This window comes from Psychromonas aquimarina ATCC BAA-1526 (genome assembly GCF_000428725.1).
Lineage (GTDB): Bacteria > Pseudomonadota > Gammaproteobacteria > Enterobacterales > Psychromonadaceae > Psychromonas > Psychromonas aquimarina.
Genome location: NZ_KE386792.1, coordinates 111,905 through 169,575 on the forward strand (window position 1 = coordinate 111,905; position 57,671 = coordinate 169,575).

Below are 57,671 nucleotides of genomic sequence, written 5' to 3' on the forward strand. Positions count from 1 at the left end.
AGCCGGCTTCAATATTCTGCAGCTGCTTGTCTAAGGTTAAGCGGATCAAGTTACTCGACATTGCAGGCGTGCGCTGCTGCTCCGGAATTCTATTGAGAGTCACAACAGCCGGCTCTAAACGCTCAGTACGGGACAGATATAAACTGTAAGCAAACAGCATTTCGGGATCTGTACTTTGCTCCGACCACTGAAGCATTAACTGGTCCGCTTTATCTTGCTCCCCAATCGACTGCAGCGCGTCGGCAATATCGGCTCTCTGCCATGGTGAATCAGGGTTTAGATCCAGTAATTGTTCGGCATACAAACGAACAGCACTGTCATCCGCTCTCACAATCGAATCGTGGAGATGTAAAAGAATGCTTTGCACTTTCATAGCAGTGATCTTATCCGCCGCCGCTTTTTGCTGCTTTGCAGAATAGCTGTCGGCGAGTCTTAGCGCTCCGTCTAAACCCTGCTGAAACAGCTTCACATCTAAACGGCCGGACAAAGCAGATGCATTAAGCGGCTCATATTTTAAAGCAGTCCGATAGATCTGATCAGCATGTTCATAATCCTGCTGCACTAAGTGCAAATAGGCCAGCTTGTTGTATGCATAAGGCGAGCGTTTATCAACCGATACTGCTTTGTTGTAAAACTTTTCTGCCTGTGAATATCTGCTATTTTCAAGCTGCGTATCACCCTGGTCTAAGTATGCCCAGTAAGATGATGCATTAACCAGAGACTGCCATTTAGAGGCATTGTCCGGATCTTTGTCGATCTTTTGTGCCTGCTTAAAATATTCGAGTGCTTTACTTTGCTCACCTTTGCGCAAATATATTGTGCCCATCCCGCCTAAAATCTGCGCATCATTCGGGCGTGTGGTTAGTGCATAGCGCAGCTGCTTTTCTGCTTGAGTATTCCTGCCCTGTTCTAACAATGCTAAGCCGCTCAACTTTGCCAGATAAGTCGGGTCTTTACGTAATTCGATTTCTACGGCTAAACGTTTTTGTGCGCTCTGATTGGCACGCTGAATTTCAAGATCCGCAGGGTAATAACCGGCAAGAACCGCGTATTGGTCGGCAACAGATTGAGAGATAGGTAATTGATCTAATGCTCTTAGCCATGAACTCGCGGCTGCAGAGCCGATATCAGGTCGTAAGGAAAGCTGACGATAAACGGCAAGGATCCATTTATCTGAGGGATCTTTTTTACGAATATGGTTAGCTAAAGCCAGTTGATATTGCGGCACACCCGGGTATTGAGCATTAAGACGCTCTAATCCTAATTTTACAGTCTGCCAGCGCCTGTTCATATTGCCTTCAACCTGCAGATATTCAAGCTGCAGGGCTGAGGTCGGCATGCCGTTAGGAAACACTTTTTTATAGGCCTGCAGTGCCTCTTGATAACGGCCGGCTCTCGCCAGTAATCTTGCCTGCTGAAACGCGCTTTTGTTTTTACCGCGGCTGGCTAATAAATCATTAACAGCCAGGGTCTGCTCTGCATTAGGCGCAAGGCGATTGAGAGTTTCAGTGGCCTGCGCAGCTTTATCGCTCTCACGACGCTTCAAATACATGTTGGTTTGATAATACAAACCGTCTAGATTGTCAGCTTCAATTGCAAACAAACGCTCTAAAGTACTTTCAACAATATCATCACGATTCATCGCGTCAGCAAGCTTCAACTGCTTAAGCAGCCACTCCACCGAGTCTACCTGCTCCAATGAAGAATTAAAGCTCACTGCCGCCTGCTCAACATTGTAGACCTGCGCCCGCTGCTGCTTGGTTAACGGCGGATACTGCAGTGCATATACCAAGGGTGTTCCACTCAATAACAAGGCCCCCAGCACTAACAAAATCAGACGAGTTATTGAGTCGACCTTTATTGACATGTCGAATTCCAGTTCGGCTGCAGTTGACCGTTAACAGCAAACCGGAAACGCTTCTGGTACCAGCCTTCACCAAATAACGCCAGCACATTATCGTAATAGTGACCGGCGGTATCACGCTGTAGTTCGTTTTGCGCCCGTTCAGCCTGCTGCTTGGCAAGCAGCGGCTGCTCAGCGGAAACCAGCAGCGGCAGCAGGGCGGCAGAAAAGCCCGGATTCCCGCGATTGTGATACTTAGCCGTTTTCGTATTAACTGATTCCGGCGGCACTTGATTTGACTGCACCGCTGTTACCATAGGCTGCATCAGCTGAATCAGTGCAGTTTTTTCAGGTACTGCGTCATTAAGCATGCCTGCCCACAGGTAAGTACGAATTGCATTATAGCTGCCCACGTCAGCGGTTTTTCTATCACTTAAATAACGCTTATCCTGCAGGGTGGCCCAGTCCGGGCTGAACCCTTTCGGCATAGTACGTCTTATCATCTCATAGCTAGTCTGATACATAGACTGCCACTGGTATTGCGGGTAGAGATCGGCCATTCTGGCAGCAAGCTGCAGTGGAATATAGCTCGGGTTGATCCGGTAGCTGCCGTCCTTATTTTCAAAGCCTGCTGGTGCCGGCAGAAGCACGGTACCGATTCCATCAACCTCTGCTGTTTCTTCACGCAGAATTCTAGCGGCCAGTAGATGAGCCAGAGACTGGTAGTAGTAGTTATCCCATAAGCGTCCTGCTTCGGCCAGGCTGTACGCTATCCATAAGTCGGAATCAGACGCAGGGTTTGAATCAATAACAGCATAACGGCCGTTACTCTGCCTGCCCCATAACCAGGCAGGTAATCGAGCTGTGATATCCCCCCCGGCTAAATGATCTTGAGTCCAGTTAAGCAGCTGCGAAAATGCCTTTTTATCATTGGCGACTAAGGCAAAAAACAGTCCGTATGACTGCCCCTCTGAAGTGCTGATCAAACGCGGATCACTGGCATCAATCACACGCCCGTCTTCAATGTACAGCTGCTTAAACTGCCGCCACTCCTGCCATTGACAAGTATTACCCAGTGCCTGGGCGGAAAACAACAGCGCAGCAGTCATAGCTATCCACTTTCTCATTGCTCTCCCTCCCCTTCAGCTATACGTCTCTTCGAAATATTACGCAGCACCCGCCATAAGCCGATGGTCACGACCACAACCAGCAGCATAGCAATAAATGCTAAGAAAACCGGGCGGTTAGAAAAATGATACCAGATCAGCTTCCAGACAGGCAGTTTACCAACATAGTAATGATCACCAACGTTATAGCTGGCCACTTCATCATTGCGCAGCGTCACTACTGAACCAAACATATGTTCGATTTTGCCCGAATCAGCCAGGGCACTGTCAATTAACGAAAAATCATCCGGATTAGCCCCCATAATCGAAACAAGGCTTCGGTTCTTAGTAAACGGCGACTCAGCACCGGTTATCGCGGCAAAGGCTCCATAAGCATCCACAGAAACAATATCGCTAGCATCCTGCGCCTCGTTCGACGGATCTAACCAGTTCATGCCCAGCTGCGGTTCATTCTTACTCGGTAAGCGGATAAGACGCTCGCCCGCTTTCAGCACTAGATTCACCTGGTCTTCATCAAAGGCTGCATCACTTAGCTGCGGAACGACACCGATACTAAGGATATCTTTATTATTCAGCTGCTCTTTACTCCACTGATCCGTCACTGCAACATTAACAGCCGGATAACCTGAGTCAGCACCGATAGAACCAAGAAGATTCAAATAAGTCTGAATCAATTCACGCGGCGGATTCGGCGGCAGAACGACGACGGTCTCTGATAAATCAGCCATGCGGGTAAATGGATAACCCGATGCGGCAAACGCGCGCATATTAGGCATTTCCATATAATGCGGGAAACCGCTGAAATCAATGGTTGAATCACCGTCTACAACTGCATACTGCTTACTTGGCAGCGCAGCCTGGCACATGCCGTCAGACGATGAAGCAAAACCAAACTCAAACTCAATCTGATTGTCACTGCCTGCTTTAAATGCAGGAATTCGCACTCTATTGCCGCCGCTCAGCATGTTGTTGTCCAGTACAGGCACACGGATACGTTTCGACTCGCCAGCTTGACCGTCTGTGGTTAAATTAAATGCTTCAATAAACTGATTGTTGATACTCAGACTTAATCGCGATCCAGAGTTATCTGATACAGGCGGCGAGTAACGGTAGTTGAGATCCATCGGTATACCGCGGCTGTCCCAGGTAAATAGATCCGGCGGTAATTTAAGCGACACTCGAATTGGCGCAGGGATACGTCCTTCCACCTGAAGCTGGTTTTCATGCTCAGTCAGTTCAGACAATGTGACAGGTTTAGAAGTGGTTATCCAGTTGGGTGCATCATAGGGCTGACGCGGTTTTATCTGAACCGCTTTATTGATTTTTGCAATTGGCCCGGTCAATAACCGGGTCCCTAGAGCTAACCCTTTTACCGCCGTATTGAGATCTTCACTGTCACGGCCGATTACCAGCAGAAGTTTTACATAGGGGTTGGCTGGATGACTCACCACCTGCAGCATAGGCCCTTCGGCATCAGGAAAGTCTCTTAAAAACTCCGGCTTATTATCATTGCTTATAAATACAACAGCATTACGCTCAGGTGCTTTATCATAGAGCAGCGGGAATTCAGCACCTCGCCACTCTGCCAGAGAACCAAAATATGAAGTCAAAATTCCGGCCGCTTTCAGCTCATTCAGATCGTAACTTGATCCCATAACCACAGGCAGTCTCAGTTTACTGAAGTCTCTTTTATCAAAAAACGGCGCCGGCAGTAAGCTTAAGTCGCTTTTAAGTTCGGTTTTTTGTACCTGCATAACAATACGGCTGCTTTGACTAATCTCAGCCCAAATACCAGGATCATTCGGGTTAGCACAGGTATTACTGGTATTCCCGATCAGCTCAAATCGAATCTGATTATAGTTGCTGAAATAACGGGTATCCAGGGGTATAGAAAGACTGATTTTTTTTCCCTGCTGGCCGTCATCAACTGCAGCTACTCCCATCAGTTCATTATTAAGGAAAACCTTTATATGCGACATCAGTGCAAGCAAAGCAGGTGAGGAGGTAATATCAAAGTAAAGATCAGCTTTTGAGACGACCTCATCAATACGCGAGCCGAAACCTACATAGGCATTGCTCTCACTGCCCATCATGCTGATAGATCCCTGATAGCCTAACTGCTCGAATGTTATGGTACGCTCACTGACAATTGAAACTTGATTATCCGTCTTTGAAAGAGCCGTTGTCTGTTTCGCATCTGCATCGCCAGGATTTGTTGAAGTAAGGACTTTACCTGATGCAGCAGCATTAAACATAAGGCTTAACGCAGCGGCTATTAATGTAATATTTTTCTTTATTCGCATAGTATTAAGTTCTTTTCTGAATATATTGAGGCCTGAATGAGTAAATAAATCCGCACAAAATTTGTAATACCTTCACAAGAGAAATTACAATCTGAGGACTATATCTGAGCAGTCTTTTATAACCATTAAAACCAACCTGCAGCACAGCACGCATACTGGCTAAAGGCTTATCTGTGTGATAATTCTGCTGCCACCTCACCCATGTATCGGCTCTTGCAAAAGTACACTGCACATACGCTATATGCTGCGCGGTTGTTAACTCTGCCAGCTGCAGGCCGAGCGTCCCCTGGCTGGAATAAGACACCTGCATTGGAAAAACAAACTCCTGCTCTGCCCGGTTCAGTATTATTTCTAAGCGCTGCTTGTTAAAGAATTCCAGCTGCATCTCACTAAAACCAAGCACCTCGACGCGCACGCCGCCGAGAGAGAAATCCTTCATACTTGCCTGAAGCAGGTGACCCGAATTTAATCTCAATGTCACAGGAATAGAAACGTCAACGCGGTGATCTTTACGCACCTGTTTCGCTTCCATTGCAACAGCAACAGCGGCCCCCAGGATAAGCAGATTATAAAGTGTCCAGATTATGTTGATCAGAACGGTTCCTATTTCATCATTCGGCCCCCAGCCTAGACGGTAGAAACCAAAACCCAGGCCGATAATATTCAGCATTACCAGCACCAGATAAGGCTTAGATATCAGCCAGTCATAGTGAGACTTTTCTACAAGTCCGCCTTTTGCTGTTACGTTGAAGGTACCTTTGTTCGGAGCGAACAATGCAATTGTTGTGGGACGGGCGATATACCATGCCAGTACGGTTTCATACACTTCACCCCAGAACGAATAACGGTAATCGCCCTGCATTCTTGAGTTAGTTATACTGGCATGAATCATATGCGGTAATACATACAAGATAATCGCCAGTGCGGGAGCGTAAATGATATAGGAATGCAGCAGTAGAAACGCCAATGGTGCGATCAAAAAAACAATGCGTGGAATACCCGATAAGAAATGCAGCATAGCATTGGCATAGCATAAACGCTGCGGCCACTTCAAACCTTTACCTGTCAGCGGGTTATCTACTCTGAATATCTGCGCCATGCCCCGCGCCCAGCGGATTCTCTGACCAACATGTGCCGATAACGTTTCAGTCGCTAAGCCGGCAGAAATCGGCTGCTTCAAATAAGCAGAGCGATAACCGAGGCGGTGCATACGCAGGGATGTGTGTGCATCTTCGGTTACTGTCTCAACCGCGATTCCGCCGACTTCTTCTAAAGGCTCTCGTCGTAATATCGCACATGATCCGCAGAAAAATGTACTGTCCCATAAGTCGTTGCCGTCTTGAATCAAACCATAAAACAAATTACCTTCATTCGGCACGTTGCGGAAATTCGACAGGTTACGCTCAAACGGATCCGGAGAGAAAAAATGGTGCGGCGTCTGTATTAACGCCAGCTTCGGATCTTTCAGAAACATCCCCATGGTCAGCTGAAAAAATACACGCGTCGGGATATGATCACAGTCAAAAACAGCAACGTACTCGCTGCTGGTTTGTGCCAGCGCGTAATTGATATTACCGGCTTTCGCATGTTCATTAGTCGGCCGGCGAATGTAGTGCACACCGACCTCTTCAGCAAAATCACGAAAACTATCGCGTTTACCGTCGTCTAAAATGTAGATGTTGATTTTATCCTGAGGCCAGTCAACCCCGAGTGCGGCATAAACGGTTGCCCTGACAACATCCAGACCTTCATTATAGGTTGGAATCATAACGTCAATGCTCGGCCAAAGCTCTTTGCTCTCCGGCATCTTGGACGGCTTACGATTCAGCGGCCAGATATTCTGGAAATAACCTAAAATCAGCACCAGCCATGAATAAGTCTCGGCCAGCAGCAGCACGCTGCCAAGGAACAAAGCAACCGGATCATCCCAGTTCAAGGTAGAAGAAAAACGCCACCATAAATAGCGGCATGATACTGTCACTGATAAAATAATCAGCAGCATAGTCGGGAACCGTCCAGGCATGCGGCGAAACATCATCGCTAACAGCCAAAGTAAACAAATAAATACCGCCTGCGCGACAAGACCAAAAGGAACGGTAAAACAAAGCACAGCAAGCAGTAGAACCACAAAGAACAAGCCGTAATTGTTCCACTTACTCTTGCGGGCCTTTTCAGCCGCTTCGTTTAGGTCTGTAGACTTGTTTTTATCGGCTTTTGTCTCTAACCATTTAACCAGCTGCGCGAACTTATTAAAGGGCAGGCTGAATAAATTATTAACAAAGCGAAGCGCCTTTAATAGATACAACGTCACGTAACGATGAAAACGGCGTGAGCCATACTGCCTGAATACAGTCAGCCAGACGGTCTGGATCACAAAGCGAACGGGGTCAAACAGCCGAGGTCGACAGAATGTAATCTGCGGGTAATAAAGCAGAGGTAATTTCCAGGACGGAACACCTGCGATGCTTGGTTTCAAGAATACAAAAGCAGCAGTGAACCAGCACGTCAGAATAAACTCGCCGAGCCAGGAGCTAGTTTGACCCGCTGCAGTTTCATATTCACTCAGTGGTTTTTTAAACCCTTCAACAATCCAGGGTTTAAAAATCAGGCTTAGGCTATTCAACATTTGAGTTTTCAATTTCTGATGCTAAATGCGATACACACCAGAATGCCAGAGACTGATAATCTTTGGCAGCCTGGCTATGAGGTGCAAATTGAGCAACGGTTGTCATATTGGCGGCACTTTCGACTACTGCCGTGTCTTTATGTAAAACAGTCGACACAGCAAGATGCTGCAGCTCTTTCTGCATAATAAGTAAGAAATCCCGCCCGACACTGGTTTCCGGCTGAAACTGATTAATTAATACCTTGAGTTTATTATTATTCAGTAAACATTTAGCCAGTTCATTGTGCTGCAGAAAATGTTTCAATAAACTATAGTTCAGTGGTTCCGGGTTCGTTACAACAAACAGCAGTTCACACTGCTCTGCAAAATCGGCAATAATATGATTATGAAGCTCCTGCGGTGATAAATGGATCAGCTGCCACTCTTCAGCGTGCTCAGATATTGAAACTTTGGAAAATTCCATCAGCATAGTTCGAAGCAGTCGTTCTTTGTCTGCCTGATAAGAGGAGATTTCAGCACAATGCAGCTGTCCAAAAGGAACAAAAGTGACACCTGACGGGCTTTCAAAACCCGCGTCTTGCCAGCTTAGTTCATTAAGCATGCTCTTCGCCCAGCCGTCTTCAGCTTCATAGGGTAAACCAAGGTGAAGTTTAAGCAGGTTAGAGCTTTCGCAGTCAAGAGCGGCCACACTCTTGTTGAGCTGTACTAATGAATGCGCCAGGTTAGCAGTAACCGTAGTAGAGCCGGCACCGCCCTTTAAACTAATTAGCAGTATTCGCTTCATGTGACGCCGTCTTATCTTTTTGTGAGTGCCGATGCGGTTTTATATTGGATAATTCTCCAGTCGAATTAAGGACGCGCCATTTACTCTTGAGTTTAAGATAGGCTTCCTCTTCATTCATCTCAACATAATCACATTTTTCAACATCAAATGACGCATAAATTGCATCAACATCCTGCAAAGGTTTAGACATTTTTCACACACCTACGCAGTGAACCTTAAACGTTACAGCATGACACTCTTCGTTTAAAACTCACATCCAAAAAAACACTTATATATAAAGATGTTATGGACTTCCGTGACCAGTATTTCCCACTTATAAAAACTCATGGTAAAAGTAAGTACTCTCACCTTGAGCTGTCTATACACCCGGCAGCGCCGCCGCCTGATGAGTGCTGTGTTCCATTTTTCAGCTGCCTGCTGACTGAGACATCGAATTACATAGTAAAGCAGTAAAAGATTAAGAAATTCTTCCTTAATCTAAGATTTCGGCATTCTATATCTATTTCAATTGCTGAGCAAATTGTTTAGTATTGGCGGCATATTTTGCGCTGCAAAACCTTACCGGGTTGCTGTACTGCATTAACAATAAGTTATAACTCATCAGGGTTAAAGGTACGTCAAATGTCCGCTATACAAGGCTTAACACCGCTAACACAAAATATTGATATCAGCAGAATCTATGTAACTTTATTTGCATCGAAACAGCTTGCTGTCGATTATTTTTCCAGCTTGAGTGTAACCGCCGACAATATCACGCTTGCATCAATTACAGACAAGATAAATTTTTATTCCGGTTTAAAGAATAACAGCCGGAATAATCTTACAAATAAGAGCAATATTAACAGCGCGTATTTCTTATCTAAGAAAACCACCAGGAAATCGATATCACTGTTAAAGATGATTGACGATCTGGCTTTATTAAAATTAAAGCCGAACACCACCTTTACGTTATTTATTCCAGATACAGCATTATCAAACAGCGGCGAAGAAACTGTTATTCGATTCTTGTCAAAGGCCGCCGAAATGGCTAAAGAAAAAACGATTACTATCGTAATGCTTATATACGGCCCGTTAACATCCCCGATCATTAAACCTATGCTCCTGACTAACAACCAGGATATTTCAGGAGTTGCATCCTTAAGGCAGTCTGGAGAAAACAGCTACAGCTATTACATTGACTTCTGGTCCAATAGTAACGGCGTAAAATCGGAAACGGAATTCACTGTTTGCCTCAATAAAAAGAGCCAGTTTGAAGTGCAGGCGGACACCTCTGCTTCAGCGCAAGCCGTTGTTATTGATAAAGCAGACAATGATCGCATTTTCATGAGCGAAACCGTATTAGACAATAAAACGGCAGCCGCCAAACACGTAATCACTGCAGCCGACAATAGTGCTTTGATCGCACAGCTCACTCAACCTCGCGCTTCTACCATTATACTCAGCTGTGAAACGCAAGATGAAGTCCGCCGGCTGGCCGTACAGTGTTATCAACTGCGCCGACAAGCGGGTAATCAGTTAAAAATCATCATACGCGAAAGAAAACAGTGTTTAAGATACACTGATGAACGTTTTTTACTCCAGGCCGGCGTCAACCTGATCGTTCCTTATAATGTTTCCTACGCCCGCTTTGTAGGCCTGGTTGATGCCGTTCAAGGACAGGTATTAATGCGCCCCCTGCCGGACTCACTAGAAGAGCTGCAGCAGCATGATCATAGTTACGGAATGAAAGGCTATTTACCAAACCAGGAATTCGCAGGTTACTGTAAACACGTGATAAGCAGATCGGCGCAGACACGTATCCAGTTTGCTCTGGTTAAACTCGCCCTGCTGCCGGGTATGACAGCCGGCGAATGTTTACGTCTGTGTCACATTAGACGGGACGGTGACGTAATTACAGCATGTGAAGACTCCATTTATGTTTTGTTTACAGCAGTACGCCATAATGATGTGGAAACGGCACTCAATAATATCTTTGAATTCTCAGCAGGGGATCTTTTCCGCAGCTTTACTGCCTTTGATAACCTGCATGATATAGAAACCGAGCTGCTGACGGTTGTTGAAAAGAGTATTGAAGTCTCTAATGAAGTCGAAGGTATTACAACTCAACATACTATTTTTTCTTCACAACCAGCCCCCGCTGCAGAGGCCCCTCTGTTTGCCGTACGTAAAAAAATTCAAGTTAGGTAAATATGAATATTAACGACTTCTTATTAACTGTTTCGATCAGCCTGACAGCCGGCATTGCTGTCGGATATCTGGCCAGAGACTTCTTCGCGATGCTGAAAAGACTGCATGCGAAATACATTAAACGTTCACAATACTTTGAAGACGACAAATCACTCTAAATCCCAAAAAGAAAATTAACTATGACAAGACCTGTTTCAACTCCTTTTCAAAGCCGGCTCTCAGGACTCGGCTGGTGGAATACCTACTTTATCGTCAAGATCGCGCTGTATCTTCAAGGCGTAATCGACTTTCATGCGCTAGAGAACTTAGCCTTTGTACTGCTGCTTCTGCTGCCGGTTAGCCCTCGCCCGCTTATTATAGCCAGAAACATTATCGCGCTGCCGATCGCCGCATGGCTGCTTCATTACGACTCCTTCTTTCCTCCACTGGAGCGTCTGTGGGCACAAGCCGGGCAGTTGATGCAGTTTGAAACAAGCTACCTGCTTGAGTTAGCCGGGCGCTTTGTTTCGTTTAATACGTTAATTGCATTATTTGTGGTTATGGCGGGCTATTACATCCTGAGCAAATACCTGCGCGTCTCTGTATTCGTGAGCGGCACTTTACTGTACCTGGCCATTCCACAAGGCGGCCTTCAACCCGCACCAGCCGTGGCTCAAGAACAAGCGGATATTACCCGGAGACCTGTAGAGACAACAGCAGTTAGCGAAATTAACGATGAGGTGCTGAATCAGTATCAGAGTGACTTTTTCAGCAGTGAGGCCGAACGAAGCGTTACTTTTTCTCCGGCATCTGCACAAGATGCCCCGTTTGATCTGCTGTTTTTAAGCATCTGTTCTCTCGCATGGGATGATATTAAAATTACTGAACTGCAGGATCACCCGCTCTTCAAAGAGTTCGACATTATGTTTGACAACTTCAGTACAGCAACATCCTACAGCGGCCCTGCCGTTATTCGCCTGCTGCGTGCAAACTGCGGGCAGGAGGAGCATACGCGGCTGTTTGATGAAGCGCCGAATAAACAGTGCTACCTGTTCGAAAATTTGAAAAGTCTCGGCTTCGAAGAACAGCTGCTTATGAACCACGACGGCGTGTTCGACAGCTTCTTAGAACTGATAAAACGTGACGGCAGGTTAACTGCTGATTTAATGCCGCAGGACAATCTAAAACCGTACCAGAAAGCCTTTGACGGTGCTGAAATATACCGCGATAAAGATGTACTCGATAAGTGGTGGCAGGAACGAGTTACCTATGGCAGTGAGAAAGTAGTCGCACTCTACAACACGACTTCTCTGCATGACGGTAACCGGCTGCTTAACGCAAAATCTGCCAGCAGCCTGATCAGCTATAAACGTCGACTGCAGAACCTGCTCGACGATTTATACAGTTTCTTTAAGCAGCTGGAGCAGTCAAAGCGTAATATTGTGGTTGCACTGGTGCCGGAGCATGGCGCAGGAATGCGCGGAGATCGGATGCAGATTTCAGGTATGCGTGAAATACCCGCACCGACAATTGTGCATACACCCGTTGCCGTAAAAATATTTGGCGAAGGCATAAAACGTAGCGGTGAAACGACACATATCAAACAACCATCGAGTTACCTTGCACTCTCTCAAGTTGTCGAAAACATTCTTGAACAGGATGTTTACCAGACTAAAAAGCTTGATGTGAAGATGCTGACCAGCAACTTGCCGGAAACACCACCCGTTGCGCAAAACTCCGGCTCAACTGTTATGAAAGTGAACGGGAAATATTATATATCACTCGATGGAAACAGCTGGACTGAGTACCCCGTTAGGTAAGCAGCCGCTCACTAAAACAGCCGGCCCAAACTGCAGGAAGCAGTTTGGGCTTTTTTACAATTCCAGTCTCAGCAATGCGGCAATACCATTGCGCATAAACATCTGCTCAGTATTAAGGAGATATTCTTATCGCCTTAGAAGCAATTTTTCCTAATCCTGCAATTGAGATAATAACCAGCAGTAAAATAAACCACTGCTGCCAGCCGGAAAAAGGATTTTCTAATAAACCTGCTAACTGATTAGACTGAATACCCACATAAATCACCAATATCGTACGCGGCAGCATACCGATGGCAGCTCCGATAAAAAACAGTTTAAGCCGCGCACCGGCCATGGCTAATAAAATATTGCTCACAGCAAAAGGTAGAATAGGGCTTAATTTACTGAGCATTACTATCCCCAGTTCCTGCTCTTTTAATGAGTTAATAATCTGCATCGCCTGCGGGTGCCCCTGCAGACTAGACATAAACCTGCCTGAATCAAGCAGCCGGGCGGCAAAATAGCACAGCACTGAAGCGAGAAGATAAGCGGGAACAATAAAAACTAAAGCCTGCCAGCCGAGAAAATAACCGCTGCTCAAGGCGATCAGAGTTGTCGGAGTTAAAGCAAAGGCCATGGTAAAAACACAGGCAGAAAACAGCAGCAGCCACTGCTGCGTATCAAAACTTCTTAACAGCGGTTCATACTGCAGAGCCAGATAAGTCATAGCGCCGCTGAACAGTAAAGGCAGTGTAGTCAGGAAGACAGCAAATCCCAAAGAAGTACCGTTAGCTCGTAAAATTTTAAAAAAAGTACTCATAAATCAGCCGAATAAATATTTAAAACAACAGCCCGAAAAACGAACTGTCACTGTTAATATCGATCTTATCACAGATCACAGCCCCCTCTTGTGTATCATTTCACTATCAAGCTTTCCATTAGAAGGTAAATAATGCACAAAACAATAATTGCTCACCGGGGAATGTCGTCACTTGCACCGGAAAATACCTTAGCGGCTTTCTCTTTATGTAAAGAGCACGGCGTGAAATGGTTCGAATGCGATGTAGATATTCTCCAGGACGGTACTCTGGTTATTTCCCATGATGACACCCTGGACCGTTGTACGGATAAAAGCGGACGATTATGTGATATTACCCGTAATGACCTGGAAAGTATCGATGCGGGAAGCTGGTTTGGTGATGCTTTCACGGGGGAAAGAATACCAACACTGCAGCAGCTGATCTGCTTAGCAAATGACCAGCAGCTCAACCTCAATATTGAAATAAAATCATTGCCTGCCGGTGCAGAATTAAGTCAGCTTTTAATCAGTAATCTAATCTCAGAGCTGCAGGCACTTAATTCAGCAAGAGAGTTGATTGTTTCCAGCTTCAATCATCAGGTTCTTGCTGAGTTTAAACGACGCAGCCCGAACACAAGCGTCGCCTGTTTATTTGAAAGCCATACTTTGGGCCATGACTGGCAGACAATTATTGAATACTGCCGGGCCGATTATATTCATCCGCAAAACGAAGGATTAACAAAGGAAATGGTCAGGGAATTTAAAGACTCCGGTATTAAGGTGAACGTCTGGACGGTTAATGATTTAGCCAGGGCGAATGAACTGTTTAACTGGGGAGTTGACGGAATATGCACAGATATCGCCCAGCAGTTTCCATCGAAATACAGAATGTAAAAAGGTCATATTATGAGTTTAGTAAAAAAGTGGGCTTCACCTGCAAAAACAGTGTTACGCCTTTTTTTCTGTTGTGATGTCCGGGCAGATTATTTATTACGCATTTGAAGTGAAATTGAGCAGTGATTTATATTTTGTAGTTCGCTTTGGGCACAAAATGTTTTGTGCCCAAAGAGACTTAGTATTTATCTCTATTGGTGCTCATTCAGAGACTGATACTTTCTTGACGTATTCACATTTTCAATCGATGTTTTCTTAAATATAACGGCAAAAAAAGCAAGCATTAATATAACGACTGCTGGAGGTTCAGGTACTTGCAGAAGGAATTCTGAACTTTGAGCATCTCCTGTGTGTGATGGAGAAAATTCTAATGCATAGATGTAACCTTCAGACAACATTCCCGTTGTTTTTCCTGCACGCAGCCAGTCAAACTCACAACCAGGCGATAAACATTCATGGAAATGACTTCCGTCTGGATAACGCATAAAGCGTGTGTTAATCATATCGACAGATGCTTCAAGCGTGTACTTAACGGGAGCCCCCTGTACTCTAAATGTAAAGTGAGACTCTCCCCAGGCATGAGTATTTTCGGGGATTGTCGTCATTGTGGACTTGATAGTGACACCATAGTCTTTAATTCGCCATGTCATTTGATTATATAAATCATAATTAAATGCCTGCAGCTGCGCGGCGCCTCTATCGACACCAGTTTGAAAGTCAAAGCCGCGGTCAAACCCCGTGCTGGGATCGGAGTTTCCCGAGTAACCAATGCCTCCATCAACTCTACTAGATAAAAAAATGATCGAAGCAGAAGAAGAAGTTGTCAACAAGATCAGTAAAATCAATGCCATACATGGAGTCTTAATGAAAATGTTTTTTATGTTCATATGTAACCTCCTTATAAGTGAGGTAATAAAGGCTGCCTGTTCATAAATTTCGTTTATATCAGCCTTAGGTTACCAATTGACAAAAAAAAATAGCAATACTACTGATTACAATAACAGCAACAATTATGCCGCACTGCAAACCCCTTGCTTTTAAAGAGGTTATGGTTTTTGTGGATTCGTTGTTATTTTAAGTGTAAAAAATTACGACGCTTTTATTTTAAAGTTTTCAAAACAGCATTAGAGCACTATTGAATACTGCCGGGCGGGTTATATTCATCCGCAAAACGAAGTATTAACAAGGGAAATGGTCAGGAAGTTCAAAGAGACCGGTATTAAAGTAAACGTCTGGACGGTTAATGATTTTACCGGGCAAATGAACTGTTTAACTGGGGAGTTGACGGAATATGTACAGATATCGCTCAGCAGAATACAAACGATAAGCGAGTATTTCTTATAAAAAAAAGCTGTTCATTTTCATGAACAGCCTTTTTTATATAGTTACTCTTCTCTTAAACGAATACCTGCATCTTCAATATCAATAATACCTTTGCGGTATAACTGACCAATCGCTTTTTTGAAGTTACCCTTACTCATTTTCAGAATTTTCGCAATCTTATCCGGCGAGCTTTTATCTGAAAGCTGCAGGTAACCCTGATGCTGATTAAGCGACTGCATAACACGATCTGCCATGCCGTCAATTTTACTGTAACCCACTTCAGTCATGCTTAAATCGATTTTACCGTCTTCACGGACACGGCGGATGTAACCTTTACATTTTTTGCCGATGCCCATTTCACCAAACACTTCACTGGTAAACAATACCCCCCAGTGTTTGTTATTAACGATCGCTTTAAAACCAAGATCAGTACGGTCAGCAATCAGCAGATCAACCTTTTCACCGGCACGGTAATTCGCAGGTTCACGGTCTAAGAAACGATCCAGTTTTGAAGAAGCAACTAAGCGCTCGCTGATATCGTCCTGATAAACATAAACAACGTAACCGTAACCCTGTTTCATCGGTATTTTCTGCTGGTTAAACGGCACCAGCAGATCTTTTGGCAGCCCCCAGTCTAAAAATGCGCCGGCGCGGTTGGTATCGATCACTTTCAGTGAAGCAAATTTGCCTGCTTCTGCTTTGGCTTTTTGTGTTGTTGCAATCAGTCTGTCTTCTGAATCAAAGTACAGAAATACCGTTATAGTGTCTCCGATCTTCATATCATCTGTAACATAACGGCGAGGCAGCAGTATTTCGCCTTCTTCAAGACCGTCAAGGTACATGCCGAAGTCAACTTGTTTGATGATAGTCAGCTCATTATAAGCACCAATTTTAATCATATTTGTTTCTCTTTATTTTTCATCTGTTTGGCTTTTATATCAGCCTTTTGGTCGATTAATAACGGCGACAGTCAGTCTTGAAGTACAGACCAGCTGCTGCCGTTCATTTTTAATTTCTATCTGCCAGATCTGGGTACTGTAACCAATATGAACAGCCGTAGCGGTGCCGGTTACCAGACCTTTTTTCATGCTGCGGATATGGTTGGCATTCACTTCCAGACCAACACAGACTCTCTCCTGCGGCACGGCTAAATTAGCAGCCACACTGCCGAGCGTTTCCGCCAGAACAACCGATGCACCGCCGTGCAGCAGACCATGAGGCTGATGCGTGCGCGCATCAACCGGCATCGTTGCCTGAATAAAATCATCACCTATCTGTGTATATTCAATGCCTAGAAGAGAGATTATCGTATTCTCACTGGTGGCATTGATACGCGCCAGATCTGTATTTTTTTTCCACACTGTCATTTATAAAATCTCTAACAGGGCCTGCACTGGATGTTTCAGTGTCTGCCCTTCTATGCGTTTAACCTGACTGCGGCAGGAATAACCCGTTGCTAGACAAGCTGCACGTTCACGTTTTGCTATCTCTGCTTCCCAGCTTAGACTGTAAATCGCTTTTGAGTCAGCCAGTTTTCCAGCATCATGACCGAAAGTCCCCGCCATGCCGCAGCAGCCGACCGCCACATCACTCAGCTGACCGCCGAAGTGGGTAAAGATTTTCGCCCAGTCACCGCTGGAGGTCGGCTCAGCGGTTTTTTCCGTACAGTGACCGAACAGGAAGAACTGTTTATCTTTGCTGGCCTTGGCCTTACCTTTCAGGCGTGGTAATAACCACTCCTGAAACTGCTGTACATTAAACTCGCCGCGCTGCTCACCTAGGGCATGTTTATATTCGTCTCGGTAACAAAGTACCATCGCCGGATCCGCGCCTAACATAGGAATATTAAGCTCGGCCATCTTATTTAAGAACTCTGCCGTGTTCTTCGTTGTTTTAGCAAACTTATCTAAGAAACCTTTAATATGCTGCGCTTTACCGTTCGGTTTAAAGGGTAAAATCACCGGCTTATAACCAAGTTTTTTAACAGTTAATACCAGATCACGTACCACATCGGCATCGTAATAAGTGGTAAAGGGATCCTGCACAATCAGCACATAGGATTCACGCTCAATCATAGGCAGCGCCTGCAGTTTAGCTAAATCAAACTCGGTGATATCCTGTTTGTGCAGCGAGGCTTTTAAGGTCGGGCTGGAAAGCAGCGGAATATCCACCATACCGACATATTTTTCAGTGAGTGACGCAGTTAATTTCATCTTCATAAAGAAGTTAAAGAAATCCGGCATTCTGCCCATCAGCGGCGCGTACTGCTCCACATAAGCCACAAAATAATCTTTAAGCGGACGCAGATAACGGCCGTGATAAAGGTGCATAAAACGTGCGCGGAAAGTCGGTACATCAACCTGAATAGGACACTGACTGGTACAGGCTTTACACGCCAGACAGCCCTGCATCGCTTCCATCACTTCATGGGAGAAATCATATTCCCCCCTGCGTTTAGCTAATGTATTAGTGAACTTTTTAAACACACTAGCGTTTTTACCGGCAAAAAGATCACTCTCCAGCTGCAGCACATCAATATCGTTATTGGCTAACTGACGCAGCCATTCACGCATTAAACCAGCGCGTCCTTTCGGCGAATGCACGCGGTCACTGCTTAATTTAACCGACGGACACATAGGTGACGTCGTATCATAGTTAAAACATAAACCGTTACCGTTACAGTCTAAGGCTTCACTAAAACTTTCACGCACTTTAACCGGAATCTGGCGATCATAGAAACCGCGTTTCACAGCATCCACACTGACCAGCTGGTCACTGGATTCAATAGGCGTACAGATTTTACCCGGGTTAACACGGTTGTTCGGATCAAAGGCGCCTTTGATTTTACGAAGCTCAGTAAACAGCTCTTCACCAAAAAACTCCGGGCCGTATTCACTGCGGAAACCTTTACCGTGTTCGCCCCACATCAGACCTTTATACTTAGCAGTTAATGCCACCACTTTGTCTGAAATACGGCGCATCATTTTTTCCTGCTCCGGATCGCACATATCCAGTGCCGGACGCACATGTAAAACACCGGCATCAACGTGACCGAACATACCGTAATGCAGGTAATGATCATCTAATAACTGACGGAATTCTGTAATATAAGCGGCTAAGTTTTCCGGCGGCACACAGGTATCTTCAGCAAACGCAACCGGTTTAGCAGAGCCTGCTGTATTACCTAATAAACCCACCGCTTTTTTGCGCATGCCGTAAATACGGTTGATATCAGCAAGATCATCACAAATCTGATAAGCAATCACACCGGCTTTTTTATCAGCAATCAGAGCATCTAACTGGGCGGCTAAAGCTTCTACTTTAGCGGCCTGAATCTCAGCATCTTCTTCAACAAACTCAACGATATTTAAACCGTCAACCACTCTGCCGGGAACATCAGTAATCAGACTGCTGACGCTGTGCCAGACAATATCCTGTTTAGCCAGATTAAGTACTTTTGAGTCAATGGTTTCCACTGATAATGCATTTGCCTGAACCAGGAAAGGTGCATTCTGCAGAGCAGACTGGAAGCTGTCGTACTTAACATTAAACAGGGTACGGTAAGTTGGAATTTTCTGAATATGCAGTTTAGCTTCAGTGATAAATGCCAGTGAGCCTTCCGCGCCGCAAAGAATACGAGTTAAATCCACGGTACCAGTCTGTGCATCATAAACATGTTTTAAGTCGTAACCGGTTAAGAAACGGTTCAGTTTTGGAAAACCCTTTTCAATCTGCTCCTGTTTACTGTCACAGGTTTCAATCACCTGACGGTAAATAGCGCCGACAGTGTCCTGACGTTCAACCTGTTCAATTAAATCCACCGCCGTTAACGGCTGGCTGTCTAACACGGAGCCGTCGACTAAAACCGACTGCAGCGCTAAAACATGGTCACTGGTTTTACCGTAAACTAAAGAGCCCTGCCCCGAGGCATCACAGCTGATCATGCCGCCGATAGTGGCGCGGTTACTGGTTGACAGTTCCGGCGAAAAAAACAATCCGTAGGGACGCAGGTATTCATTTAACTGATCCTTAACCACACCAGTCTGTACACGCACCCAGCCTTCAGCTTCATTAAGCTCAAGAATATTGTTCATAAAACGCGACAGATCCAGAACAATATCGTTAGTTAAGGACTGACCATTAGTGCCCGTACCGCCGCCGCGCGGCGAGAAACGAATAGCGCGGAACTCTTCAAGCTGCGCCAGTTTACAAATAGTAACAATGTCCTGAGTCGATTTAGGAAAAATCACCGCCTGCGGTAAACACTGGTAAACGCTGTTGTCGGTAGCAACAGCCAGACGGTCGGCATAACTTTTTGCTATTTCACCTGAATAATCACTTTCATTTAACGCTTTGAGAAATGCGAAGGTATCTTGTTTGATATTCTCTTGGTGGCTTAAAATTGGGATCATGTTTAAAACGCCCTAGTCCATTATTGAATTTGTAAGTTTCGACATAAAAATAGTTGTGGATAATATCACAAATATTGAGCGGTTTGGCGAGAAAAATTAACCATGATTCAGCAAGGTAAATAATAAAAGCAGGCTTTTACTTGTGAACCTTTGCTGTAACATTTATCACTGCAGTTTCGCCTTGTCGGCGACTTTACTTTTCTCTCAACAGCAAGAGAAAAGTAAGCAAAAGAGTGCTGCCTGTACAAGTCAAGTACATCCATGTGCATGCCAGACCTAGTGAAATCATCCAGGATTTCACTTGCTAAAGCAGCTGTTCATCACAAGAAAATGGACGGGGAATCCGTAGCCGTATTGGTTAGGCTGTATAAGCAAAAGGCAAGACACGACCCGAATGGCATAACAGAAACAATGCAGTGGCTTGTGGGATACCAAAATAACTGAGGATAAAGTATCTTAACGGCAATCGATTACTAACGCCCCGCCTTCACCTTGTCCGTATAATACATAATCATCATTACCATCAATTCGTCCACAAGGGCCTTCTAATTTAGGATCATAGATAATTTCATCTAAATCATGATTTAATACAAAAGGATTTACTCTATCAGCACTAACAAACACACCGTGTTTATTGACAAAAAAAGTTTTCCCTAATTTTTTCTCCTGATCATAAAACCTCAAGGTATGGCCAGGTAGATCATAATAAGCGAGAAAATTTCGATAATTGCTTCTATTTTTATCTGTAGCCCCACCTAACAAATACAGCCTGTCATTATAATAATAAAATTGAAGCGAACGTATAACTTCTTCATTTAATAACTCTGCAAACCAGTTATAAAGAATCTGCTCTCCAGTTTTCAGGTCTAAAATCAAAACTCGATATTTATCATGACAAACAAAAATAACATACTTTTCTGTTAAAACAGGTATTAACCAACCAGGTTCAACTAGCTCTTTATCTAATTCAAAGGTCCATTGTTTAATATCGGTATTAATTTCACGACACTCGACCTTGGTATCTGTAATTGCAATATAGCAATTTTTACTTCGATAAATTGCTTCACCTAATTCAACCATTGTTTCGTTAAAAGTGACTAGATCTTTTTTTATTACACTGGCACTTTCTCCGGGAGAAACGGGGGTATATAAATATTGTTCGGTAAAAAAAGCATTAAGCCATTTTTCCGTTGGGGGTTTACCCTCTAATTTACAAATTACTTTACCTGTTTTTAATGAATATATTTTCTCACAAAGATAAAACCATTCTCCATCATCACTAACTGGGATCGCTTCATAAATATCACGCTTACCCGTTAATTTGTTTATTATAACTTTATCTTCAGTAATTGAAACAATACGTAAGTACTTACCAGCAACACAATAAAATGCTAACTCATTATATAATCCGCACAGTTGCGAGTTCCCTTCACCATATTCTAATATAAAATTTTTCATCTTTTTAATTCACTATTGGGTGGATATTATCTTTAATAATATTAAAGGTTAAATTGCTTAATTCTCCAGGGCATTTAAAACCAGCTGCCACTAATTTTGCGAAAACACCTTGCCCACTTTCACATATTTCAATCATCCTAGCTTAAAAATCACAATGAAAAAATCGGGAGAAAAAATCGGGGACACCCAAACCTTTTTCATCATATCCCCCTTATTTTTTAAGATATGATAAATGGATGCCCCGACTTTAAAGATAAGAGGCGCCAGACTTCTGTGCCTCTAAAATATGAATCACCTCTATTTATCCGTGATTGAATCCGGAAGACTCTTCTGAGTTACTGCCATGGACAACCGGGTTCCTGGCAAAAAAGGCGATACAGCGCTGCAGGTCGTTAACCAGCAGATCGGCTTGATCGCGGCTGAAGCCGTGACGTACTAGAATACGCATAATGACCAGATCTTCTCGTTTTGGCGGCATCGCATAAGCTGCTATCTGCCAGCCTCGAGAGCGAATTCTGTCCGACAAATCAAACAGGTTGAAGCCCGGCTCAACACCTTCTTTCAAAGACCAGCTCATAGCAGGAATACCGCCATGTCCGTCATAGATGATATCGAACATACCTAACTTTTCGATTTCAGCAGAAAGATAATGCGCGGTTTCGTAACAGGCATTATGAATCTTGCGGTAGCCTTCTTTACCTAAACGTAAAAAGTTATAGTACTGCGCAACAATCTGTCCGCCGGATCGAGAAAAGTTCAGCGCGAAACAGGGCATATCGCCCCCCAGGTAATTGACGTGGAAAATCAAATCTTCGTGCAGTGCCGAGGCATCGCGCCATACTATCCAGCCGACTCCTAACGGCGCCAGTCCGAATTTATGACCCGATGCATTGATAGACTTAATACGGGGCAGACGAAAATCCCACTCCAGTTCCGGGTCACAAAACGGGGCTACAAATGCGCCGCTGGCACCGTCTACGTGCATAGGAATATCTAAACCCGTATCTTTCTGCAGTTGATCCAGCGCCTCATGAACCGCCTTAACAGGTTCATACTGGCAGGTAAAGGTAACACCCAGGGTGGGAATAACACCTATGGTGTTCTCATCACAGCGCTTGATCACTTCTTCTGCTGTCATAATTAAGCGCCCGCCTTCCATAGGAATCTCACGCAGCTCTACATCCCAATATCTTGCAAATTTATGCCAGCATACCTGTACCGGGCCGCAGATCAGGTTAGGTTTATCGGTCGGCTTACCCAGCGCTTTCATCTTTTCGCGCCACGCCCACTTTAATGCCATGCCGCCGAGCATTGCGGCCTCGCTAGAGCCGGTGGTAGAACAACCTAAAGTATTTTCTGCATCGGGGGAGTTCCAAAGCTCTGCCAGCATATGTGCGCAGCGCGCTTCAATTTCGGCAGTCTGCGGATATTCATCTTTATCGATCATGTTCTTGTCGACACACTCATCCATCAGCTTGTGAATTTCATCCTCTATCCATGTCTGGCAGAACGTCGCCAGATTCTGACGAGAATTACCGTCCATCATTAACTCGTCATGAACCACTTGATAAGCATGGCGAGGGTCATGTTCATTTTCCGGCATTTTATACTTGGGCATTGATAAAGAAAGGTCGTGTGATGAATAGACATCATCAAGCAGGTCATCTCTAACTGAGTCTTTTGCATGAAGCGGCATTGAGTTTACTCCTGTAAATTTAAGCTAATAACGTATAGCTATTGTTATTAATATCAACGAGGTAAAAATAGAACATAAAAATTAACTCTACTCTTTTTCTTTATAAATTCATTGAGTATGTCCACAAATACAGCAATATATTAGACGGCACAGGCAATCAGTCAAAATAACATCAACAACAATAACCGGCCTGCATATGTAAATCGTCAGGGCCTTTAGTTTGGATTTTTCAGAAAAACATTAAGATTAAAGAGCAGTTCCGGACGGAACTGCATTAAGGTATGACCCGGCTTGTTCTACTACAAGTTCGATTTAGCCGTTACTCACTTCATAGAGCACAAAATTCCGGGGACAAGTACTGCTGTATGATGCTAAGTAATTATCCATTTTATCAAACGGGATTGGTTTACTGAAAAAATAACCCTGGGCATAATCACAATCGAGCTTTTCTAAGTACTCAAGCTGCTTTTCTGTTTCTACACCTTCAGCTATTACTTTTAAATTCAGCCCGTGCGCCATAGCTACCGCTGCTTTTATCAATGTCTGGTCTGATGGAGAAGTCGTTATGTCATCAACAAAGCTTTTATCAATTTTCAGCACATTAAATGGAAATTTTCGTAAATAGCTAAGTGAAGAATAACCCGTACCAAAATCGTCCATCGCAATATTCACGCCTAGTTCACTTAATCTTTTAAGCGCATCCTCAATATACTGCCCGCCCATCAGTACACCTTCTGTGATCTCTAATTCCAAGCAGCTCCCTGAAGAAAAGTGTTTTTTAACAGTATTTTCAATATAGTCGATTAGATTTGGATCTCTAAACTGACGCGGCGATAAGTTGACCGCAACAGTTAGGTCCGGATCATATTTTTGCTGCCATTCTGCTGTATCGCGCATCGCTTCGTTTAAAACAAATTCCCCTAACTGCACAATTAAACTATTCTGCTCGGCGATGGGAATAAATTCAGCAGGAGAGACATTACCTAATACAGGATTACACCAGCGCAGGAGAGCTTCTGTTCCGGTAAATTTATTAGTACTAATATTAATTTTAGGTTGATAGTAGACAGTAAACTCATTTCGCTCAAGGGCGCCGTGTATTTCGTTTTCCAAATTTAGTCTACGCGACATTTCTGCATTCATTTTATCTGTAAAATAAGAATAAGTATTTCGCCCGGCCTCTTTAGACTGATACATAGCAGAATCAGAATTACAAAGCAGTGTCGTCCCAAGTTCACCATCATCTGGAAACATCGATGCTCCAATACTGACAGTCAAGGTTAATTCGCGATTGTCAATAATGTATGGAATTCTAAATTGACTGACCAGTTTTTCAGCTATCATGCTTACTGTAGAAGCCTCCGAAATGCCGCCTAAAATAACAACAAACTCATCTCCTCCAAGCCTGGCGACCGTATCATAACTGCGAACTTCAGCAGATATACGCCCAGCCGCCTGACGTAAAATATCATCTCCAGCTTTATGACCAAGGGTATCATTCACTTTTTTAAAGTAATCTATGTCAAGAAACAAAACGGCGACTTTGTTATTTTTACGTTTAGCTTCGTCAATAAGCTGGGTTAGGCGTTCGAGCATTAAAATTCGATTAGGTAAACCAGTTAACCCGTCAAATAAAGCCTGTTTTCTGAGCTTCTTCTCTGAAATTTTACGCTTGTCATATTCATAGCGTAAACGTTCGTTGATATTTTCTAGTTGTTTAGTGCGTTTCTGCACACGCATATCAAGCTGAGCATTTAAAGATTTAAGTTCTTTTTCTGTTTGTTCAAGCTTAATGACACTCGGCAGCCATAGGTAAAAACCAATTGCCACGAATAACAGGCCGAATAAGGTTCCAACTACTTTCTCTAGAAACGCTTCAATTTCAGTATCACCAATGACTACCAAATGATTCAATTGTGGGAAATTATCCGTAATATCGATCAACATACCGAAAAAAAGCAGGCAAAAGCCAGTTAAGATATATTTAGAACCCGGCAGCTGAAGAGCACTTTTAACCCCCATGTTGTAGGTTAATACCCATAAGATGATGCCGGCAAATACGGCACCAAAAGATTCCATTATAATATCACTCATAACTCACCCCTTATAAGGAATGTAAGTAAGACGACAAGACAGCCGAACTTTTGAAGAATACAGACATCAGCCAGACTTCACGCATATAGGCATCACCTGTTGAGGTAATATCAGGCCCGGCCGTTTGCTTTAGTAAACGAATAAAATACTGACACCATGTTTACATATTAGGCTCGATCCTGAATATAACTATTACCCCCTATTACACCACCCTATATTGAGTATGGTTATTGCCCTCTGTTTTATCTCCTGCCGCCTCATCAGTGCGTTATACCTTGCTCTGCACTCTTCATATAACAAGATCCATAACAAGTGACCACTATTGTTATATCGGCAGTTCGGTGCAGGGCTGGATTAATATCTGGTCAACGGCTACTTTCGGCAATATTTCCGCTGGGAAGGATAACGTCTGAATAACACTTTTTAGAAAGGATGAATTGAAAAAAACTGAGCACCAAACCTTTTTATATCATATCACCATGATTATTAAGGATATGATAAAAGCTCCCAGCTTCTCGTCAACAACATTAGGCGGCACTTCCCTTCGGCGTCATATTAAAGTGACGCTTAAATTCCCGGCTGAATTGAGAGGTACTGGTATAACCTACAGAATGAGCGGCGTCATTCACACGCCGCCCTTCCAGTTGAATCAACTCTTTGGCTTTGTTTAAACGCACTTTCTTTAAATACTGCAGAGGCGATTCTAAGGTCACTTTACGAAAGGCTGAATGAAACGCTGATATGCTCATATTGGCTTCCTCTGCCAGGTGCTGAACCGTTAATCCATCAGCATAAGAGCGGTGCATTTTATTCAACGCTTTAGCCACTCTTGCGTACTGCCCGTCATGATGCGCCAGATTAAATAAAACATGCCCTTCAGACCCCGTAAGTACTCGATACACAATCTCATTTAATAAAGACTCGCCTAATATTTTCGTATCCAGCTCACTATGCAGTGCGAGCATCAGCCGTTTGCAGCTGTCCAGCATATCATCGGCCATTTTTACCGAGGTTAACCCAAATCCCTCCTGATTTGAGCTGCAGGGTGCTTGAAAACCCGCACCTTCAAGCTCATTCACTAAGCGGTGCAGTAAAGTTGAATCAACATTAATACTTAAACCCAATAACGGTTCATTCTCTTCAGGAAAGGCTTCGCATTCTAACGGCATGGGAACACCAACAACCAGATAATCATCCGGCCCGTAATTCACAGGCTGACTACCAATATGAATTTGTTTACGCCCTCGCCCCAGCACAATAATGCCCGACTGATAAACAAAAGGCTGACGCTGATTGCCTTTGCTGCTGCGGTAAAAACACAAACCGGGAACCGCCGTTTCTTTTATCCCCTCAAGATCGTTGAGGTTATAACGATCCGCATAGATCTGCATTAAATCACCCAGTGACTTCATTTGTTATTCCTTAATTATACTCAGATTACATCTGCCTGAGTCTGCTTTGAAAAATACAACTAATTGTAGAAATAGGCAATAAAAATAGATTAATCCACCTTTTTAAAGCCGACCCACAGGACTAATATGCACTTATTAAAATTACAGACTCTGATATATATATCCTTTACCAAGAAATGAGGTCAAACAATGAAATTCTCTTACGTTAATCCGACACAAATCCATTTCGGCCAGGGGCAAATCGCTGCAGTTGCAGCATCTATCCCGAAAGATCAAAAAGTCTTGATGATTTACGGCGGCGGTTCAATTAAAAAAAATGGTGTTTATGAGCAGGTAACGGCGGCACTATCAGATCATTCCTGGATTGAATTTTCAGGTGTTGAACCAAACCCGACGGTTGAGACATTAGATAAAGCCGTGGCTATCGCAAAAGCAGAAAACATAGGTTACATCCTTGCTGTTGGCGGCGGCTCTGTGATTGACGGTTCAAAATACGTGGCGGCGGCCGCAAAGTATGATGGTAACGGCTGGGATATCCTGCTTGGTAAACATACTGTAACGGAAGCTGTTCCAATTGGTGCAGTTTTAACACTGCCGGCAACAGGCTCTGAATCAAACTCCGGCGCAGTGATCACCCAACAATCAACACAGACAAAACTCCCCTTCATGACACCTATGGTGCAGCCGAAGTTTGCAGTTCTTGACCCTGATTCAATGAAAACATTACCAGAACGACAGTTAATCAACGGCTTAGTTGATGCATGGGTGCATACCTGTGAGCAGTACCTGACTACGCCTGTCGGTGCTATGGTGCAGGACGGCTACGCTGAAACCCTGCTTCGCAACCTGCTGACGCTTGCCGCTCAATACGACAATCGTGATAATAATGAGTGGCGTTCAAACCTGATGTGGACAGCAAATCAAGCCTTAAACGGTTTAATTGGTGCAGGTGTTCCTCAAGACTGGGCAACGCATATGATCGGCCATGAATTAACAGCTCTTTACCATGTTGACCACGCTCGCTCTTTATCTATTATTCAACCATCACTGCTTCGCAACCAGATTGAAGCAAAACGTGCGAAGCTGGAACAATTAGGTAAAAACGTATTTGCTTTAGAAGCATCTGACGATTTGGCAGAGCGCACTATTATTGAAATAGAAACCTTCTACCACAGCTTAAAATCACCAACTCAATTAACTGAACATGGTGATGATAAAGCAGCTGCGATTAACGCCGTTATTAAACAGCTTGAAGCGCACGGCATGGCAGCATTAGGTGAAAACCAGAAAATCACGCTTGAGGTATCACATCAAATTCTTGAAGATGCAGTTAAGTAACAGCATTACGTAAAGGCTCAGGAGTTACGTCGGAAACCTATAAGGAAATACCTGCACAGTTAATCTGCCAAGTATTTCCTTTCCCCCCCTTCTCAATCAGCACCGTTTTACAGCATTGAAAAACCTGCAGGTCCTTGCTTCCGAACTGCTGGCGTTTTTAAATCCCAAATATTCCTAGGGTTAAAGATTAAAAATGCAGAGCTAGACCGCAATAATTAGTTAAATAATCAGTAGTTATGCAGCAATATTTGCCATAGCAGCAGGTTATATGTAAATCTGCAGCTGCTTAGAATCAAACAGGTATTTAGCTTAAGCGACAATAAAGAATTCAGGGAAAAACGGCCCCCAAGACCTTTTTCACCATGATTTTTAAAGATATGATGAATAGATCTCCTCGACTTTCATGGCTATTGAGTTTCCATTTTCAATTACTATTTCTCTGTTTGCCGGCTATCCCATAATCAAGCTACCGGGAGCGCAATGAGAGCAAGCAGCCAGTTCAAATCAACCTGACTGGTTATTTATTCTTTCTATACCCTATACTCCGTCAAGAAACTAGAAACACCGGTGAACATATGAAATATAAGAACAGACTGAATCGACTTATTCTCTCCCTTGCTGTCATCAGCCTGCTGCAGGGCTGCGCAATGTCCAAAATTACAACGGTACATTACGAAGTTCAAAGCGGAAGAAACGAGAAAGCTGTAAAGCTCTTTGAACAAGAGATCGGATCCTATGAAAACTGGGTACCGGAAGATAAGTTCATGGAAAACCCCGCGCACGTATGGGGACTGATTGACGTCTGCAATTCTTATTACGAGCTTGGAAACATGTCCAAGGCCGAAGAGTGTGCTGAAGCTTATGCGGAACTCTTTTTAGAAAAAATACCTGAAACTGAAAAAGGGTCATGGAACCGCAACTATTTTGAATTCCGTTACCACAGGATGCTCCTGTCTCTTTACTTAGAGCTGGGGAATTATGAAAAAGCCCGCTACCATGCGGAAAAAGGCATTGAACTTTACATCACAGAAATTGGACGCCTTACACTAACAATGACAGGCAGCATCAACAGCCAAGCCAGCTTTATGGCAAACGCCGCGATTGCGTTTGCAAAAACTGGAAATCAAAAGCGGGCAAAAGAGTTACTTGCCGACATCCCTGCTATAAACAGATGGAAAAGCATAGATACTGCAGCGACTAAAAAGCAGAAAAATGCTCATCAGGCTCGAGGGTACATTGCAATTGGTGACTACGAGAATGCCAGAACAGCACTAGAAAGTGATCTAGGCATAGCCTCATATATTCCACGAAGTATTATATTTATCCAGTCGCTGGGGCTGTCGGAAGTTTTAGGAACGGGCGAAGAGTTGACAGATCCGCTCAACCTGGATGAGTTGTTTTTAACCTCTAAAATGTACCTTCATACGGGCGAATATGAAAAAGCAAAAATCGGTTACGATGCCTTGCTCAACAACTCTCATAAAGTATCAGGCATGGGTCCTTCCCGTGAATCGCTCGACCTGAGCAAGCGTCCGAGTTTTTATTATGTCCTTTTTCATGACCGGGGCAAAATAGCGCTGCACGACGGCGACCAAGAACTGGCGGTATCTTCTTTCAGACAGGCCTTGGATATCATCGAGAAGCAGCGGGCAACTATCCACACGGAAAGTTCCAAAATAGGATTTGTGGGAAACAAGCAGGATGTCTATCGGGATATGACGGCCCTGTTAATTGAAATGGGCCGCTTTGAAGAGGCCTTCGCCATAGCCGAGCGGGCCAAGGCTCGAGCCCTGGTGGATATGCTGGCTTCAAAGAGTGATTTAAACGGTGGGGAGCGTGCTGACACGAAAGAGCTCACCGGGCTACTCCGGGAGGTGGATGACCTGGAGCTCAAAGCGCAGCTTGTTGTCACGGGAAATAAAGCTGAACAGCAGTCAGCACAACGAAGCGTAGAACTGAAGCAAAAACAGATCCTGCAGACAGATCCTGAATTCTCATCCCTTGTTGCAGTAAGCCCCCCGGATGTGAAAGCCATTCAGGCCCTGCTTGCCGAAAACGAAACGATGATCGAATACTACGGCGATGAAACCGAGCTCTTTGCCTTTGTGGTCAGCAGCAGCCAGATCCGAGGCGTAAAGCTGGGGCCCGTTGATATCAAAGAAAAGGTATCCAGGTTCCGCACCTGGATTCAGGCTCCTCCGGCAGAAGTCCGAGGCCTCAAGCTCAGCAAACCCAAAGCGCCGGTTTCCCATGAAAAAAAAACGGGTGAAGAGCTTTACAATGCTCTCATCGCCCCGCTTTCTAAATACATTAAAAATGCAAACCTCACCATAGTTCCTCACGGTGCCCTGCACTACCTGCCGTTCAACGCCCTCTCCGACGGCAGCACATACCTCATTGATCACTACCGCATCAGGGTCCTGCCCAGCGCCAGTGTCATGCCATTCCTGAAAAATAAAAAGCAGAATTATCAGGGCAAACTACTCGCACTCGGGAACCCGGATCTGGACAACCCCGCCCTCGACCTTCCCGGAGCGGAAGAAGAATCCCGGGCCATCACCAGAATGGTTCCCAAAGCCAGCCTCTACACTGGGAAACAGGCCACCGAAACCTTAGCCAAAGCAGAAGGAAGCCGTTACAAGTACGTTCACTTTGCTCTGCACGGGACCTTTGACGCGGAAAAACCTCTGACGTCGGGTCTTCTCCTAGCCTCAGACGCACAAAACGACGGCATCCTGACCGTTGCAGAACTTTACACTATGAATATCCCGGCAGATCTGGTCACATTGTCGGCCTGTGAAACAGCTCTGGGAAAAATCGCCAACGGAGATGACGTGGTGGGCTTTACCCGGGGATTCCTCTATGCCGGAACTCAGTCCATTGTATCCACTCTCTGGAAGGTGGATGACCAGGCCACATCAATACTGATCCAGAAGTTTTACCGGGAACTTGAGAAAACCGATAAACGCCGCGCCCTGAGAAATGCTCAGCGTTATGTAAAAGATAAGATCAATGACCACCCGTATTACTGGGCAGCCTTCCAACTGACTGGGAATATATAGAAAAAGCGTCTGCCCTGTCAGGATAAAAAGGCGAAACAAAGAATAATCGGGACACCAAAATATTTTTTCATACCTTCATGATTTTTAAATATATGACAAGTGTACCCGACTTTACTTCAATAACTATCGGCGGCTGCATCAGCCCCGTAGAGCATCAAGGTAGACTTATCAATTAAAGAATATGCTTGTTTAAGAATTCTTGAGCAGCTTCTGCAATAGCTTTGTCTTCGATAAAATAAAATTTATAAAAGGCAGGACCCCCAAACATTTTCATCATATCCCATTGATTTTTAAAGACATGATAAATATCTCCGAAATAAAAAACTGGGTGCCCAGCCTTTTTTGGGTATTTAAACATTTCCCTTAAACCATAAGCGACGAATAAAACAGATGATGAATGAGCCATTTTCTTAGCGAATAAGTTAACGACTGCATTCATAGCTGCGGTAACTTAGTTCAACAGAGTCGCTTCTTTCCCTGCTTTTTCTTTTTCTTCAAGTCTTTCTCCGTGTAAAATCAATTTCTGAATGACACGTGACAGAGCGAAGGTCAAGACAGACATAAATGCAGCAATCTGAGCCAGCATATAAAAGTAACCCGTATAGACCTCTGCAACCACTTCCGGTGTAAATACAATGTCTTTAGGCAGTGCAATTTTAGTTGCGATTACCGCGGCCAGAATACCACTTAGTGAAATCGCTACAGCACGTAAACCAATAGAGAATGCGGCTAGGTAGCGAGGAACCATCTCAAAGATAAAGCCGGCACCTAATGCGCCTACAATCAGCTCAGCTCCAGACTGGAAGAAGTGTACCAATAGAATCCAGTCTGCTGATATTTTGCCGTCAGGCCCCATGTTTTCTGAAGATAGACCCAATAACGTAAACGCGACAGCACTTAGTACAAATGCGCCTGCGATCTTAGTGGGAATCGTTGGAGAATAGCCTTTACGATCTAACCAGGCGTATAGCTGGATCATTGGCCCACCCAGAACAAAACACCATAGTGGATTGAATGCCATATTTGATTCAGGATAAATTGGAATGAAGCCAAGCAGCTTGTCGCCCATCAGGTTAATAGCGTATATGTTCATTGACGTGAACATTTGACCGTAGAAAAAATAGAACACGATTAAAATACAAACAGTGATTAGTACCGCAACCATTTTGAACTGGTAAGCGCGAGTTGCTTTAGTTATTTCATAAATAAAGTAGCCGATAGCACCAAAGCCTAGCGAATAAAGAATATATTTCCCCATTTCTAAGTTTGAGAAAATCCAGAATACCAAAGCTAAAGCCGCAATTGAGCCTGCAAGAAAGACTGCCCATGTTATGAACGGCAGCGGCGTTTTATCTAAATCGTTACCCACACTCGCGAGATCTTTGCGGAACTTGAAAAATATGACCAGGATGCAGGCCATGAGCAGCCCTGCGATAAAGAAAACACCCTGGTACGCAAGGTAAGCAATCAAGAAAGGAAATAGGTACTTAGCAGAAAAAGAGCCAAGATTGTTGATTGAGTAGTTTACCGTCAGACCCTGTTGGAATGCATCTCGATTGGTCTCGGAGTAGGAGTTACCCAAAAGAACTGTCGGGCAAGTAGCAGACAAGCCGCGTGCATAACCAATTAATGCAATCGCAAAAATACTTAAAGGTACATTGAGCTCACTAGCACCAATCCCTAGTAATACAAATCCAGTTAAATACACGGCATAGCCAATATAAACAGCGCGAAAAGCACCAATATATTTGTCAGCAACAAACCCGCCAACCGCCGAGAAGACAGGACCAACCGCACCGAAGGCACCCATCATCATAATGGTGTCTGCTTCACTGTAATTTAAGTCATTTAAAAAGAACTTAGTTAAGAGCACGTACGTACCGTAGAAGGCAGCTCCCCAAAGAAATTGTCGTAAGATAAGAATCTTAGAAATCGTAGGGAACCTTGAATTATGGTCTTGCATGTTTTACTCCAAATATGTGGGCTTAATTGGGTAGGTTGAGTGCCTTATTAATTAGGCATCATCTGTTTCTCTATAGAAACAGTTGGATAAAGTATGCGGAAGGTTACGCTTAACTGGACTTTTGAATATATTGATATAATTATCACAACCACCTCTACAGATAAACATTGTGTGATTATTATATCACCAGACATATTTAAAACTGCCGTGTATGTATCAAAATTTGTGGATATTGTAGAAACGTCAATAAGTTACGATCTTTGTCAGCACTCACCTTTGTAGTGCAACAACTTCAATTTTTGTGAGGAAAAGTGCGGGCAGGCAAACCTTTTTGACTGATTGAGAATCTATTCCCACTATCATAAGCAGTGTTTTTACATGCACATATAAAGGTAGATATGATTCGGTTTAGAGACTCATTAATTTTTATTGTTGATACGCCTCGTATTACCATGATGCCAATCGGTCAATAACATTTAACGCGATCACTTTTTTGTCTGTTTGTCGTTCTCAGTAAAACCTAACTTAAGCAATAGAATTGTAGAACTGAGCGTACAGGTATGAAAAAGGCGCATTAAGCGCCTTTTAATCATACGTATTTGTCATTACTTAACGAAATTAAATGAGCCGGCAATCTTGGTCAATACTTTCATTAGTAGTTTAATACGAGGTTCGATAGTGTCGAGCTCTAAGTACTCATCAGCACTGTGGAAACCAGCACCTGCAGGACCAAGACCATCAAGTGTTGGAATGCCCATTACCGCTGTTAGGTTGGCATCTGATCCACCACCCACTTCCTGCCATTTAATCTCGATATCAAGCTCTTTGCCTGATTCTTCAACCAATGCCATCAGTGCTTCTGTTTTCTCTGTCGGCACCATTGATGGTTTATGAGCTTCTCGTTCAACCGTGATAGTCACGCCCTCAACAAATGGTGTTTCTGTTAGGATCCGGATTTTTTCATCAGCTTCTGCGTATTCGTTATTATCCCAGAAACGTACATCAACAATAGCTTCAGCTGAATCAGGCACAATGTTCGCACCTGCTCCACCTTTGACGACACCGACATTTAACGTAGTGCCTGATTCAAAATTGGTTAAATTGTTTATCGCTAAAATCCAGTTGGCCATTTCAGTAACAGCACTACGGCCGTTCTGTGGTTCATTACCAGCATGAGCGGCTTTACCTGAGAATGTCAGGCGGTAACGAGCCATACCTTTGCGCGCTTTCACTAAAGAGCCATCAGCACGTGCGGCTTCTGCAACAAGTACATTCTTTGCATTTACGGCAACGCTTTTTAGCCATGCTTCAGAGTGCAGCGAACCGATTTCTTCATCAGGGTTCATACAAATGCAGATAGACAGCTTATCGAGTATTTTTTTATCTATATTACGTAAAGCATGAACAACATTAAGCAGGCCTGATTTCATGTCAGAAACGCCCGGGCCGTATACGCGTTTTTCATCAAACGTCATTGGTCGTGCCGCGGCGGTACCTTCAGGAAAAACAGTGTCCATGTGACCAATAAGCATTACGTCAATGGCACTGCTTTCAGGTTTATTACGTACTTCTAAACCAGTACCTGCAGCACCACAATCGATACGGTTGACGTCCCAACCCATATCCAGATATTTTTGCTGCATCTGAGCAGCAATAACTTCGATACCGTCTTTAGTATACGTACCGCAATCAACATCAATTAATGGGCGCAGTTCTTGTAAGTAATTTTCTAGAGAGAAATCATGTAGAGCTAAAGTCATCGGAAACTCCAAAAAGACTCAGTAGTGAGTTCTAATTGTGAAAAGAAAGGAGAGAGTTGAGTTTTCTCTCCATTGAAATTTGTATACGGAAAATCTATAGCAACAGGTTCATTACAAACATTGCTGCAAAAGCGTTGAGCACAGATAGAGCAATCATCACTGGAATGTATCGTCCTTCAGTGCCGATAGGACCCATGATGCGCCCCATGTATTGAACCTGAGAGCCCATAAGGTAGATAGCAGGGGCTAAAATTGCGATGTGCTGGCCATTCAAGATACCTTGGTCGAAAAGTGTAATAACGACACCTACCGCACCACCCATCGACATCCAAGCACCAATCAGTACAGCTGCTGATTCACCAGGAAGACCAAATACAGCCATAATTGGTGAGAATAGGGTACCCATGAGCTCTAATGCGCCAGTAATCTGTAATGCTTTGATGATCACGAAAGCCATTAATACGTTTGGTACGGTTGACGTTGTAGCAATTACCCAACCTTTTTTAGCACCTTCAACGAAAATGTCTGTCACCATTGGTTTTTTAGCTGTAGTCATTATGCTGTTTCCTCTTTCATTTCAGGTTTTAAATCTTCTTCATTAACTTTACCTTCAGTAATGTTCAGGTATAAGCGGAACATGTTGGCACCGACAAACTTAAAGACAAACATGATGACAACAGCGAGACCAATTGATGATGTAACCGCTGGCGTACCATCAGCATTGGTTAATGTGAACAGTACAGCGCCAGAAGAGAAGAAATTAACAATGGCCGCACCAGCAGAGAATTGGAACATGGTGAAAACATCGGTTTGACGTTTGTTTAGGTGACCATTGTCTTTTAATTGACGGGTCATTGCGGCACCGGCATCTGTACTTTGCAGTGAGGCAATAAGTGCAAGGCCGGAGTTACCAGGAATACCCATTAACGGGCGAAGCAGCGACGTTAGAATTTTACGAGCCGCATCCAGCGCACCATAATGTTCTAGAACATTGATCATGCCTAAAGCGAACATTACTGTTGGAATTAATGTTAACGCGAATAGGAAACCGTCACGAGCACCACTACCACCTTGACCGCGCATGGATGTTGAAGCTGTTTGGATACCGTCGGCCGTTTCATTTACGGAGTGAACAACACTGCCAAATGAACCGTTTAAAGTTGTGAAATCAAAAACGCCATACCACTCGTTTGATTGAAGTAACCCAGAAAAAAAGACAACGGCAAAGGCGAGGGCAAAGTAGCTGCCAATCGTTACTTTGCGGTCTTGTCCAACCTGATTGCTCATGAATATAACCCCTTAGTAAATTAAAATTGTTAATGCAAAATGTGTTTGCCATTCTGTTCAAAATTTTTAATGTTTTGATATAAATGAAAACTAAGATTTAAATAAATTCGCGATATTTTCGCTGAATCTGAAGGGGATTTATTGATTAGAATCAATATGTGATACTGAATATTAACAGTTCGGATCTGGTTAGTTGTTTTGTGATTCCATTCACCAAATACAGATGTTTTTGTGGTTTTTTAATTTAATGGATATTTCTACATGATTGTTAATTTAAATCGATTTGCCACATAAGTTCATATTTGCCAGCACAAATATAAGTCAGTGATATTGTTGTTATTGCGCGCCATTTCGATACAAAGGCAGGCCTCAGCCAAGTGCTCTTCTTTGGTGGGGTTAGTTTATGTTTTATACTGTCAAACTGTTTCTTTAGTCACTATCAGCTTGTTGCCACCGCCAGCTTATTCAGCAATAATTGACGAATTTATGACAAAACCCAAACCATGTAAAGTGTATCGATAGTCACGCTGATACAGACGAAGCTTAAGCGCATAAATTGTGCGTAACACAAAAGCAGGGCAGCCTCACTTTTTGTTTTGAAAATAAAAACGGGACACCCAAATCTTTTCATCATATCCCGTGATTTTTAAAGACATAATAAATGGACATCCCAACTTTACAAGATTAAAAAAGCCTGTTGGTCCCTGCCTAAGAAAGGGCGCAGGTTTTAAATTTGAAGCTCTTTTAGGATTAAACCCAAAAAAGAAAAATACAGAGCTAGAGCGCAATATTTAATTAAATATCCAATAGTTACCCAGCATTATTTGCCATAGCAATAGGTTCTATGTAAATCTGCAGCAGCTTCGAATCAAACAGGTATTTAGCTTTGAGCGACAATAAAGAATTCAGCGCCCTACTCGCACAAAATTTAGGCATCACGCATTTTCTAATCGGCAGTCAGCGCTGGCATATTAAAGAGCTGCTCAGCGTGCAGAACATCTTATTGTGCAATGCCCCTTCATTAAAAGAAGGCATTTTATGGTGGAGTAAATCCCTCTCTTTGTTTGATCGAACGCTTTACGTTGAAAGTAAAAACAGCAGCGGTTTTTTATCGCTAACCTTCCGTACTCACGGCAATACCTCTCTGCCTAGTTTTACTTACTCGGCAGCACAAAACTTACTAGCCCTGCTTGAGCGCTTTACTGAATTTCACCATAGCTGGATCCAGACAAAATCACATAACTTTCCTCAACTAAGAAATGAGTTTAGTAACGGGCTGCAGATCCATTTTGATTTACAGGAAGTTAATACAGCTGCGGCCCCGGAGGCAAACCTGTTCGAGCTTGCCAGGCAGTTTTTTGCACTGCTGCAGAAGCAGAGCATTGAAAAAGAGGAGCTGACCTACCGCTTAAAAAAACAGATCCGTAATGATATTGCTTCGCCGTTACGTTTACCTGATTTAGCCAGGAGTTTAGGCTTGTCTGCAAGAACCCTGCAGCGAAGACTGCAGCGAAGACTGCAGCGAAGACTGCAGCGAAGACTGCAGCGAAGACTGCAGCGAAGACTGCAGGATAAACAGTTAAATTTTTCTACTTTGATTGAAAATGAAAAAAAGACCGTTGCTCTGCGCCTGCTCGCTGATACCGATTTAAACAGCAGTTCCATTGCGGCCCGCCTTGGTTATGATGATTCATCTAATTTCCATCGAGCCTTTCGTAAGTGGTATGCATTCACTCCGCAAAACTACCGCGAGCAGTGCATCAATAACCGCATCCTGCAGAAGCACAATCCTATCCGCCTGCATTACGCCACCTGGAATGACGATGCCCGTCAAAACAAGCAGGGACAAGTCTGGCTTGAAGTAGATAATATTGCATTTGAAAAAAGCGTAAGCGTCGAATGTCAGGACCGGGACGGGGTGTGGCGCCATTATCCGGCTTTTTTTGAGTATTTTTTAAGTAAAGGAACAGAGCTCTGGTCTACTGCTAACTTACCTGTTGCCGGCCCGCTGAGATTCAAATTATGTTATGAAATCAACGGCAGTAAGTTCATAAATGATAACCACCAGCATAACTATGTAGTGAATGAAGGTATTTTAATCGGCCACCCCTTAATCGTACTTCCCACCATGATTATGGTGCATGAAGGCGGCGGATTCCGCATGGTTATCGAACTTGTCTGTAAGAGAGCAGATATAGATAAAATCGACTGCATTATTGATCATCACAACGGCGATGCTATAAAAATGCACAAAGTCAGTGAGAAAAACAATTATGTTTCCTGGTCGCTGTCGGCCTATTTAGAAAGTCTTCCCAAACGCTGTTTTTTTAAATTACACAGCTTAGATCAACAAGAGCTTTTTTGTGATAACTATCAGAATGGTTACATTTTCACTGCACCTAGATGATGTGCATCTCAAATAAAATCGAGACTGACACAATCTGACCATTATTATGGCGTAAAGTGACACTCAATTTTTCTCCTGCCTCCTTTATTGTCTAAATCCATACACAATCAAGGAGAGAATGAAATGCCGATTAACTCGTCTAATAAACTTAAAATACTATCATTATCCATTGCTCTGGCGCTTACCGGCTGTAACTCTGGAGACAACAGCAACAGTGCGGTCAGTGTCAGTGATGATAGCGGCAATAACAGCAGCATCAATGATAACAGTGACAATAATAACGGCGGCAGTACCGATAACGGCACGCATGTGGCGTCACCTGACTGGCAGGATCAGATCATCTATTTCTTAATGATTGACCGTTTTAACGACGGCAACAGCCAGCTCAATGCTCAAGGCCAGGATGAATACGACCCGACCTCAGATAAAAAATTCAGCGGCGGTGACCTGCAGGGGGTTAATGATCAGTTAAGCTACATTCAAAATTTAGGCGCAACATCGGTCTGGATCACGCCGCCGGTTGCTAACCAGTGGTGGGATTCAGAGCAGAATTACGGCGGCTATCACGGTTACTGGGCACGTGATTTCCAGCAGGTAGATGAGCACTTTGGTGATTTACAAAGCTACCAGTCCCTGGCTCAAGAGCTGCACAGCCGCAATATGTTCCTTATTCAGGATATTGTCACCAACCATGTGGGCAACTATTTTACTTACGACAAACCCTATGAATATGATCCGCAAAAACCTTGTACCGGTTTTAGAGTCATCCCGGACGCACTGCCGCAGGGGCAGACTCTGCCTTACCCGCTTAACCAGATTGAATGCCGAAGCGACGGCAGCGGCACTTACCACTGGACAGCAAGCATTACCGACCACAATGATCCCGTTCAGGAAAAAACACGGCAGCTGTCTGATCTTGATGATCTCAATACTTCAGATGCTGAAGTACGCGCTTATTTAAAAGAAAGTTACCGCAAATGGATCCGCGAAGTTGGTGTGGACGCATTTAGAATCGACACCGTAAAATTCGTTGAACATGATTTCTGGAATGATTTTCTGCACAGTGAAGACGGCATTTTAGCGCAGGCTAAACAGACCGGCAGACAGGATTTCTTAACCTTTGGCGAGGTATTTGAAACCTCGACACCTTATAACACTGAAGGTGAGGAAAAAATGCTCACTTATATAGGTGAAAACGGCACTCCGGCTCAGCTTACCGCTGTACTTAACTTCCCGCTGCAGGCGACTATGACGCGTGTATTTGCTTCAGGGCAGCCCACAGATTACCTTCGTTACAGGCTTGAACGTATGATGGAGATGTTCCCTAACCCGTACATTATGCCTAACTTTATCGATAACCATGATATGCCGCGTTTCTTATCCCAGGGCAGTCAGCAGGATATGCAGCAGGCTCTGATCACCATGATGACAGTTCCAGGTATTCCAGTCATTTACCAGGGCACCGAACAAGCAATGACCGCCAGCCGCGATGCTATGTTTGCCGGGGGATATCGCGAAGACGGCAAGTCAGTGGACTCTTTTGACAGCAGCAGCGGTATGTATCAGTTTATCCAGACGTTAGCCAGACTGCGTACTGAAAACCGCGTCTTAACTCACGGTGAACTGAAAGTGCTCAGCAGCGATAAAGCCGGCGCCGGTATATTCAGTTTCATCCGCCGCTTAGACGATCAAGAAGTGCTGGTGGTAATGAATACTTCATCTTCGCCTATGCTGCTTAATCAGCTGAATGTGGAGCAAGAAGCAGGCACTATTTTCGAAAATAAAATCCAGTCAAACTGGGCTCAGGCGCCGCAAACCCTAAACGTAAACAGCCAGGGAGAAATCAGCCTGGAGATGGCGCCTAAATCAGCCGTTGTCTACTTCAAAACAAATCAGACTGGTGATTTTGAGCAGGCAGGTACAGAAGTAGAGTTAGACGGCAGCTGGGATAATATTACCATCACGCAAGATACTCTTATTACCGGTAATGCGGCGCCGGGCGACACCTTGAAACTGGTTGTTGACGGTAACTTAGAAACCGCTAAAGATATTCACGTGGATGACTCTGGAAACTGGTCGACTTCACTTTTAATCCGTCACTTTACCATAGGTAAACAGCAGCACAGATTTGCAGTCTACTCAGCTGAAAAGAAAACGGCTACAAAAGATATTCTCTTCACTTCTGATCTGTCCTGGGCAGATACAGCGGATCAAGTCATTGATGATTCCGGCGATGCTCAAGACGGTGCCGGCGGCCTGAACGGTTCATACTCCCTGCCGACCGATCCGACGTTTGACAAAACCAACAGTCAGCTGGCTGTTGATAAAGCGGAATTGTTCTCAGTCGGCAGTAATGTCCGTCTGAAACTGACCATGAACAATATAACTAACAGCTGGCTGCCGCCGAACGGCTTTGACCATGTAGGCTTTTCGATCTTCATCGGCCTGCCGGCTGAAGCTTCACAGGGATTAACGACACTGCCGAAAATCAATGCGCTGATGCCGAGCGGTACGTGGAATAGAAACGCAGTCGTATTCGGCTGGCAAAGTTCGATTTACAATACCCAGGGAGCCGATGCGCAGACGTGGGGAGAAAGTGTCGCGCCGGCACCAGTGGTCACAGTAGATAAAGACAACAAAGCAATTTATTTAGACTTTGCCAGCGATGCACTTGGCCGTCCAGATACGCTGAACGGGATTAGTTTCTACATCACTACCTGGGACTTAGACGGACTGTCTGCGGCCTATCGTCCCCTGCAAGCTGAAAAAGGCCCATGGAGTTTCTCCGGCGGCGATAGCGGTGAAGCAAAAATCTGGGATGATTTACTTGTAATCACGCTAAGCGAATAACTGGAGATTAAAAATCGGGAAGGTGGAAATATAAGGTGCTGAACTAAACCGCTAAAACATTATATCTTTCTCAGCAGAGATATAATGCTCCCCTTCCCGTTCATAGATAAAGGAAATATTATCCATTATTTACAAACTAAAAACGCCCAGAGGTTCATGAGAGGCCGTTACGAAGTAACCACCTCAAACATCCGCATCTATCAACCATCACGCGTTTTTTGAAATTATATACAAAGAAACTCGGTCCTCTATTATATCTCCGTTACTGTCAACGGGGTAAAAAGGAGAGAGTATAATGAAAAAGCTAATCTCAGTTATGGCTGCAGTGATTATTTCCATGTCACTGTTTATATCACCCGTTTCAGCACTGCAGGAGCAGCAGTTCCTAGATAAGCAGGCTGTACATAATGGAAATGATATGCAGGAATTTCTACTAAAACGCTGCACACAAGGCTGTGCACATTAATTATTTGTCTACATTTACAGCGCGCTAATTATCGAAACAGATATTAAATAAGGCTGATCCCTCAAGTCACTGCCGGTATACAAATGCAGGATACTTAAAAAACATTCGGAGGTAACGCTATGAGAAAACTTGTACTGCTGATCCTGCCGTTGTTATTTGCCTTTTCATTTATGCAGTCAAGTGAAGGGTTTGATCCTAATTTCAAAACCAATTTTTCAAAAAGTACAATAGATTTAAAAAAAGTAATCGCAGGGGGTCCAGGTAAAAACGGAATTCCTGCTATTGATAACCCCAGATTTATTCATATTAAACATGCAGATATTCGCGATGATGCTTTAGGTGTTCTGCTTAAAGTTGAAAATGAGACGCGTTTCTACCCTTTTAACATATTAGTCTGGCATGAGATTATTAATGATCAGATTAGAGACAAATATATAGCAGTTACGTTTTGTCCCCTGTGCGGTTCTGCAATTGCCTTCAATAGAAAATTTGCAGGCAGGGTACATAATTTCAAAGTATCGGGTTATCTATATGAGTCCAACCTGCTTATGTACGACAGCATAACAGAAAGCTTCTGGTCACAGTCTTTAGGGGAAGCTGTTATTGGCGATTACAGCGGAAGGAAACTGGAAATCATGGATGTCAGTTTATTACAGCTTAAAGACGTAAGAAAAAAATATCCAAATTCATTAATATTGAGTACAAATACCGGATTCAACAGGAATTACAATCATTATCCTTATGAAGATTATGAGACATCATATGAAATCTATTTTCCTATCAGTAAAATTAATGCTAAGTACCATGCGAAAGAAATCATGTATGTATTTAGATATAATAATATCTCATTCGCATTTCCATTAAAGGCCTTTCAGTCTGATAAATTCACCCATAAATTTTCTGATACCCTTATAGATATAACTAATGATAATGGAGAAATTAAGATACTGATCGATGGAGAAGAATTCCCCGGATATTATGAAATGTGGTTTAGCTGGGCAATACATAACTCTGACACAGGTGTCGTTTTAGATAAAATTAAGTAGTGTTTATTCCCGTCTCCGACAGCAAAATTTGCACCTCAAAACAATCAACAGATGTAAATTTCCCTATTTCTGTCTTCACAAAAATACTATTGATTTCCCTTAACCAGCGTCTTTCACTTTGATACAGCAGCTGTTCCCGCTGCACAAATAATCATTTGAAAAACACCGCGAAGATATGTAAGGTGCATTTCCAATACAAATTATTGACCTATTTATTAATGATGGAAACAGGGAGCTTTTCTATTATGCCGGGTTATATTTACAGGAGTTGAGTATTTAAATGGTTTTATCGGCAAATGAGCAGCAGAACTTAAAAACAATGGTTCGAATAAAATGGTATTCACATTTAGCATTCTTTTTAACACCGATTGTCACTTTTATATTTTTAAATGAATCTGAAAGTTATATTTCCGTAAAAAACAAACTGCTTGAGCAGTTCAATAATTATATGTGGCCGTTTACAATTACTGCCCTGCTTTTACTCTGCCTGTCTATTTACCAAATTATTGTTTTGAATCGTAATGCTTCTAAAATGGCCCCCTATTTAGAAGGGGAAATTACTGAAGAGATAAAAAACAAGTTCAAAGGACTGCATCTATCCTTAATAAAATTTATTCGAATCAACAGCTTTATCGCCTTTCTCTTACCTTTCGCTTATATTTCAGGTTTGGGTTTATATTATACGATCGCTATTACAATTATCGGCGCTTTGACACATATCGGCTATTACAAAATATCGCCGATATGGCTTTATGATAAGCTGTAAAATCATACTGCATCCTTGTTCCGTGCGGTGGTGCATCATCTTTAATCTTCATTGATTATCAGCTGATTACCTCCCTGCTGTTTGGCCTGAATAAGTGCTTGATCAGCTCCTTTTAGCAGGCTCTGCAGCGTTTTTGTTTCCTTTACCAGCTTTCCGCCCAGACTAATGCTTATATTTATTTGTTTTCCTGAAAACTCTATAGAGTGTTTACTAATGTGCTGCAGCAGGAGTTTTAGAGCTAACTTTATAACCTGCAGCTCTTTATTTTTGATAAAAACCGCAAACTCCGCCCCGTTCAGTCGTGCTGTTATATCCGTTGAAAACTGCGTTTTTAAAATATTCGCAATTTCAATAAGTAGTTTGCGGCCTAACTTATAACCATATTTATCATTTAATTCCTGGAATTTATCAATATGCAGAATAGCCAATAATAATACCGAAGGCTGCTCATATTCAGTATTGAGCATGATTTTAGTCTGTTCAAGAAAGCAGCGGCGGTTAAGCAAGGCTGTAAAGTCATCACTATTTGCTAATTTTTCCATCTCTTCTACATGACTTAACCTTTCAATGTTCTGCAGAATTCGACAATAGAACTCTTCAGAAGAGAAAGGTTTTTTTAGATAATCATCAGCGCCGTTTTTAATGAAACGCTCAGCTTGAAAATGATGTTCAGCATCAGTTAAGCCCATAATAATCAATTCGTTTGCAGCGTATTTACGGCGAATTTGCTGTACTAACTGCACCCCGTTTGTAATCGGCATCTCCTGTTCAACGATAACCATCTTAATATCACTGCGCTGATCTAATACGGTGAGCGCTTCAGCAGCGTTCGCCGTACAGTAAACAGTGAAATTACGACGCTTTAATAAAAGTGCTAATTTATTTCTGGCCGCAGTGGAGTTGTCCACCAGTAATATACCTATATTACTGTTAGTTAATTGACCGCTTAATATTCGTAACAGATAGTGATAGGCCTGCGCATTTTCTTTCATTATGTAGTCAATGACCGGCAGGTTTAACACCTTGCGGTGCGTCTTCTCATCCATTCTGCCGGTCATAATGATACTCGGCATACCGCGCTCTATCACATAGGGGATAACTTCACCGTTAGGTGCATCGGGCAGGTTAAAATCCACTGTTGCCACAAAGAACTTCTGCTCATGAGCTAACAGACTTTTCACTTTAGCGAATGATTCAGCAATGGTAACCTGATAACCAAGGGAGTCGCCAAGGTGTTTAATAACCGAAGCAATAGATTTATTGTCTTCAATAACAAGCAGCTGTTTTGACATATGCCCTCATTAAATTCAGCTTTTTAAAATACTATTATTTGATAAGCAGAATAAAATTTAGTACAACATTGAAAATAAGGACAGCAGCAGTTAGTACAATATTTACAAATTGAGAACCATACAAAATATTTAGTGTTCATTAATAACCAGCTGATTGCCTCCCTACTGTTTGGCCTGAATAAGCGCTTGATCTGCTCCTTTAAGCAGACTTTGCAGCGTTTTTGTTTCATTTACCAGCTTTCCACCCAGACTAATGGTTATATCTATCTGTTTTTTTGAAAACTCGATGGGATGCCGGCTGATATACTGCTGTAAGGATTGTAGAGCTAACTTTATGACTTCCAGCTCCTTGTCTTTGATAAAAACGGCAAACTCAGCACCGTTAAGGCGTGCGGTTAGTTCTGTTGCAAACTGCATTTTTAAAATATTAGCAATTTCAATAAGTATTTTATTACCTAGCTTATAACCATATTTATCATTTAACTCTTTGAATTTATCAATATGCAGAATGACCAGCAGTTGTACCGGGGGCTGTTCGTATTCTACTTTGAGCACCATTTTAGTCTGCTCAAGGAAATGACGGCGGTTAGACAAAGCAGTTAAGTCATCGCTATTGGCTAATTTTTCTATCTCTTCTATGTAACTTAACCGTTCGATATTCTGCATAATACGGCAGTAGAACTCTTCAGAAGAGAAAGGCTTTTTTAAATAATCATCAGCCCCGTTTTTAATAAAACGCTCAGCTTGAAAATTATGATTACCATCCGTTAAGCCCATAACAATCAGTTCGTTGGCGGCATATTTTCTGCGGATTTTTTGTACTAACTGCACTCCGTTTATAATAGGCATCTCCTGCTCTGTGATAACCATTTTAATATCACAGCGCTGATCTAATATGGTGAGTGCTTCAGAGGCATTACCTGCACAGTAAACAGTGAAGTTGCGGCGTTTTAACAAAAGTGCCAGTTGATTTCTTGATGCGCTGAAATTATCAACCAGTAATATGCCGATTTTATTATTGGTTAACTGACCGCTTAATATGCGTAACAGATAGTGATAGGCCTGCGCATTTTCTTTAATGATGTAGTCAATAACCGGCAGATTTAACACCTTGCGGTGCATCTTTTCATCCATCCTGCCGGTCATAATGATACTCGGCATACCACGCTCTATCACATAGGGAATAACTTCGCCGTTAGGCGCATCGGGCAGATTAATATCCACTGTTGCCACAAAGAACTTCTGCTCTTGCTCTAACAGGCTTTTAACTTTAGCAAAAGATTCAGCAATGGTAACCTGATAGCCAAGCGAGTCGCCAAGGTGTTTAATAACCGAAGCAATCGATTTATTATCTTCAATAATAAGCAGCTGTTTTGACATAAATGCCTCATTTAAATTGAGTTCTACAAATATAATTAATTGATAAACAGCATAAAATTTAGTACAACATTGAAAATAAGGACAGCATCAGTTAGTGCAGTATGTACATATTGAGAGCTGTATAAAGTGTTTAATAATATTCTCAGTCAGTATAAAAAAATCTAACTTATCTTCCCATTCTCAATAAAAACACCTCGTTCTTACACTCTGCGTGGTAACACATAGCTTTATGACTGATGCTGCAGCTGACAGTCTGAATTCCCACGCAAGAGCATGGGAACTAGTTAACAGCCGGGAGAGCATCGTTTTTAAATTAGCGCTTGTCTGCTAACCAGGCTTGAGTGCTATAGCTCTCAGCGCCAGCAAATGAAAGGGACAGCAGATTGACGGCGACAATTTGTTCTCCTGTAAAACTATGCTCCTGATACTGCAGAGCAGGAGCTGCAATCGCATCTTCAATCACGGTGCACTGATAACCCTTATTAACCGCACTGCAGCAAATTGTCTGTACGCAGGCCTGCGCCATTGCCCCTACGATAACCAGCTTTTCAATACCTAATTCCACCAGCGTCTGCTCCAGCGCAGTATCGATGAAACTGTCTATCTGATGTTTAACGATCACCGCTTCCCCGTCGACAGGCGCCACACGGTTTTCTATTTCCACTCCTTCGCTGCCGGCTGTAAAGAACGGCGCATTTGCATCTTCGAAAATATGCTGAATATGAATAACCGGCAGCTGCTGCTCTCTGAAATGGTTAAGCAGTATTTTGGCCTGCTCCGCAGCTTCTGCAGTTTTGTGCAGCTCAAAACGTCCGCCGGCAAAATAATCTTTCTGCAGATCAACCAGGACCAGCGCAGTGCGCTGAGCATCCTGCAGCGGCGTCTGCTGCTGAGTTAACACACTAAAATCATCTTCCTGCAGATACCACTGCCCGTCATCTGCTAACGCCCATAACTCTTTACTGATAAAACCGCTGCCGATATTCATCGACCAGTTAGCCGACAAAACCGCCTGTTTTTCATTAAGCACCTTAATCTGCACATTACGATAAACCAGGTTTCCCGGCTTACTCTGTGCAAACTGCAGCCAGAACTCCCCTATTGCTTTGCGTCCTGCAAAAGACCCGAAAGGCGATACCTGCATGCCGGCATCCGGCAGGTAGCGATCGATACAGGCTTGGGTATCACCTTCATTAAATAGTGCAATCCATTGACGGCTGGCCTGCATAACTGCATTACGAATTAATTGACTCATGGTTTATCTCCTTGTTAATTGATGCAGTGAAGTTTATTCTTATTCAAACCAATAACAATTAGCCAAATAGTGAAAACAATGTTCATAAAAAACGAACAAAAGAGACTGGCCTATCAGATGCTGGTATTTGACGAGGTAGTGCAGAAAGGCTCTTTTACCGCAGCAGCAAAATCACTGGGACATACCAAGTCGGCAGTCAGTCACTACATAAGTCAGCTGGAGGACGGACTAGGGGTACGCTTACTTAACCGCAGTACACGCAAACTTAACCTGACGGTTGTAGGGCTGCAGTTTGCCGAGCGCAGTCAGCAGCTGCTCGAGCTGTTAACAGATACACTGGAAGATATACAGGAACATCAGCAGGCCCCCTCCGGGCGTATCGCTATTACCGCGCCGCATGCATTCGACGGCGCTTTGGTAACCCCCATTATTGCCCAGCTGTGCAGTGAATATCCGAACCTGCAGCCTGAACTGCTGTTTAGCGATCAGCGCCTGGATTTACTGGAGTACAAATTAGATCTTGCGGTATCAGTGGGGCAGCAGAAAGACAGCGCCTACCGCGCCGTCGCCATCGGCAGGCTGGACAGTATTCTAGTTGCCGCACCGCAGTATCTGGCCCAGACCAGTGCGGTTACAGCTGATAATTTATGTGAAAATAAACTGGTGTTACTGCCCTGGCAGGAGAACAGCCTGCTTCATGATAAACAGGGTAAATCAATAACCTTCAACAGTACAAAAGCCTTAAAGGTGAACACCTCAATCAGTGCCGTAAACAGTGTGAAATGTGCGCTGGGAATCGGTTTAATACCGACTATTTTTGTGCAGAGCGACCTTGACAGCGGGCAGTTACAGCGAGTATTACCGGCATTTCAGGGGGAAGTACGTGATGTTTATGCCCTGCACTCCTATCAGCAGCAGCTTCCCCCGCTTTTAAGACGTTTTATCGACAAATTAAAAACGGCATTTGCGCAAGTGAACAGCAGAAAATACTAAATTCCTTGAGAGACTGAAAACAGAAATATACCTAGTTCCACAATCTGAGTGATGACGAATAGTTTTAAAACTGATGCGGCAGCTGGCCGTATGAATTCCCACGCGGAGCATGGGAACTAGTTACAGCACACAAGTCATCAGAGGCTGCGCAGAACATGCCGGCTGGTGTTGATAATGATTATCATAATATTGAATCCTGTCCCTGTTGGTCCATACTGGAAACAGGAGTATCTATGTTTGAATCAATTCGCCGCTTTGTAAAAAATGAGGCTTCCAGCGGCCTTATGTTAATAGCGGCAGCCGTACTGGCATTAGCTGCAGCTAACTCCCCCTGGCATAATATCTACGAAGTGCTTATTAATTTAAAGCTCACCGTTGCCGTTGAAGAGTTCGCCATTTCTAAACCCCTGTTGTTGTGGATAAACGACGGCTTAATGGCAGTATTTTTCCTGCTGGTCGGCCTTGAATTAAAGCGCGAAGCCATCGAGGGTGAATTAAATACGCCTAAAAAAGTCATACTGCCTGCCCTAGGTGCGCTGGGAGGCATGATATTCCCTGCGCTGATTTATACCAGTATGAACATTCAAGATGATGTAGCCATTCAAGGCTGGGCTATCCCCACAGCCACCGACATTGCCTTTTCTCTGGGTATCTTAATTATATTAGGTAAGTGTGTTCCTAGTTCATTAAAGATCTTTTTAGTCAGTCTGGCCCTTTTTGACGACTTGGGCGCGATCATTATTATCGCTTTATTCTATACGGAGCATCTCTCCATGGGAGCGCTTCTTATCTCATCCGCCTGCATTGTGATTTTATGGGCAATGAACAAAGGTCAGGTGATAAGCAAAGCGGCCTACCTGATGGTGGGCGTAGTGATGTGGGCTTCTTTATTACAATCCGGTGTTCATGCCACTTTAGCCGGAGTTATATTAGCCCTGTTTATTCCTATGCACGGCATAGACTGGGACTCTAATAAAATGCAGCCCCTGCACGAATTAGAACGGGATCTTCATGCGCCTGTAGGTCTTATTGTTCTGCCGTTATTTGCCTTTGCTAATGCCGGCTTGTCTTTTTCACAAATAAACCTCAGCGAGGTTTTTCAAAATATTCCTCTCGGCATTATTCTCGGCTTGTTTGTCGGCAAGCAGGCCGGTGTCATGCTGACCGTCTGGCTGGGTATTAAATTTAATTTAGGGGCCATGCCGAAAAATGTCGGCTGGTCACATATGTACGGCATTGCTGTGCTGTGCGGTGTAGGTTTTACCATGAGTTTATTTATCGGCGGCCTGGCATTTGAGCAGTCCGGTGATGACCGCATAATGCAGCATCGCCTGGGAATTTTATTAGGCTCATTGTTATCCGCTGTGTGGGCAGTTATCTGGCTGCGCTGTTTCTGCTGCCGGGATGATAAAAATGAAGAGATTAAAATCTAAGCAGATAACTTTTTATTTTAGCAATGTCCGGATACAGCAGCAGAGCGCAGTAAAACTTGCTCTGTGTAATATGCACACTATTCTAAAGTAGACAGAAAGATGGTCGAGCGAAATGGAGAAATTATTATGAACGAGAAAGATACAAATAAATCCATTGATATCTTAAATAAAATTATGGAGCTTGAGCTGGCTGGCGTTGTCCGCTATACGCATTACTCATTAATGGTTTACGGCTACAACAGAATACCCATTGTCAGCTGGATGAAAAGCAACGCGCAGGAAGGATTAACTCATGCGCACAGGGCTGGAGAGCTGGTGACGCTTTTAGGCGGCCACCCGTCGTTAAAAATCGGCGCATTACTGGAGTCAACCAAACATCACATAGGTGATATTCTGCGTGAGAGTCTGGAGCATGAAAAAACGGCACTTGCCGCCTACTATGAACTGCTTAGAATAGCCGAAAGCAGAAAGTCAGTGCTTCTCGAAGAATACGCCAGAGAAATGATTGCAGCAGAAGAGATGCACCTTGACGAAGTGAACAAGATGCTGAGAAATCCTGGAGATATTCAGGCATTTAAACCCTAGTATGCATTCACTGCCGAGCGGCCGGTTAGCGGAAAAATTCCATCTAAATCAAGCAGAGTAGCTTTAATCATGAGCCCCCTCACCCGCTGTTACTACATTAGCTGATGAGGGGAAGCAGTTACTCCTGCTTCGATTTAAACTTTAACAAACGCAGCGCATTAAGGGTAACCAGAGCGGTAGCACCGCTGTCAGCCAGCACTGCCATCCACAGACCGGTGATACCAAATAATGTGGTCACTAAAAATACGCTTTTTAACCCTAGCGCCAGAAAAATATTCTGACGGATATTGTTCAGCGTTGCTCTGGAAAGCTCAATCACCATAGGCAGTTCTGCAATCCGGTTATGAGTTAACGCAGCATCGGCTGTTTCCAGCGCGACATCCGTACCGCCGCCCATAGCGATGCCCACTGAAGCTGACTTCATCGCCGGAGCATCATTAATACCATCACCAACCATAGCCACATGGCCTTTAGTATTAGCAAGCTCCACTTCCTTAACCTTGTCTTCCGGCAGCAGACCCGCGCGGTAATCCATATTCAATTCGCCGGCGATAGCTTTAGCCGCCCTGTCATTGTCGCCGGTAAGCATCAAACTGCTAACTCCCAGCTTAGACAAAGCACTCACGGCCGCCTTAGCATCCTCACGCAGGTTATCCCGCCACGCTAACATGCCGACAGGAACCTCATCATAAAGCACGACTACCAGAGTCTTACCCTGCTCCTGCAGGGAAATAGTCTGCTCAGCCTGCATGCTGCTGAGCTGGATATGCTCAGGCAGACGATCGGCAGCGCAAAGCAGCACAGTGATATTATCAACTTCCCCCTGTACCCCCTTGCCGACTATTGCTTCACGATGATCAGCTTCAACAACTTCAATGCCCAGCTTTTCAGCTTCCGTTACCACCGCTTTTGCCAGCGGATGAGCAGAGCCCAGCTCAACCGCGGCACTTCGAGCCAGCATCTGCTGCTGGTTAACATGCCAGGCAACGACATCAGTCAGTACAGGTTTACCCTCGGTAAGCGTCCCCGTCTTATCAAACGCAACCTGCTGAATATTACCCAGCTGCTCCAGTGCAGCTCCGCCTTTGATCAAAGCACCGCGTTTTGCAGCGGCTGCCAGACCAGAGGTAATAGCAGCCGGAGTAGAAATCACCAGAGCACATGGACAGGCTATTAACAGCAGCGTCAGGCCTCGGTATACCCAAGTGTCCCAGGGCTGAGCAAAAAATAGAGGAGGAACAACAATCACCGCGGCTGCCAGTACCATCATCGCGGGAGTGTACCAGCGACTGAAGCGGTCTAAAAATCGTTCCAATGGCGCCTTACGTGATTCTGCTTCTTCAATCAGGTGCAGGATCCGGTCGATGGCATTAGCGCCCGGCTCAGAGGTAATTTGAATTTGAACCACACGGTCCGCAGACAAAGAGCCCGCCATTACCTTTTCATTTTGCAGACGTTCAACAGGAACTGACTCACCGGTTAACGCACTTTCATCGAAACTGGCAGCACGGGTCAGCAGTACACCATCGGCGGGCAGGCGACCACCGGGAGCAACTTCAATAATATCACCGGGATTCAGCTGTTCGGCAGAAACAGACTGCCGCTGCCCGTCTACTATCAGAGTCGCCTCTTCAGGTACCAGGGCCATTAATGACTTGATACCGCTGCGCGCACGTCCCGATGCATAAGCCTCTAATCGTTCCCCGAGCATAAACAACAGCAGCACCATAGCCGCTTCAGCTGTTTCACCCAGATATAACGCACCAACCGCCGCCACACTCATCAGAGTTTCGATAGCAAAAGGAGTGCCGTTTTGGGCCAGATTAATAGATTTTCGCACTATGGGGATCAGCCCCCAGAGAGCAGCCAGAGTGAATGCGACCTGGCCGTATGTTTCAGAAAAACGGCTGACTGCAAAAGCAGCGGCCATCAACAGGGTAAGAATAATCAGGCTGGCATTTTGTTTAAGCAAAGATGCTTCGGCTTGTTGTGAATTGGATTTACGGCCCTTACTAGTCAACGTAAATCCAGTTTTTTCCGCAACCTGCTCGACCGTCTCCAGCAGCTCCGGCCCGGCAAATTCAACCACTAGTTTTTCGGTAGCAAACAAAACCTTCGCTTGTTTAATACCGCTAATCGCCTTTACTGCTTTTTCTATTTTTTGAGCGCAGCTTGGGCAGTCCATGCCCTGAATTTTCCAGCTGTAGGAATTTTTAAACGGGATATCTGTGGTCGGTTTTTCACTGCTGTGCTCGCTGGAGCAGCAGCTGCTTTTCTTATGACAAGATGCAGAGGGTGGACTGTCGGGCTCCGAACCAGGATCATCATCCTGTTGTTCTGTTGTGCAGCAGGATTCACCCGGAGCAGCAGTACCTAGTGAGGCAGGTGCCTGAGTTTTTACATTTGGAACCGCAGTTTGATGGCTGGGCTCTTTACATACATGGCTGTTACAGCAGTGACTAGACATATAAACTCCTTAATACAATTAATATGTGACAAATAAAAACAATATGGAAATTATAAACCTTGGACTAACATCCAAGGTCAAGCTTTAATTTGTACTTAATTGAGCGGCTCATTTATCAGCAGTGAAATTATTTAGTTTGAATTAACGTATAGTTATAACTAATTACTGCAGCTGTCCCTCTGAATTCCTGCGCAGAGCATGGGAACTAGGTAGAGTTAAAAACGCCCTTTTCTGCAGTTTATTCCTTTCCATGAAATATACGTTTTTTGTTTTTCGCATGTTGTACAGAGCCTTCTAAACGCATTAATTTACAATTAGAATTTAAAATAATCTTCGTTGGGATGCCGTTCTGCAGGACTGCGACTCGCCAGCTGTCATTGCAGTACTCTAACTCACCTATCGCAATAATTTGGCCGTTTTTCCCGAAAATACCAACTTCATCGGACTCGCAGATATTGCCTATGGGTGTAAAGAACACAATAGTGCCTTTCTTATAACGGGTATCATAATTATCAATTTCGACGGTGACATAATCCCTAATGGTTGCCATACGCGGCATGATAATGAAAGGGTTACTAACCTTTCCCTGCGACAGCGTCTGCTTGACTTCTGAAGTAAAAATGGTGGCATCCAGGCTGTACCATTCTTCTCCTCCATGCTCGAGGCGGTGGTGAAAGTAAGCGGGAGGCCGGTTTACCATTTGTGCAAAGCGGGAAATGAAATCGGTGTTAAGAGCAATATTTCCGCATAAATACTGGGAAAATGCCGATTGTTTCATTCCCAGCTGCTTTGCAGCCTGCGCCTGGCTGACTTTGTTCTCCTTTTTGTATAAGAACCAGCTCGATTGAATCTTGCTCAGCACATCATCATCGTAAGCACTTTGTTTTACATTATTCATTGCGGTTTCTCATATTATTAAATTCACTAATAAGTGGCAGATTATCCCGCCAAATTAATATCCTTATTATTCATAATGTTAAGTTGCAAACTCATACTTGGCCAGCATAAAAATATTACCACTAATAATATAACACCTGCAAGTCACATAACAATTATTATTAATACTAATTTTCTAGTGTTCGCCCCCCTGCTCCAGTAGATTGGCGACCAGCTTTAGACCTGCAGGTCATTAAATACTACTTATAAAAGGGTCATAGAATGAATAAATTATCTCTTAAGCCGCTGGCGGCCGCATTAACACTTTCTTTCACTGCACCGGTATTTGCGAACTCAGGGCATCCGCTGGCAAAGTATTTAACCGCACCAGGTGCTTCTGTTACGCTGCCGGTTGAGGCCGCGAAACAGCCTTTTGACAGTGAGCTTGTACAAGCCGCCTACGACAGCTTCAGCAGCTTCCATGCGCAGATGGGAGGCGATCATACACTTTATTACCTGACTAATTTTACATCAGTTATGCGTACGGACTGGATTAACCCCCATGACAGGCAGATTGAGCTGAAGCGTAATTTAAATGCCGATATTGGCAAAATCACCTTTAATACCGACAGCGAAGGAGAGCTGACACTGGATGAGTATCTGGCGCATCCAACATTCCGCCACCAGGGCGTTATGATGATTCATAAGGGTGAAGTGGTATACGAAGCCTATCCCGGCATGGCGCCGACTGACGTTCATCTCTGGGCTTCGGCAGCTAAGTCTGTCACGGGTCTGATTTCGGCAATGCTGATTGAAGAAGGCCTCCTAGACCCTAAAGCACCAGCGTCCCGCTACGTTACTGAGCTGAAAGGCTCGGCATGGGATGACGTGACGGTAATGGATTTAATTAATCACACTAGCGGGCTTGATATTGAAGAAAATAACAGCAGCATCCTGGATCCAGACTCAGTGTTTGTCCGCTTTATTATGGCAACTTTCGGGACAACCCAGACCAATGTAGAAATTGAAGACTGGCGTGAAATATTAAAAGAAGTAGAGCCGCTGCCCGGAGAAAAACCGGGAGAGCGTTTCCGCTACTCTTCATTGAACACCCAGGTACTTGGTCAGGTTATCGAACAGGTTACAGGAAAACGCTGGGCTGATGTCGTAGAGGAACGTATCTGGGGTACGCTTGGGGCTCGTATGCCGCTGCTGGCACACCTTACGCCGGATGGTACGGCGCTTAACCTGGGCATCATCTCGTCAACGCTGGAAGATTTTGCTAAATACGCAAACCTGTTTACCCCCAGCTGGCCGAAGTCAGGGCATAAGCAGCTAGTCACACCAGCCCTGCTGGAGCGTATTCGCAGCGAAGGCACAAGTGAAGCTTTTATCGGCGGTGCTAAAAACAAACAAGCATTAGGATTATTTGCAGAACAGCCCCTTAAAGGAGCCTACCAGTTCGACTTCATTTTTGAAGACGGTGCTTTGTATAAACACGGCAATACAGGTCAGGGTATGTATGTTGATCCAGAGCGTGACTTTGCCGCCGTGTATTTTTCAGCGACTCCTTATATTTCTCCCTATGGTGAAATCAAAGCACCGGCTTATTTCAGAAAGGCGGCTAAGCAGCTGACTGAAAAATAAGTCAGGGCAGCGGAATACAATAAATTAAAGCGAAATGATACAGGCACAACGGCCTTAGCTTTCACTATTATGCGGTAGCTGGCCCAGACAGAGCGTGAGAACTTCTTACCAGAGACGATGGAATGGTAATACGTATAGGAAACGTCTGACTAACAGGATTGTTGGGAGGGCGTTTTTTTACGCCGCAAGAAAATAGTACAGCAGAAGCAGCAGTTCATCAGAACACCAATTGGCCGGGATCCAGACAGTCAAAAACCGGCGGTATTTTCGGATTTATTTCAATGCCTGCAGCTGAAGAAAAATATTAACTAATTAATTAACAAAATAAGGGCTTACTCCTATGAATGAAAAACAGAAAAAATTCGGCTTATGGTCAATTGTATTACTTGGATTTAACTCCATCATTGGCTCGGGAATATTTCTCTTACCCGCTTCGCTTTATAAGTTTGCCGGTGACTGGTCCGTCGCTGTCGTGTTTATCACCGGGGCTATCGTGGCAACTATCGCGCTTTGTTTTGCAGAAGCTGCAGGATATTTCAGTAAAAACGGCGCAGCATACGTCTATACCAAAGAAGCTTTTGGAAACTTTGCCGGTTTTGAAGTCGGATTTTTGAAATGGTTTATGCAGTGTATCGCCTGGGCGGTTATGGCAGTGGCATTTAAAAACATTGTTGCTAATACGTTTGAATTTACTGATAACACATTTCTTTGTAATTCCATTGTGGCAGGTATCATAGTATTACTTACCGCTGTCAACTTACTCGGTGTAAATGCGGCTAAAGCTGTGAATAATATTTCCACAATCGCCAAGATGCTGCCGCTGCTGTTCTTGATTGTGGTTGGAATCTGGTACATCACACCGGAAAACATCATCCCTAACTCAAACCCTAATCCGACTTACTCTCTTAATTCTGAGACTCTCGTTTCAGCGTTAATTTTAGCTTTCTACTCATTCACCGGGTTTGAAACCTTTGGTACCGCTGCCGAAGATATGGATAACCCTAAGAAGAACCTGCCCCGAGCTATCTGCTTATCTCTTGGTATCGTAATAATGTTCTATGCATTGATTATGGCTGTAACGGTCGGTATTCTTGGTGAAAGCGTTGCTGAATCAGGCACTCCACTGGCTGATGCCGCACATGTTATATCGGGTAACTTTGGTTACTGGCTGATTACTATCGGCTCTATTATTTCAATTGCAGGTATTAATACAGCAGCATCATTCCATATTCCACGAGCACTGCTGCCGTTAGCAGATGACAAAATGGTACCCGAATTCTTCGGCCGCAAAACTAAAAATGGTGTGCCGGCTGCCGCTATCATTGTTTCCGGCTTAGTAACTGTTCCTGTCGCTTTAAGCGGTTCATTCGCAGAACTAGCAATGCTCTCTGTTGTAGCCCGCTTCGCTCAATACATTCCAACATGTATCAGTATCCTGATTTTCCGTAAAAGGTTTGCAGGAGACAAAGAGGCACAATCATCCTTTAAAGTGCCATTGGGCCCGGTTCTACCAGCGGCAGGAACAATAGTCTGCCTCTATCTTCTGTCTGACCAGGATCCAGTGAAGATCCTTATCGGACTTGGATTTATGGCATTAATTTCCCCGCTTTATTTTATTGCTCAAAAGAAAGCTAAGTCAGTAGAAGTTAAACAACTCGAAGCTAACTAATCAGAAGGTAATAATTATGCTTACAGCAACAGCACCGCTCACTATAAACGAACAGCTGACTCAGCAGGCAGCCGGCTGGCGTAGAGAGTTACACAAGATTCCAGAACTTAGCTTTGATCTGTACAAAACTCAGGAATACATCATTAACTTACTGAAACATTGGAACATAGCGTATGATCTTGGTTACGGTAAAACAGGTATTGTCGTTACTATCAAAGGTAAAAAGCAAGGCGATACAATAGCTTTCCGCTGCGATATGGACGCACTTCCGATGCAGGATGCCTGCGGTAAGTCATGGGCTTCTACACATGAAGGATGCTCCCATTCATGCGGTCACGACGGACATATGGCTATTACTCTAGCTGTTGTTAAACATCTCGCTGCTTACAATGA

Annotated in this window: 42 protein-coding genes (2 of these 42 running past the window's edge); 17 read left to right on the forward strand and 25 right to left on the reverse strand. The window is 43.9% G+C overall.

Going from position 1 to position 57,671, the window contains the following annotated elements; translation table 11 throughout:
• The 6 genes in view from G337_RS0122105 to G337_RS27115 are tightly spaced (at most 4 nt apart) and all read right to left on the reverse strand, a layout consistent with a single transcriptional unit that may run on beyond the window.
• Positions 1-1,867 carry the beginning of a cellulose synthase subunit BcsC-related outer membrane protein gene (locus G337_RS0122105; protein ID WP_037028431.1) on the reverse strand. 1,910 nt of this gene lie to the left of the window's left edge, so only the first 1,867 of its 3,777 coding nucleotides appear in the window; the start codon lies at positions 1,865-1,867; its stop codon lies off the left edge, out of view.
• Positions 1,858-2,970: a cellulose synthase complex periplasmic endoglucanase BcsZ gene (gene bcsZ, locus G337_RS0122110; protein WP_028865780.1), complete on the reverse strand. Its 1,113-nt coding sequence runs from the start codon at positions 2,968-2,970 to the stop codon at positions 1,858-1,860. The genes G337_RS0122105 and bcsZ overlap by 10 nt, the downstream gene beginning before the upstream one ends.
• On the reverse strand, positions 2,967-5,273 hold the full coding sequence (gene bcsB, locus G337_RS0122115) for a cellulose biosynthesis cyclic di-GMP-binding regulatory protein BcsB (protein ID WP_028865781.1): 2,307 nt from the start codon (positions 5,271-5,273) through the stop codon (positions 2,967-2,969). The genes bcsZ and bcsB overlap by 4 nt, the downstream gene beginning before the upstream one ends.
• 4 nt (positions 5,274-5,277) lie before the next feature.
• Positions 5,278-7,899 (reverse strand): UDP-forming cellulose synthase catalytic subunit, encoded by a 2,622-nt coding sequence (bcsA, locus tag G337_RS0122120; RefSeq protein WP_037028432.1) that lies wholly within the window; start codon positions 7,897-7,899, stop codon positions 5,278-5,280.
• Positions 7,889-8,683, reverse strand: a complete 795-nt coding sequence (bcsQ, locus tag G337_RS0122125; RefSeq protein WP_028865783.1) for a cellulose biosynthesis protein BcsQ — start codon at positions 8,681-8,683, stop codon at positions 7,889-7,891. Before bcsQ ends, bcsA begins: the two co-directional genes overlap by 11 nt.
• Positions 8,661-8,873 (reverse strand): hypothetical protein, encoded by a 213-nt coding sequence (locus G337_RS27115; protein WP_037028435.1) that lies wholly within the window; start codon positions 8,871-8,873, stop codon positions 8,661-8,663. Before G337_RS27115 ends, bcsQ begins: the two co-directional genes overlap by 23 nt.
• Before the next feature lie 431 nt (positions 8,874-9,304).
• On the opposite strand from G337_RS27115, the gene bcsE reads away from it, so the two are divergent.
• The 3 genes from bcsE to bcsG are packed head-to-tail and all read left to right on the forward strand — an operon-like array spanning position 9,305 to position 12,669.
• The gene (bcsE, locus tag G337_RS0122135; protein WP_028865784.1) at positions 9,305-10,870 is read left to right on the forward strand and encodes a cellulose biosynthesis protein BcsE; all 1,566 of its coding nucleotides are present in this window, start codon (positions 9,305-9,307) and stop codon (positions 10,868-10,870) included.
• A gap of 2 nt (positions 10,871-10,872) precedes the next feature.
• A complete protein-coding gene (locus G337_RS28990) occupies positions 10,873-11,028 on the forward strand; it encodes a hypothetical protein (protein WP_169719652.1) in 156 nt (51 codons plus the stop codon).
• 21 nt (positions 11,029-11,049) lie between these two features.
• A complete protein-coding gene (gene bcsG, locus G337_RS0122145; RefSeq protein WP_028865785.1) occupies positions 11,050-12,669 on the forward strand; it encodes a cellulose biosynthesis protein BcsG in 1,620 nt (539 codons plus the stop codon).
• A 112-nt stretch (positions 12,670-12,781) separates the two neighbouring features.
• On the opposite strand, the gene G337_RS0122150 is transcribed toward bcsG, so the two are convergent.
• Positions 12,782-13,468, reverse strand: a complete 687-nt coding sequence (locus G337_RS0122150; protein WP_028865786.1) for a TVP38/TMEM64 family protein — start codon at positions 13,466-13,468, stop codon at positions 12,782-12,784.
• 132 nt (positions 13,469-13,600) lie between these two features.
• On the opposite strand from G337_RS0122150, the gene G337_RS0122155 reads away from it, so the two are divergent.
• On the forward strand, positions 13,601-14,341 hold the full coding sequence (locus G337_RS0122155) for a glycerophosphoryl diester phosphodiesterase (protein ID WP_028865787.1): 741 nt from the start codon (positions 13,601-13,603) through the stop codon (positions 14,339-14,341).
• Between the two features lie 191 nt (positions 14,342-14,532).
• Here G337_RS0122155 and G337_RS0122160 read toward each other — a convergent pair whose 3' ends face one another.
• From G337_RS0122160 to G337_RS0122200, 8 genes are all read right to left on the reverse strand, one after another.
• The gene (locus tag G337_RS0122160) at positions 14,533-15,228 is read right to left on the reverse strand and encodes a hypothetical protein (protein WP_028865788.1); all 696 of its coding nucleotides are present in this window, start codon (positions 15,226-15,228) and stop codon (positions 14,533-14,535) included.
• A 498-nt stretch (positions 15,229-15,726) separates the two neighbouring features.
• Complete coding sequence (locus G337_RS0122165) at positions 15,727-16,563, reverse strand: CvfB family protein (RefSeq protein WP_028865789.1); 837 nt, start codon at positions 16,561-16,563, stop codon at positions 15,727-15,729.
• 39 nt (positions 16,564-16,602) lie between these two features.
• Entirely contained in the window at positions 16,603-17,031 is a 429-nt protein-coding gene (locus G337_RS0122170; protein ID WP_028865790.1) for a hotdog fold thioesterase, read from the reverse strand.
• Entirely contained in the window at positions 17,032-20,076 is a 3,045-nt protein-coding gene (ydiJ, locus tag G337_RS0122175) for a D-2-hydroxyglutarate dehydrogenase YdiJ (protein WP_028865791.1), read from the reverse strand.
• A 456-nt stretch (positions 20,077-20,532) separates the two neighbouring features.
• On the reverse strand, positions 20,533-21,534 hold the full coding sequence (locus tag G337_RS0122185) for a S1 domain-containing protein (protein WP_028865792.1): 1,002 nt from the start codon (positions 21,532-21,534) through the stop codon (positions 20,533-20,535).
• A gap of 301 nt (positions 21,535-21,835) precedes the next feature.
• Positions 21,836-23,230: a glutamate decarboxylase gene (gene gad, locus G337_RS0122190; RefSeq protein WP_028865793.1), complete on the reverse strand. Its 1,395-nt coding sequence runs from the start codon at positions 23,228-23,230 to the stop codon at positions 21,836-21,838.
• 312 nt (positions 23,231-23,542) lie between these two features.
• Positions 23,543-25,324, reverse strand: coding sequence for a putative bifunctional diguanylate cyclase/phosphodiesterase (locus G337_RS27120; protein ID WP_051303523.1), 1,782 nt, complete (start codon positions 25,322-25,324; stop codon positions 23,543-23,545).
• A 527-nt stretch (positions 25,325-25,851) separates the two neighbouring features.
• A complete protein-coding gene (locus G337_RS0122200) occupies positions 25,852-26,736 on the reverse strand; it encodes an AraC family transcriptional regulator (protein WP_028865794.1) in 885 nt (294 codons plus the stop codon).
• A gap of 189 nt (positions 26,737-26,925) precedes the next feature.
• Here G337_RS0122200 and G337_RS0122205 point away from each other — a divergent pair, with 189 nt between their 5' ends.
• The gene (locus tag G337_RS0122205) at positions 26,926-28,074 is read left to right on the forward strand and encodes an iron-containing alcohol dehydrogenase (protein WP_028865795.1); all 1,149 of its coding nucleotides are present in this window, start codon (positions 26,926-26,928) and stop codon (positions 28,072-28,074) included.
• 575 nt (positions 28,075-28,649) lie between these two features.
• Positions 28,650-31,136, forward strand: coding sequence for a CHAT domain-containing protein (locus tag G337_RS0122210; RefSeq protein ID WP_028865796.1), 2,487 nt, complete (start codon positions 28,650-28,652; stop codon positions 31,134-31,136).
• Positions 31,137-31,308: 172 nt separating this feature from the next.
• Here G337_RS0122210 and G337_RS0122215 read toward each other — a convergent pair whose 3' ends face one another.
• The 5 genes from G337_RS0122215 to G337_RS0122235 form a co-directional block, all read right to left on the reverse strand.
• On the reverse strand, positions 31,309-31,575 hold the full coding sequence (locus G337_RS0122215) for a hypothetical protein (protein WP_028865797.1): 267 nt from the start codon (positions 31,573-31,575) through the stop codon (positions 31,309-31,311).
• A 12-nt stretch (positions 31,576-31,587) separates the two neighbouring features.
• Positions 31,588-33,099 carry a peptide MFS transporter gene (locus G337_RS0122220; protein WP_028865798.1) on the reverse strand — a complete coding sequence of 504 codons (1,512 nt, stop codon included), beginning with the start codon at positions 33,097-33,099 and terminating at the stop codon, positions 31,588-31,590.
• A gap of 605 nt (positions 33,100-33,704) precedes the next feature.
• Complete coding sequence (locus G337_RS0122225; RefSeq protein WP_028865799.1) at positions 33,705-34,859, reverse strand: M20 family metallopeptidase; 1,155 nt, start codon at positions 34,857-34,859, stop codon at positions 33,705-33,707.
• Between the two features lie 94 nt (positions 34,860-34,953).
• Positions 34,954-35,415 (reverse strand): YjiG family protein, encoded by a 462-nt coding sequence (locus G337_RS0122230; RefSeq protein WP_028865800.1) that lies wholly within the window; start codon positions 35,413-35,415, stop codon positions 34,954-34,956.
• Complete coding sequence (locus tag G337_RS0122235; protein WP_028865801.1) at positions 35,415-36,146, reverse strand: nucleoside recognition domain-containing protein; 732 nt, start codon at positions 36,144-36,146, stop codon at positions 35,415-35,417. The genes G337_RS0122230 and G337_RS0122235 overlap by 1 nt, the downstream gene beginning before the upstream one ends.
• Before the next feature lie 886 nt (positions 36,147-37,032).
• Between G337_RS0122235 and G337_RS0122240 the strand changes: the two genes are divergently transcribed.
• The 5 genes from G337_RS0122240 to G337_RS0122260 all read left to right on the forward strand — a co-directional run bounded on the left by G337_RS0122240 (position 37,033) and on the right by G337_RS0122260 (position 43,681).
• Entirely contained in the window at positions 37,033-38,553 is a 1,521-nt protein-coding gene (locus G337_RS0122240; protein ID WP_028865802.1) for a helix-turn-helix transcriptional regulator, read from the forward strand.
• Between the two features lie 123 nt (positions 38,554-38,676).
• Positions 38,677-41,403 carry an alpha-amylase family glycosyl hydrolase gene (locus tag G337_RS0122245; RefSeq protein WP_028865803.1) on the forward strand — a complete coding sequence of 909 codons (2,727 nt, stop codon included), beginning with the start codon at positions 38,677-38,679 and terminating at the stop codon, positions 41,401-41,403.
• Positions 41,404-41,698: 295 nt separating this feature from the next.
• Positions 41,699-41,869 (forward strand): hypothetical protein, encoded by a 171-nt coding sequence (locus tag G337_RS28800; RefSeq protein WP_157619438.1) that lies wholly within the window; start codon positions 41,699-41,701, stop codon positions 41,867-41,869.
• Between the two features lie 119 nt (positions 41,870-41,988).
• Positions 41,989-42,915: a DUF3179 domain-containing (seleno)protein gene (locus G337_RS27125; protein WP_051303525.1), complete on the forward strand. Its 927-nt coding sequence runs from the start codon at positions 41,989-41,991 to the stop codon at positions 42,913-42,915.
• A 280-nt stretch (positions 42,916-43,195) separates the two neighbouring features.
• The gene (locus tag G337_RS0122260; protein WP_028865804.1) at positions 43,196-43,681 is read left to right on the forward strand and encodes a hypothetical protein; all 486 of its coding nucleotides are present in this window, start codon (positions 43,196-43,198) and stop codon (positions 43,679-43,681) included.
• Positions 43,682-43,722: 41 nt separating this feature from the next.
• Here G337_RS0122260 and G337_RS0122265 read toward each other — a convergent pair whose 3' ends face one another.
• From G337_RS0122265 to G337_RS0122275, 3 genes are all read right to left on the reverse strand, one after another.
• The gene (locus G337_RS0122265) at positions 43,723-44,973 is read right to left on the reverse strand and encodes a GGDEF domain-containing response regulator (RefSeq protein WP_028865805.1); all 1,251 of its coding nucleotides are present in this window, start codon (positions 44,971-44,973) and stop codon (positions 43,723-43,725) included.
• Between the two features lie 162 nt (positions 44,974-45,135).
• A complete protein-coding gene (locus G337_RS0122270) occupies positions 45,136-46,353 on the reverse strand; it encodes a GGDEF domain-containing response regulator (RefSeq protein ID WP_028865806.1) in 1,218 nt (405 codons plus the stop codon).
• A gap of 313 nt (positions 46,354-46,666) precedes the next feature.
• A complete protein-coding gene (locus tag G337_RS0122275; protein WP_028865807.1) occupies positions 46,667-47,608 on the reverse strand; it encodes a cysteine hydrolase family protein in 942 nt (313 codons plus the stop codon).
• Between the two features lie 78 nt (positions 47,609-47,686).
• Between G337_RS0122275 and G337_RS0122280 the strand changes: the two genes are divergently transcribed.
• From G337_RS0122280 to G337_RS0122290, 3 genes are all read left to right on the forward strand, one after another.
• On the forward strand, positions 47,687-48,601 hold the full coding sequence (locus G337_RS0122280) for a LysR family transcriptional regulator (RefSeq protein ID WP_245597700.1): 915 nt from the start codon (positions 47,687-47,689) through the stop codon (positions 48,599-48,601).
• A 233-nt stretch (positions 48,602-48,834) separates the two neighbouring features.
• Positions 48,835-50,034 (forward strand): Na+/H+ antiporter NhaA, encoded by a 1,200-nt coding sequence (nhaA, locus tag G337_RS27130; RefSeq protein WP_037028438.1) that lies wholly within the window; start codon positions 48,835-48,837, stop codon positions 50,032-50,034.
• 126 nt (positions 50,035-50,160) lie between these two features.
• Entirely contained in the window at positions 50,161-50,619 is a 459-nt protein-coding gene (locus G337_RS0122290; protein WP_028865809.1) for a ferritin-like domain-containing protein, read from the forward strand.
• Positions 50,620-50,737: 118 nt separating this feature from the next.
• On the opposite strand, the gene G337_RS0122295 is transcribed toward G337_RS0122290, so the two are convergent.
• Positions 50,738-53,086, reverse strand: a complete 2,349-nt coding sequence (locus tag G337_RS0122295; protein WP_028865810.1) for a zinc/cadmium/mercury/lead-transporting ATPase — start codon at positions 53,084-53,086, stop codon at positions 50,738-50,740.
• A gap of 238 nt (positions 53,087-53,324) precedes the next feature.
• Positions 53,325-53,984: a helix-turn-helix domain-containing protein gene (locus G337_RS0122300; protein WP_028865811.1), complete on the reverse strand. Its 660-nt coding sequence runs from the start codon at positions 53,982-53,984 to the stop codon at positions 53,325-53,327.
• Between the two features lie 260 nt (positions 53,985-54,244).
• Between G337_RS0122300 and G337_RS0122305 the strand changes: the two genes are divergently transcribed.
• The 3 genes from G337_RS0122305 to G337_RS0122320 all read left to right on the forward strand — a co-directional run.
• The gene (locus G337_RS0122305) at positions 54,245-55,609 is read left to right on the forward strand and encodes a serine hydrolase domain-containing protein (protein WP_037028440.1); all 1,365 of its coding nucleotides are present in this window, start codon (positions 54,245-54,247) and stop codon (positions 55,607-55,609) included.
• Positions 55,610-55,949: 340 nt separating this feature from the next.
• Positions 55,950-57,278, forward strand: coding sequence for an APC family permease (locus G337_RS0122315; RefSeq protein ID WP_028865813.1), 1,329 nt, complete (start codon positions 55,950-55,952; stop codon positions 57,276-57,278).
• Between the two features lie 16 nt (positions 57,279-57,294).
• Positions 57,295-57,671 carry the start of a M20 metallopeptidase family protein gene (locus tag G337_RS0122320; RefSeq protein ID WP_028865814.1) on the forward strand. Its footprint extends 790 nt past the window's final position, so only the first 377 of its 1,167 coding nucleotides appear in the window; the start codon lies at positions 57,295-57,297; its stop codon lies off the right edge, out of view.

Excerpts from the sequence above, each read along its gene's own strand:
- bcsG (WP_028865785.1), top strand. The coding sequence starts at position 11,050 with ATGACAAGACCTGTTTCAACTCCTTTTCAAAGCCGGCTCTCAGGACTC.
- G337_RS0122245 (WP_028865803.1), top strand. The coding sequence starts at position 38,677 with ATGCCGATTAACTCGTCTAATAAACTTAAAATACTATCATTATCCATT.
- G337_RS0122295 (WP_028865810.1), bottom strand. The coding sequence starts at position 53,086 with ATGTCTAGTCACTGCTGTAACAGCCATGTATGTAAAGAGCCCAGCCAT.
- G337_RS0122315 (WP_028865813.1), top strand. The coding sequence starts at position 55,950 with ATGAATGAAAAACAGAAAAAATTCGGCTTATGGTCAATTGTATTACTT.
- G337_RS0122270 (WP_028865806.1), bottom strand. The coding sequence starts at position 46,353 with ATGTCAAAACAGCTGCTTATTATTGAAGATAATAAATCGATTGCTTCG.
- bcsE (WP_028865784.1), top strand. The coding sequence starts at position 9,305 with ATGTCCGCTATACAAGGCTTAACACCGCTAACACAAAATATTGATATC.
- G337_RS28990 (WP_169719652.1), top strand. The coding sequence starts at position 10,873 with ATGAATATTAACGACTTCTTATTAACTGTTTCGATCAGCCTGACAGCC.
- nhaA (WP_037028438.1), top strand. The coding sequence starts at position 48,835 with ATGTTTGAATCAATTCGCCGCTTTGTAAAAAATGAGGCTTCCAGCGGC.
- G337_RS0122155 (WP_028865787.1), top strand. The coding sequence starts at position 13,601 with ATGCACAAAACAATAATTGCTCACCGGGGAATGTCGTCACTTGCACCG.
- G337_RS27125 (WP_051303525.1), top strand. The coding sequence starts at position 41,989 with ATGAGAAAACTTGTACTGCTGATCCTGCCGTTGTTATTTGCCTTTTCA.
- gad (WP_028865793.1), bottom strand. The coding sequence starts at position 23,230 with ATGCCGCTTCATGCAAAAGACTCAGTTAGAGATGACCTGCTTGATGAT.
- ydiJ (WP_028865791.1), bottom strand. The coding sequence starts at position 20,076 with ATGATCCCAATTTTAAGCCACCAAGAGAATATCAAACAAGATACCTTC.
- G337_RS27115 (WP_037028435.1), bottom strand. The coding sequence starts at position 8,873 with ATGTCTAAACCTTTGCAGGATGTTGATGCAATTTATGCGTCATTTGAT.
- G337_RS0122215 (WP_028865797.1), bottom strand. The coding sequence starts at position 31,575 with ATGAATGCAGTCGTTAACTTATTCGCTAAGAAAATGGCTCATTCATCA.
- G337_RS0122220 (WP_028865798.1), bottom strand. The coding sequence starts at position 33,099 with ATGCAAGACCATAATTCAAGGTTCCCTACGATTTCTAAGATTCTTATC.
- G337_RS0122280 (WP_245597700.1), top strand. The coding sequence starts at position 47,687 with ATGTTCATAAAAAACGAACAAAAGAGACTGGCCTATCAGATGCTGGTA.
- G337_RS27120 (WP_051303523.1), bottom strand. The coding sequence starts at position 25,324 with ATGAGTGATATTATAATGGAATCTTTTGGTGCCGTATTTGCCGGCATC.
- bcsZ (WP_028865780.1), bottom strand. The coding sequence starts at position 2,970 with ATGAGAAAGTGGATAGCTATGACTGCTGCGCTGTTGTTTTCCGCCCAG.
- G337_RS0122165 (WP_028865789.1), bottom strand. The coding sequence starts at position 16,563 with ATGATTAAAATTGGTGCTTATAATGAGCTGACTATCATCAAACAAGTT.
- G337_RS0122200 (WP_028865794.1), bottom strand. The coding sequence starts at position 26,736 with ATGAAGTCACTGGGTGATTTAATGCAGATCTATGCGGATCGTTATAAC.
- G337_RS0122210 (WP_028865796.1), top strand. The coding sequence starts at position 28,650 with ATGAAATATAAGAACAGACTGAATCGACTTATTCTCTCCCTTGCTGTC.
- G337_RS0122150 (WP_028865786.1), bottom strand. The coding sequence starts at position 13,468 with ATGAGTACTTTTTTTAAAATTTTACGAGCTAACGGTACTTCTTTGGGA.
- G337_RS0122265 (WP_028865805.1), bottom strand. The coding sequence starts at position 44,973 with ATGTCAAAACAGCTGCTTGTTATTGAAGACAATAAATCTATTGCTTCG.
- G337_RS0122160 (WP_028865788.1), bottom strand. The coding sequence starts at position 15,228 with ATGAACATAAAAAACATTTTCATTAAGACTCCATGTATGGCATTGATT.
- bcsB (WP_028865781.1), bottom strand. The coding sequence starts at position 5,273 with ATGCGAATAAAGAAAAATATTACATTAATAGCCGCTGCGTTAAGCCTT.
- G337_RS0122275 (WP_028865807.1), bottom strand. The coding sequence starts at position 47,608 with ATGAGTCAATTAATTCGTAATGCAGTTATGCAGGCCAGCCGTCAATGG.
- G337_RS0122260 (WP_028865804.1), top strand. The coding sequence starts at position 43,196 with ATGGTTTTATCGGCAAATGAGCAGCAGAACTTAAAAACAATGGTTCGA.
- G337_RS0122305 (WP_037028440.1), top strand. The coding sequence starts at position 54,245 with ATGAATAAATTATCTCTTAAGCCGCTGGCGGCCGCATTAACACTTTCT.
- bcsA (WP_037028432.1), bottom strand. The coding sequence starts at position 7,899 with ATGTTGAATAGCCTAAGCCTGATTTTTAAACCCTGGATTGTTGAAGGG.
- G337_RS0122170 (WP_028865790.1), bottom strand. The coding sequence starts at position 17,031 with ATGACAGTGTGGAAAAAAAATACAGATCTGGCGCGTATCAATGCCACC.
- G337_RS0122235 (WP_028865801.1), bottom strand. The coding sequence starts at position 36,146 with ATGAGCAATCAGGTTGGACAAGACCGCAAAGTAACGATTGGCAGCTAC.
- bcsQ (WP_028865783.1), bottom strand. The coding sequence starts at position 8,683 with ATGAAGCGAATACTGCTAATTAGTTTAAAGGGCGGTGCCGGCTCTACT.
- G337_RS28800 (WP_157619438.1), top strand. The coding sequence starts at position 41,699 with ATGAAAAAGCTAATCTCAGTTATGGCTGCAGTGATTATTTCCATGTCA.
- G337_RS0122290 (WP_028865809.1), top strand. The coding sequence starts at position 50,161 with ATGAACGAGAAAGATACAAATAAATCCATTGATATCTTAAATAAAATT.
- G337_RS0122205 (WP_028865795.1), top strand. The coding sequence starts at position 26,926 with ATGAAATTCTCTTACGTTAATCCGACACAAATCCATTTCGGCCAGGGG.
- G337_RS0122185 (WP_028865792.1), bottom strand. The coding sequence starts at position 21,534 with ATGAAAAATTTTATATTAGAATATGGTGAAGGGAACTCGCAACTGTGC.
- G337_RS0122300 (WP_028865811.1), bottom strand. The coding sequence starts at position 53,984 with ATGAATAATGTAAAACAAAGTGCTTACGATGATGATGTGCTGAGCAAG.
- G337_RS0122225 (WP_028865799.1), bottom strand. The coding sequence starts at position 34,859 with ATGACTTTAGCTCTACATGATTTCTCTCTAGAAAATTACTTACAAGAA.
- G337_RS0122230 (WP_028865800.1), bottom strand. The coding sequence starts at position 35,415 with ATGACTACAGCTAAAAAACCAATGGTGACAGACATTTTCGTTGAAGGT.